Here is a 52,714-nt window from a genome sequence, read left to right as displayed (position 1 = left end):
GGCATCGGCATGATCCGGGGCGGTTCGGGCAGGGGGACCGCACGTCCGCATCTGCCACCCCTCCGCCATTCGGCCCTGACGCGGGGTTTCGTCACCAGCATCACCAACCCGAAGGCGCTGGCCTTTTTCGGCAGTGCCTTCGCGCTGACCGCGCCGGCGCAGGCGACGCTGCATTATCATCTGGCCGCCGTCCTCGGCCTGACGGCGCTGTCCGCGCTCTGGCACGGCTTTCTGGCGGTCGCCTTCGCGACGCCTGCATTGCAGCGCGGGTATCAGGCGCTGAAGCGCCAGATCGACCTTCTGGTGGGCGTGTTCCTGGCCTGTCTTGGCGGCGGGATGCTCTGGCAGGGGCTGCGCCGGTCCTGACGGGCGGCGCAGAGGGGCCGTCACCCCACCGCCTGTTGCAGCGTATCGATGAAGGCCGTCAGTTGCGGGGTGCGGTTGTCGCGGCGCCAGACGGCGGCGAGTTCCACGTTCTGTTCCACCCCCGTCACCGGGCGGACCACCGCGCCGGTGCCCGGGGCGATGTCCTCTGCGCCATAAAGGATCGCCACCCCGAGCCCGATCGACACCATCTGGATGATCTGGGCGATGCTGTCGGCCTCCTGATAGATGTTCGGCATCTCGCCCTCGGCAAAGAAGGCGGCGAAGGCGGAGAAAAGGTAGCGGCGGTTGTAGCTGCGGTTGAAGACGATGAAGCGTTCGTGGCGCAGCGCGCCGAGCGTCACCACATCCTGCGCCGCCAGAGGGTGATCCGCGGGAAGCACCAGAACGAAGCGTTCCCGGCACAGATGCCGCGTGGCAAGCGTGCCGTCGGTGGGCGGATAGCACATCAGCCCCACGTCGAGTTCCCCGCGCGCGACGCGTTCGGTCTGGTCGATGGAATAGACGTGGTCGAGGTGCAGGTCGAGATCCGGGTAGGCCCGCCGGAACCCTGCCACCGCCTGGATGATCGCCGGCCGGTGCGCCGCGACCTCGTTCAGCGCGATGCGCAGGCTGCCGACATGGCCCTGCGCGGTGCGCCGCGCGCGCAGCTTGGCGGATTCGTAGCGTTCGACGATCTCGCGCGCCTCGCGGCGGAACTGTTCGCCCGCGGCGGTGAGGGTCGAGCCCTCGGTCGTGCGTTCGAACAGCGCCGTGCCCACCTCTGATTCCAGCGCGCGGATCTGGCGCGACAGGGCCGACTGGGCAAGGTTGATGCGTTCCGCGGTGCTGTTGATGCTGGCACCATCGGCGGCGGCGAGGAAATAGCGCAGGCGGCGGAGATCGTCCATCGTTATCCTGAAATGAGTTAACAACGTACAAAATATAGCAATTGCAACATAACCGCAACTGTCCAAGATTGTCCGCAAGCCCGAACCCGGGCGCCGTAGCGGAGGAACAGCCATGCAAAACGCAGATACAGCCATTCTGGACAGCGACATCCCCGTCCTGGACATCGACCCCTATGCCGAAGAGGTCATGCGCGACCCCGAGCCCTTCCACCATCAGCTGCGCGAGGCCGGGCCGGTCGTCTTTCTGTCGAAATACGGCGTCTATGCCGTGGGCCGCTATGACGTCACCCACAAGGTGCTGCACGACCACGTGCATTTCCTGTCGTCGGGCGGGATCGGGCTGACCGACATCCGCAAGCCCGGCGCCCTGCGCGCCCCGAGCCCGATCAGCGAGGTCGATCCGCCCCAGCACACGCAGGTGCGCGCGGCGCTGACCAAGGTGATCTCGCCGGTCGTGCTGCGGCAGTGGAAAACCTCGTTCACCGAAGAGGCCGGCCGCGTGGTGGATCGGTGCCTCGAAAAGGGGCAGGTCGACGCGGTGACGGAAACGGTGCAGGAATTCGTTCTGAACGCCTTTACCGGCGCGCTCGGCGTCAAGATGCCCAAGGCGAATTTCCTGGATCTGGGCGAGATGAACTTCAACCAGATGGGCCCGGACAACGAGATCTACCGCCGCTCGATGGAACGGGTCGCGCCGATCCTCGACGACTACCAGCGCGCCTTCCAGCGCGAAAGCGTGATCCCCGGCGGCTTTGCCGAGAAAATCTTCGAGGCCGAGGACCGCGGCGAATTCGCCCCCGGCACCGGCGGGGTGCAGGTGCGGTCCTTCCTGCGCGCGGGCGTGGACACCACGATCGCGGGCATCGGCGAGACGCTGAAACATCTGGCGCAGAACCCGGCCGAGTGGGAAAAGCTCAAGGCCAACCCCGGCAAGGTCAAGGCGGCCTTCGACGAGGCGATCCGCCTGGGTTCGCCCGCGCGGGTGATCTATCGCGTGACCTCGGGCGAGGTCGATCTGGAAGGCTGCCGGCTGCGCGACGACATGAAGGTGGGCTGTTTCCTGGGCGCGGCGAACCGCGACCCGCAGAAATTCCCCGATCCCGACCGTTTCAGCGTCGACCGTGAAACCGCGGGGGTCCATGTCGCGCTCGGCACGGGGGTGCACAACTGCATCGGCCAGAACATCGCGCGGCTCGAGGCGGAATGCATCCTGGGCGAACTCGTCCGCCGGGTGGACCGGATCGAACTGACGGGCGAACCCGTCTACCGCATGGTCAACGCCCTGCGCACGCTGGAAAGCCTGCCGGTGCGGCTGGTGGCCAAGGCGGCCTGAGGGGCCGCCTTCCCCTTGCGGTGTGTCTGGCGACGGCACGCGCCTTCGCCAGACACACCGCAGGGCCGATCCCGCCCCTACCGCCGCCGGCGCTGCAACAGCGGGTAGGACAGGATCACCGCGCAGACGCCGACCAGCGCCAGCGACAGAAGGAAGGCCGCGCCGGGCATGTAGACGGGCGCCCCCGGCGCGGTGAAGGCAAAGAACGTGCCCGTCATCGCCAGCGGCCCCGCGATCATCGCCACCGCCCGCAGGGATGCCAGCAGACCCTGCAATTCGCCCTGCTGGCTGTCGGGCGTGCGCCGCGCCATCCGGCCCTGCGCCGCCGGCATCACCACCGCGCCGAGCGCCGACAGCGGGATCAGCACCAGCGCCAGGTCGCCGTCGCGGATGAAGGCGAGGATGGTGAAGGTCGCAGCACTTCCCGCAAGGCCGAACAGCATCGTCCACATCTCGCCCAACCGGGGCAGGATCAGCCGGATCAGCCCGCCCTGAACCAGCGCGAAGGCAAGGCCGAACACCGCCAGCGACAGGCCGATGGTGCCCGGTTCCCAGTCGAAGCGGGCGGTGGCGAAATAGGCCCAGGTGGCGGGATAGACGGTGAACGACAACTCGTAGAGAAACGACACCGCGATCATCCGGCGCAGCCCCGGCAGGCGGCCGATCGCGGCCAGCGCGCCGAAGGGATTGGCGCGGCGGAACTCGAACGGGCGGCGGATGCGGTCGGTCAGCGTCTCGGGCAGCACGAAAAGACCGAGCAGCAGGTTCGCCGCCGCCAGCGCCGCCGCGGCGTAAAAGGGCGCGCGGGTGCCCAGTTCGCCCAGAAGGCCGCCGATCACCGGGCCGAGGATGAACCCCACCCCGAAGGCCGCGCCGATCAGGCCGAAATTCTGCCCCTTCCGTTCGGGCGGCGAGATGTCGGAAATGAAGGCCGCCGCCGTCGCATGCGTCGCCGCCGTCAGCCCGCCCACGATGCGCCCGACCAGAAGCAGCCAGATGCTGCCCGCCACCGCCATCAGCAGGTAATCCACCACCATCACGGCGAGCGAGATCAGCAGCACCGGCCGCCGCCCGAACCTGTCGGACAGCGCGCCGATGACCGGGCCGCACAGGAACTGCATCACCGCAAAGGCCGAGGTCAGCACCCCTCCCCACAGCGCCGCATCGGCCAGCGGGCCGCCCGTCACCTCCTCGATCAGCTGCGGCGTCACCGGCAGGATCAGCCCCACCCCGATCGCGTCGATCAGGATGGTCATCAGGATGAAGACGAAGGGCAGACGGGTACGCATGCGATACCTTTTACCGGCAGTGGGCGGCCCGCGCCGCCATGTTCACGAAGGCGCGGGCGCGGCGATCCGCGACAGATGGTCCGCCAGCACCCCGGGCATCGCGAAGAAGGGCGAATGCCCGCACTCCAGCACATGCACCCGCGCCGCGGGCCAACCCGCGGTCATCGCCGCCTGATATTCGGGCGCGATCACCCGGTCCTGTGCACAACGGATATAGTGCCGTTCCACCCCCGCCGACAGCGGGGTGAGGGTCAGCGGGGTTTCCTGCGGGGCCACGGGCTGCGGGCAAAGCCGGGGCAGGGCATAGGCCGCCGCCTCTGCCGGGCAATCGTGGTAGAACATGCCGGGCACCAGCGCGGGGTCGAGCGTGAAGGCCGCGCCGTCGGGCGCGGGGCGCACCGCCGGGGCCAGCAACTGCCGCGGCGCCGCGCGGCGCATGTCGGCCAGCGACCGGCCCGACACCGGCACATAGGCGCAGAGATAGACCAGCTTGCCGATCCGTTCCGGCGCCAGTTCCGCCGCCGCCGCGATGGCGTAGCCCGCCATCGAATGGCCGACGACGATGGCGCCGTCCTGTTCCGCCAGCGCATCGACGATGGCGCGGGCATAGGCGTCCAGCGTGACCTGCGCCGCGGGCGTCGGGTCCGCGCCATGGCCGGGCAGGTCGATCGCGCGCGCCGCATGCCCGCATGCCGCCAGTTCCGGGATCAGGTCGCGCCAGCACCAGCCGCCGTGACAGGATCCGTGGACCAGCAGGAAGGCCGCCATCAGCAATGCCCGGTATCGGCCAGGAACCGGGTCAGGACCGCGGCATAATCCGCCGGCCGTTCCACGCAGGGCAGGTGGCCGGTGCCGCGGATCAGCTCGAACCGGCTGCCCTTGACCAGATCGGCGGTCTCGCGCACCAGATCGGGCGGGGTGGACCCGTCCTCGGGCCCGGCGATGGCCAGCGTCGGCAGGGTCAGCGCGGCGGTGGTGGCGAAGAAATCGGTGCCCGCGATGGCATGGCTGCACCCGATGAAACCCTCGACCGGGGTGCGCACGAACATGTTGCGCCAGCCGGAAAGTTCGGCCGTGTCGCGGAAGGCGCGGGTGAACCAGCGGGTCATGGTGGCATCGGCCATATGTTCCAGCCCGTCCCTGCGCACGGCGGCGATGCGGTCCTCCCACATCTGCGCGGTGCCGACCTTGGCGGCGGTGTTCGACAGCACCATCCCGCGCACCAGATCCAGCCGCTTGACCGCCAGCCCCTGCGCGATCATCCCGCCCAGAGACAGCCCCACCACCACCGCATCGCGCAGGCCGAGCGCCTCCATCAGCCGTTCGACATCGCGGATCAGCGTGCCCATCGCATAGGGCCCGGGCGGACAATCCGACAGCCCGTGCCCGCGCGTGTCCATCCGCACCAGCCGCAGCCCGGCGGGCATCAGGGGCACGATCTTGTCCCACAGCCGCAGGTCGGTGGCCAGAGAGTTGAGAAACAGCACCGGCGCGCCCGTCGCCGGGCCCTCGTCGCGGTAATGCAGGCGGATGTCGCCGAGGTCGCGGATCTGCATGGGGCCTCCCTGAATGGTCCCCCCGTTCTGCGCGCTTGCGCCCCGGCGCGCAACCCGTCAATGGGGGGACACGGGGGGGCGTCAGTCCGCGGGCAGGCCGGCCAGCGCGCGCTGGAACAGATCGCGGTCCACATTGCCGCCCGAGGCGACGCAGATCACCGCATCGCCCGCGATGGCCTTGGGCCGGAACAGCGCCGCCGCCAGCGCCACCGCGCCCCCGGGTTCCACCACGATCTTCAGCCGCTGCCAGGCCAGCGCCATGGCCCGCAGCGCCTCGTCGTCGCTGACGACAAGCCCGGGGCCGCAGAGCCGCCGCAGGATCGGGAAGGTCAGCCGCCCCGGTTCCGGCGTCACGATGGCGTCGCAGATGGAACCGGAAAGGTGGTCGTTGCGCTGCCATGTGCCGGCGGCAAGGCTGCGCGCGGTGTCGTCGAAGCCCTCGGGCTCGCAGGGGCGCGCGCGCAGGCCCGGCGTGCGGCCCTCCAGCGCCAGCGCGATCCCGGCGGTCAGCCCGCCGCCGCCGCAGGGCACCAGCACATCGGCCGCCGCCACGCCCTCCGCCGCCGCCTGTTCGGCGATTTCCAGCCCCGTGGTGCCCTGACCGGCGATCACCTGGGCGTCGTCGAAGGGCTTGATCAGGCTCAGCCCGCGTTCGGCGGCGATGTCCGCCCCGATCGCGTCGCGGTCGCCGGTGGCGCGATCGTATAGGACCACCTCGGCCCCGAGCGCGCGGGTATTGGCGATCTTCAGCCGCGGCGCGTCCTCGGGCATGACGATGACCGCAGGCACCCCGTGCAGCCGCGCCGCCAGCGCCACCCCCTGCGCATGGTTGCCCGAGGAATAGGCGATCACCCCGCGCGCCCGCATATCCCCCGGCAGCGCCGACACCGCCGACCAGCCGCCGCGGAACTTGAAGGATCCGGTATGTTGCAGGCATTCGGCCTTCACCAGCACGCGCCGGCCCGCGATCTCGTCCAGAAAGGGCGAGGAGAGCAGCGGCGTGCGCCGGGCCTGTCCTGCAAGACGGCGTGCGGCGGCCTCGATCAGCGGAAGGTCGGTCATGGCGGGCTCCGTTCGGGTGCGCCCAGCCTAGCGGCGCGCGGGGGCGAGGGAAACGGCGAAGTTCGCGCGCCCGCCCGGCGGCGGTGCGGGTGGTGCGGGCGGTGGCCTCCGGCGGGGATATTTAGGGACAGAAAATGGAGAGGGGTGGGCTCGAATCCCGGCCTGTTCATTTTCTGTCCCCAAATATCCCGGGGGTCCGGGGGCTGGCCCCCGGCGCCGACAGGGGCCGCCGGGCGCGCGGCCGGGCGCGTTAACCATCCGTTAACCTTTGCCGCCGAGGCTGGCGCAGGAGGTGGCGATGGTGGGGCGGGGCTGGCTGGCGATCATCCTGTGGCTGGCCTCTGCCGCCGCCGCCGCGGCGGGCCCCTGGCCACGCGAGAGGGGCGAGGTGTTCCTCGCCTTCGCCGTCGAGGGCGACGGCGCGATGTCGAGCTATGGCGAATACGGCCTCGGCGGGGGCTGGACGTTCGGGCTCGATCTGGCGCTGGCGGGGCGCGGTGGGGGGCCCGGCAAGCGCGTGGCCATCCTGCGCCGGTCCTTTACCGCGGGCGGGGTGCAGATCGCGGCCGAGGCGGGCTTCGGGCTCGACGCGCGGGGGCAGGGCTATGCGCGCCCCGGGATCGCCATCGGGCGCGGTTTCGCGGGGCCGGTGCCGGGGTGGATGGCGCTCGACCTGCGGGCGGAGTTGCGCGGCGACGGTGCGCGCTATGGTGCGGAGGCGACGTTGGGCTTTCGCCATGGCGACCGGCTGATGACGGTGTTCCAGGCGCAGGCGATGCGCGACCCCATCGGCGGGCTTTGGATCAGCAGCCAGTCCGCGGTGGTCTGGCAGGCGCGCAAGGGGGTGCAGCTGGAACTGGGCCTGCGGCACCGCATCGCCGCGCCCATCCCGGGCCCGGCGCCGCTGGTGGGCCGCGCGGGGGTCTGGATCAGCTACTGAGCCCGGCCTCTGCCGCTACGGCGGCGCGGGACTTGCGGGCGCGTTCGGTGGCGGATTTCAGTTGCCCGCAGGCGGCCATGATGTCTTCGCCCCGCGGCGTGCGGATGGGGCTGGCGTAGCCGGCCTTGTAGATGATGTCGGCGAAAGCCTCGATCCTGTCCCAGTCGGACCGCTGATAGGGTGCGCCGGGCCATTCGTTGAAGGGGATGAGGTTGATCTTGGCCGGGATCCCCGCGATCAGCCGCACCAGCCGGCGGGCATCGGCATCGCTGTCGTTCACCCCCTTCAGCATGACATATTCGAAGGTGATGCGTTCGCTGTTCGACAGCCGGGGATAATCGCGCAAGCTGGCCAGCAGGGTTTCGATGTTCCACTTCCTGTTGATCGGCACCAGCACGTCGCGCACCGCATCGGTGGTGGCGTGGAAGCTGACGGCAAGCTGGCAGCCGATCTCTGTCGCCGCGCGGGCGATTTCCGGCACCACGCCGCTGGTCGACAGCGTGATCCGGCGGCGGCCGAGCGCGATCCCCTCGCCATCCATCACCACCCGCATCGCATCGCGCACCGCGTCGAAATTGTAGAGCGGCTCGCCCATGCCCATCAGCACGATGTTCGACACCAGCCGTTCTTCCCGCTTCGGCTCGCCCGGGCGGGGCCATTCGCCCAGATCGTCGCGCGCCAGCATCACCTGGCCGAGGATTTCCCCCGCCGTCAGGTTGCGCACCAGTTTCTGCGTGCCGGTATGGCAGAACGAACAGGTCAGCGTGCAGCCGACCTGGCTGGAAATGCACAGCGTTCCGCGCCCGTCTTCGGGGATGTAGACGGTTTCGACCTCATGCCCCCCCGCGATGCGGACAAGGTATTTGCGCGTGCCGTCGGCGCTGATCTGGCGGCTGACGACCTCGGGGATCTCGATGGTGAAATGGTCGGCCAGCAGCGCGCGATAGTCCTTGGCGAGGTTCGTCATCGCCGCAAAATCGCGCACGCCCCAGTGATAGACCCATTGCCAGATCTGGCCGAGCCGCATCTTCGCCTGCCGTTCCGGCGTACCGGCGGCGATCAGCGCCTCGCGCAGCTGGTCGCGCGTCAGGCCGATCAGGTTCAGCCGCCCGCCCTCGGGCAGCTTGCGCGGCAGGGTCAGCACGTCTTGCGTGATGGGGGCGGTGGCGGTCATCGGCGGAACCTCGGGCGGGGTCAAGCCGCCCATATAGGCGATCTTGCGGCAAAACGGAACCGGCAATGCGATCACGCCAGCGCCAGCCCCGCGGCGGCGGCGGCCAGCACCACCGCCCAAGGCGCGGCCCTCCAGCCCGCCAGTGCCACGAAACAGGCCAGCGCCAGCGCGAGATCGTCGAGCCCGAGGATCGTGCGGGTGAAAAGCGGGTCGTAGAGCGTGGCGCCGAGGATCCCCACCACCGCCGCATTCGCCCCCCGCATCAGCGCCCGCACCGGGGCGAGCGTGCGGAAACGGTCCCAGAAGGGCAGCACCCCCGCCAGCACCAGAAACCCCGGCAGGAACAGCGCCAGCAGCGCGACCGCGGCCCCCAGGGCGCCGTTGGGCGCAGGCTCCTGGATCGCGCCCAGATAGGCGGCGAAGGAAAACAGCGGCCCCGGCATCGCCTGTGCCGCGCCATAGCCCGCAAGAAACATGTCGGCGGGCACCCGGCCGGTCTGCACCACGGTGGATTCGAGCAGCGGCAGCACCACATGCCCGCCCCCGAACACCAGCGCGCCCGCGCGATAGAACCCGTCGGCCAGCGCCAGCACCGGTGCCTGCGGGGCCAGCAGCGGCAGGCCGACCAGCAGCGCGGCAAAGGCCGTCAGCGCGGCCAGCGCCGTGGCCGGCGTGCCGGGCAGGCGGATCCGGGCCGCCGGGGGCGGCGCGCCATCCCCGCGCGCCAGCACCAGCCCCGCCAGCGCGCCCGCAAGGATCGCCCCCGCCATCCCCCAGAACCCGGGCACCAGCGCCAGCACCGCCACCGCGCCCGCCGCCACCGTCGCCCGCCCCGCATCGGGGCAGAGCGTGCGCGCCATGCCGAGCACCGCCTGCGCCACGATGGCGACGGCGGCGATCTTGAGCCCGTGCAGCGCCCCCGCCCAACCCGGCCCGGCGAATGTGCCCGCGGTCATCGCAAGGCCGAACAGGATCAGCGCCGAGGGCAGGGTGAAGGCGACGAAGGCCGCGAGCCCGCCCAACCATCCGGCCCGCATCAGGCCGAGGGCCAGGCCCACCTTGCTGGACGTGGGGCCGGGCAGGAACTGGCACAGCGCCACCAGATCGGCATAGGCCGCATCGTCCAGCCAGCGCCGGCGCACCACCAGTTCCTCGCGGAAATAGCCCAGATGCGCGATCGGCCCGCCGAACGATGTCAGGCCGAGCCGCAGGAAAACCGCGAACACCTCTGCGGCAGGGTGATAGGACATGGGGGCATCCGGTTCCAACGGGGTATCGGGTTCAGGATCTGGACGGTCCGCCCGGGGGTGCGCAAGCAGAAAAGGCGGCGGAGGTGGCGGACGTCATCCGGCCGGAACATCCGCCGTCCCCGGGGCAGGGGCCCGTCCGGTCGGCCCCGGCCCCTTGCGCGGACGGGTGCGGGCCATCGCCCCCGCCATGCATCGGAGCGCGGAAATCGCTTCGCCGGCGGCGGCGATCAGACTGGCGCAGGCCATCGCCCGCGGCATGCAATGCGGGGTTTTCGGGCCGGGCTTGCGTTTCCCGCCCCGCCGCTGGCGGGTGCGCAGGCCGACCCGCACCCCCGAAACGCAAAAGCCCCGCCGGGGGCGGGGCTCGGGTCCGGCCGTTCCGGCCGGGTCACTTGCAGCGGTTTTCCGCCTCCTGCATCGCGGCGGTGAACCCCATCAGCGAAAAGGTGTCCTTCGTCTGCGTCCCGCGCGCCGACCGCGCCGTCAGCACCGCCTGGCTGCCGCCCTTCAGCGCCGCCAGCACCGCGCCCTCGGCGGCCGCATCGGTGGGCCAGGCCCATTCGCCGTCGGTCATCATCTCGAACCGGTTCGTCCCGATCTCGACCGTCACGGTCGAGCCCGGCGCGAACGGATAGCCGCCGGTGAAGGAAATCTCGCCCTTCGCGCCCGAACCGGGACGGAAGGTCACGAACAGCAGGATGTCGCCCCGGCGGACCTGGACGGGCTTGCCGTCCTTGCTGTTCACGGTTTCCTTCGGCTGCGCCACGCCCCAGCATTCCTTCTGGGGATTGTTTTCGACAAAGACGCTCCAGTCGGTCTTGGTGTCGACGAGGTTCGTGGATTGCGCAGCCGCCGCGCCCCCGAGGAATGCGAATGCCGCGCCAGCCACCGCGCCGATCGTCCTTGCCATCATTCTGCCTGGCCTCCAGCCGTCTTGCCTCTGTCCCCGGCCCGTCGCCGTTCGTGAGCGACCTTTTCCCGTGGCGCGGGTCGTTTCAACTCGATACCTCCGCTCTTAGCGTGATTTCGCCGCCGCGGGAAAGCCCCCTGGGCAGAAAATCGCGCATATGTGACGCCGGACAGCGGAAATCCGGCGCAGGGGCGGGGGACGGGCGGGCCCGGTACCACGATTGCCTCGCCGGGCCAGGGGCGCTATCCAGACCCTATTCCCTTGCGCGACAGGAGCCCGGCGCGATGACTGATTTCAGGCCCGAAACCTTGGCCGGCACCGACCGCTATCTGATGACCCGCTATCGGCAGCCCTCGGGTTCGGACACGCTGGTGATCAGCTTCAACCCGGTCGGCATGGACATCGCGCCCATGGGTTTCGGAAGCGAGTTCCTGCTGGCCAAGGGTTTCGACCATGTACATGTGGCCGAGGCCAAGCATGACTTCTACCAGTCCCTGCCCTGGGACCGCTTCGCCGAATTGATCGCGCCCGTCCTCGGCGACTACGACAAGGTTTTCACCTATGGGCAAAGTCTGGGCGGCTATTGCGCGTTGTTCTACGCCGCCGCGGCGAAAGCGCGGCCCGTCGCGCTGGCGCCGAAGCTGCCGCCACATCCCTATGCACTGCGATTCCAGAAGAATCCGGTCTGGGCCGGTACGCGCATCATCCACCCCGACCTGCCCGAGGTCCCGCGCACCCCTTTCGATCCGGTCGTCTGCTATGACCCGCAGAATCCCATCGACAACGCCTTCGTCACCGAATTCGTGATGCCGGTATATCCCGGCGCGACGCTCGTTCCGCTCGATCATGCGGGACATCTCGTCGCCAAGCGGCTCTTGCGCGAGAACCGGCTGAAAGAGCTTGTCCTGTCGGTGTTCCGCACCGGCGACGTGCCGAAGATCGAGCTCGATCCCACGCTGTTGCCCGACTACAATCTCAAGCAGGCCGTCGATGCGATGGACCGGGGTGATTTCGATGCCGCGCGGCGTTGCCTCGACGTGGTGGTGGCGGAAAACCCGGCCAAGCCCCCCTTCATCGAGATCGCAGATTATATCGAACGTTCCGGCCGGGGGTTCCATCCGATGCCGCGCCCCCGGCCGCAAACGTTGCGCAAGGCATTCGGACGCCTCGATTTTTCTGGGGACGGCGCGCCGAAGGACGCGCTTTTGCGCATGGCGCAGGCCTATGTCCGGCTGTGCGATTTCGACACCGCGCTGCGCCTTGCCGAAACCGCCGCGCAGCTTGACCCCGATTGCCGCCGCGCGCAGGCGATGCAGAAGAAGCTGGGGCGCCTGCGCCGCATCCAGGCCCGCGGCGCCGCCCCGGCAGACTGACGTCCGGGGGCCCAGGCGCGATTGCATTTCCCCCGCGTGCCGCTTATCTGGGAACGACCCGTGACCCCCGAACCGGAGGCCAGTCCCGCATGAACTGGATCAGCAACTACGTCCGCCCCAAGATCAACTCGCTGTTCTCGCGCCGCGAGATCCCCGAGAACCTGTGGACGAAATGCCCCGAATGCGGGACGATGCTGTTCCACCGCGAACTGGCGGACAACCTCAACGTCTGCACCAACTGCGACCACCACATGGCGATCACGCCGCGCGAGAGGTTCAGGGCGCTCTTCGACGGCGGCATCTTCACCGAGATCCGGGTGCCGGAACCGCTGGCCGACCCGCTGCATTTCCGCGACCAGAAGAAATACCCCGAACGCATGAAGGCTGCGCAGAAGGCCAGCGGCGAAAAGGATGCGATGCTGGTCGCCGAGGGCGAGATGGGCCGCACCCCGATCGTCGCCGCGGCGCAGGATTTCGCCTTCATGGGCGGGTCGATGGGCATGTATGTGGGCAATGCGCTGGTCGCCGCCGCCGAACGCGCGGTGGAACTGCGCCGGCCGCTGGTGGTCTTTGCCGCCGCCGGCGGTGCGCGGATGCAGGAAGGCATCCTGTCGTTGATGCAGATGCCGCGCACCACGGTGGCGGTGCAGATGCTGAAGGAAGCCGGCCTGCCCTACATCGTCGTGCTGACCCATCCGACCACGGGGGGGGTGACGGCCTCTTACGCCATGCTGGGGGATGTGCAGATCGCCGAACCCAATGCGCTGATCTGCTTTGCCGGGCCGCGCGTGATCGAACAGACCATCCGCGAAAAGCTGCCCGAGGGGTTCCAGCGCGCGGAATATCTGCTCGACCACGGGATGCTGGACCGGGTGACGCACCGGCGGCAGATGCGGGACGAACTGATCACCATCCTGCGCATGCTGCTGCGCCAGCCGCCCGCGGTGAAGGCCGACCTGCCGCCCGCCGTGGCCGACGACCCGGCCCCGGCGGACGAGGCCGCGCAAGGTTCCGCTTCCGTCCCGGCGGCGAAATAGGCGAGACTGCGGCCGGCACCGAAGCCCTACGGAGGAACCGCCATGAGTCGCACCCTTCTGCAATTCGATTTCCCCTATTCCGGCCCCTGGGGCCCGGCCATGGCCGAGGCGATGGCGGGGCTGGCGCAGGACATCGCCACCGAGCCCGGCCTCGTCTGGAAGATCTGGACGGAATCCGAGGCAGAGGGCCGCGCCGGCGGGCTCTACCTCTTCGAGACCGCCGATCAGGCAGAGGCGTACCGCGCCAAACACGCGGCGCGGCTTGGCGCCTTCGGCATCACCGGCATCCGCGCCATCGCCTTTGCGGTGAACGACGCGCTGTCGCGCATCGACCGCGCCCCGGTCTGAGCCCGCCCGTGACCGCCGCCGGTTCCGATGCCATCCTGCAACGGCTGATGGCGCTGCATCCCAAGGTGATCGACCTCACGCTGGACCGCATGCACCGGCTGCTGGCGGCGCTCGGCCATCCCGAACGCGCGCTGCCGCCGGTGATCCATGTCGCGGGGACGAACGGCAAGGGGTCCACCCAGGCGATGATCCGCGCGGGGCTGGAATCGCAGGGGCTGCGGGTGCATGCCTATACCTCGCCGCATCTGGCGCGGTTCCACGAACGCATCCGGCTGGCCGGCGACCTGATCGCGGAACCCGCGCTGGCCGCGCTGCTGGACGAATGCGAGGCCGCGAATGCCGGCCAGCCGATCACGTTTTTCGAAATCACCACCTGCGCCGCCTTTCTGGCCTTCGCCCGCACCCCCGCCGATGCGCTGCTGCTGGAGGTGGGCCTGGGCGGGCGGCTGGACGCGACGAATGTGGTGGACAGGCCGCGGCTGACGGTGATCACCCCGGTGTCCATCGACCACCAGCAATATCTGGGCGAAACGCTGGCCGAGATCGCGGGCGAAAAGGCCGGGATCCTCAAGCGCGGCGTGCCCTGCATCGTCGGCCCGCAGGCGGCCGAGGGGCTGGCGGCGATCGAGGCGCGGGCGGAACGGCTGTCGGCGCCGCTGTCCGTCGCCAACCGCGACTGGCAGGTCTGGGCCGAACGCGGACGGCTGGTCTATCAGGACACGCGCGGGCTGCTGGACCTGCCCTTGCCGAACCTGCCCGGCCCGCACCAGATCGACAATGCCGGCGCCGCCATCGCCGCGCTGCGCGAACTGGGCCATGGCGAGGCGGCGTGCGAAGCCGCCGTCACCCGCGCCGCATGGCCCGCCCGGATGCAGCGCCTGCGCCGTGGCCCGCTGGTCGACAAGGCGGGGGCGGCGGAACTGTGGCTCGACGGCGGGCACAACCCCGCGGGGGGGGCCGCGGTGGCGGCGACGCTGGCCATGATGCCGCCCCGGCCCACCTATCTGATCTGCGGCATGCTCAACACCAAGGATGTCGCGGGCTTCATGCGCCCGCTGGCCGCGCAGGCCCGCGCGCTGGTCGCCGTGCCGATCCCGGGCGAGGCCAACACCCTGCCGGCAGAGGCGACGGCCGAGGCCGCCCGCGGCACGGGTCTGGCGGCCGCCACCGCGCCGGATGTGGCGGCGGCGCTGGCCGCGATTCTGGACAAGGATCCGCAGGCAAGGGTGCTGATCTGCGGTTCGCTCTACCTCGCCGGGGTGGTGCTGCGGGAAAACGGCTGAGGGCGCCCGGCGGTCAGCGGGCGCCCGCCGATGCGTCGCAGGGGGCGCTTCCGGGCAGGGCGCGCACGGATATGCCGCCGCCTGCGGGCACCGCGAAGGTCAGGGCCGCCGTTCCGGGGCTGTGGCCGACGACGATTTCCGCATGATCGCCCTTGTCGAACTGGTCGACACGCAGCCCGGCGGCGTCGGCGATGGCCCGCAGGTCCGGCAGGGTTCTGTCGCGCAGAAGGTGTTCAAGGATCTTCGCGGCGCTTCTGCGGGCATCGTCCTCGCGCGCCAGTTGATCGCAGCGATGGGTCTGCGCGACGCCTTGGTCGAGCGCGCCCGAAGCCGTCATCACGGCATAGGTCAGTGCCGCCCCGATCAGTGCGCCGGCAGGCAAGAGCCAGAAACCGCGCATCCATCCCCCCCCCGTCGTCGCCACTCCGCTGTCCAGTTAGCAGAACAGGGCCGGATTGCGAACACCCGCCGGCGCCGAACAGCCCCTGTGCGCCGATGCGCTGGCCCCCGGCGGGCCGCCCCGCTAGGATCACAGGATCAAAACAGCGGAGCGCGCCATGACCCCCGATCCCGCCACCCTCGAACTCGGCCTCGACACGTTCGGGGATGTGACGACCGGCCCCGACGGTACGCTGCAACCACAGGCGCAGGTGCTGCGCGAGGTGGTGGACCAGGGCGTGCTGGCCGACGAGGCGGGGGTGGATTTCATCGGTCTGGGCGAACACCACCGCGACGATTTCGCCATTTCCGCGCCAGAGGTGGTGCTGGCCGCCATCGCCGCGCGCACCCGCCGGATCCGGCTCGGCACCGCCGTCACGGTGCTGTCCTCCGACGATCCGGTGCGGGTGTTCCAGCGGTTTTCCACGCTCGACGCGGTGTCGTCGGGGCGGGCAGAGGTGATCCTCGGCCGGGGGTCGTTCACGGAAAGCTATCCGCTGTTCGGCTATGACCTGGCGGATTATGACCAGCTGTTCGAGGAAAAGGTGGACCTTTTCGCGCGCCTGCTGCGCGAGGAGGAGGTGACGTGGCAGGGCGGGACGCGCCCGGCGCTGTCGAAGGCCCGGGTCTATCCGCGGCTCGGCCCCGCGGGGCTGGTGACGTGGCTCGGCGTCGGGGGCAGCCCGGAATCGGTGATCCGGGTGGTGCGCCACGACCTGCGGTTGATGCTGGCGATCATCGGCGGCGATCCGCGGCGGTTCGTGCCGTATGTCGATCTCTACCATCGCGCCTGCGCGCAACTGAACCAGCCGGTGCGCCCCATCGGCGTGCATTCGCCCGGCCATGTGGGGGCGACCGACGAAGAGGCGCTGGAGGTGTTCTGGCCCCATTACCGCCGCCTGCACGACCGGATCGGCCGCGAACGCGGCTGGCCGCCGATGGCGAAGGCGGCTTTCCTGAACGAGGCGACGGAGGGGTCGCTGTATGTCGGCGGGCCGGAAACGGTGGCGCGGCGGATCGCGGCGACGGTGAAGGCGCTCGGCCTGTCGCGGTTCGATCTGAAATACGCCAGCGGGCCGATGCCGCATGCGCAGCTGATGGAGTCGATCCGGCTTTACGGCACGCGGGTGATCCCGCTGGTGCGCGAGATGCTGGCGGGCTGACGCTGACGGGGCGCCGGGGGGCGCCTGCGCCCCCCGGCGTGCGGTCATTGCCGCGCGATCAGTTTCCAAAGACCGCCCTCGACCACCGAGATGGTCACGTCATTGGCGGCCTGGTGGTTGTCGGGGCTGGTCTTGATGCGGGTGTCCATCAGTTCGTCCTGATAGTCGAGGTTTTCCATCGCGGCGAGGAAGCTGTCCCCGGTCAGGTCCGGCCCCGCTGCCTCCAGCGCGCGGACCACCTGGTCGGCGGTGGCATAGCCGAGCATGGCAAAACCGGTGGCGGGCTGGTTGTATTTCGCCGTGAAGGCGGTCATGAACTCTGCCGGCGCCGGATCGTCCTTGCGCGCCTGAAGATCCACCCAGCCCGACGCGGCATAAAGCCCGTCGGTCACGCCGCCCGGCACCGCCGCCACGGCCTCCAGAAAGCCCGCGGCGCTGGTCAGGAACTTCGCCTCGGTCCAGCCCAGTTGCTTGGCGGTGCCGACCACCGTGATCCCCGCGCGCACGCCGAGCGCGGTCGTCACCACCTCGCAGCCGTCCGCGCGCAGCTTCTGCACCGCGCCGACGAAATCCTGTTCGTCCGGCTTGTGGGTGGTTTCCGACACGAATTCCATTCCCAGATCCGCCACCACCTCCTTACTGGCCGCGGCGGTTTCGGTGCCGAAGTCGGTGGGCAGGTACATGGTGCAGACCTTGGTGACGCCATGTTCCTGCTTGAGATAGCGCAGCCCCGCGGCGATCTGGTCGTAATAGCTGGAATAGGCGACGAATTTCCGGCCCGGGGGATCGGGCAGCATCTCGCGCGCGGCGGTCAGGGGGTTGATGTTGAAGATCCCCTTCGGGTCCATGATCTGGAACCCCGCGAGGTTGTGCGGCGTGCCGAGCGACAGGATCATCGCAAACACCTGATCGCGGTTGACCAGCTTGTTGTAGGCCTGCGTCGCCTTGGGCAGCTGATAGCCGTGGTCCTCGACCACGAAGCGGATCTTGCGGCCGTGGATGCCGCCGGCCTCGTTCGCCTGATCGAAGCGCAGGTTGGCGCCGTTGATGGCCGGCACGCCGATGGCGGCGAAGATGCCCGACAGGTCGTTGACCGAACCGATCACGATTTCCGTCTGGGTGACGCCCTGTTGGGCGGCGGCCGCCGTGGCGAGCCCTGCGGCCAGCGCGGCGGCGGCGATGGTGGTGGAAAGTGTCTTCATGGTTTCCTCCCCTATGGCCCTTCGGGCCTGTACATGTCCTCGATCAGATGGCTGTGCTTGCGTTCCACGAAGCTGCGTTTCAGCTTCATGGTGGCGGTCAGTTCCTCGTCCTCTGCCGTCAGCAGGATGTCGATCAGGCGGAAATCCTTGATCTGTTCCACCCGGGCGAATTCGCGGTTCACGGCGTCCACCTCTGCCCGGATCAGGTCCTGCACCGCCTGCGTGCGGGTGAGCGAGGCGAAATCGGAAAACGGGACCTTGTGGTCCTGCGCGAATTTCTCGACATTTTCCTGGTCGATCATGATCAGCGCGGTCAGGTACTTGCGCTTGTCGCCGATGATGACGGCATCGCTGATATAGGGGCTGAACTTCAGCCGGCTTTCGATTTCGGCCGGGGTGATGTTCTTGCCGCCCTGGGTGATGATGATGTCCTTGAGCCGCCCGGTGATGGTCAGGCGGCCATCCGCATCCAGCCGCCCGATGTCGCCGGTGCGCAGCCAGCCGTCTGCGGTGAAGGTTTCCGCGGTCTTGTCGGGCAGGTTCCAGTAGCCCTTGAAATTGGCCGGGCCCTGCGCCTGCACCTCGCCATCCGGGGCGATGCGCAGGGCGATGCCGGGCATGGCCGGGCCCACCGTGCCGGGGCGGTTCGCGCCCGCGCGGTTGACGGTGCAGGTGGCGGCGTTTTCGGTCATGCCGTAGCCTTCGACCACCGGCACGCCGATGGCGGCGTACCAGCGCAGGAGCGCCGGGCTGATCGGGGCGGCGCCGCTGATGCCCTGCGCCAGGCGGTTCATTCCCAGCATGTGGCGCAGGTTGCGAAAGACCAGCCAGTCGGCCAGCCACGCCGCCAGCCGCACCCCCGCCCCGGGCCGCCGACCGGCGATGTCGGCATCGGCCCGCGCGAACCCCGCCCGCAGCGCCAGCCCCCAGACCATGCGGCCGGTCCATGTCGCCTCCTGCGCCATGATCGTCACGCGCGAGAACACCTTTTCCCAGACCCGCGGCACGGCGGCAAAGACATGGGGGCTCACCTCGCGCAGGTTGTCGAACACGGTTTCGGGGCTTTCGGCGAAATTCACCGTGGACCGCACCGCGATGGGGAAATAGGCCGAGTTGTTGCGTTCGAAGATATGGCACAGCGGCAGGAAGCACAGTTGTTCGGTATCCTCGTCCACCTCCAGCGCGCGCAGGCCGGCCTGCATCCCGGCGAGGATGTTTTCATGCGTCAGCATCGCGCCCTTGGGCGGCCCGGTGGTGCCGGATGTGTAGATCAGCAGCGCCACGTCTTCGGCCCGGTTGCGGTCGATTTCCGTCTCGAACGCGCCGGGGTGGTCGGCCTCTTCCTGCCGGCCGAGCGCGTAGAGATCGGGCAGGAACAGGAACCGGTCGCCCCTGAGGCCGTGCAGCCCCTCGTCGTCGAGGATGACGACCTTTTCCACCCCCGGCGCGCCGCCGGGAATGTCGAGGAACTTGTCCAGTTGTTCCTCGTTTTCCACGATCAGGAAACGGCAGGCGGAATCCGTCAGCAGATAGGCCAGTTGTCCGGCGGAATCGGTGGTGTAGACGCCGGATGCGATGCCGCCGACGCATTGGATGCCCTGATCGAAATACAGCCATTCCTTGCGGTCCTCGGACAGGATCTGCACCACCTCGCCCCGCCGCAGGCCCAGACGGCGCAGGCCGAGCCCGATCCAGCGCGCGTGATCCCACCAGTCGCCCCAACTGTAGCTGTGCCAGATGCCGAGCGTCTTTTCGCGATGCACCGTGCGGGTGGGATGCTGTGCGCAGCGCAGGCGGAACAGGGCGGAAATCGTGTCGCAGCCGTCGATCAGCACCGGGCGGCTGCCGGGTTCGGCGTTCACCGCGACGCCCTTGACGGTTTCCATCGGCGGGATGATGGCGTGGCGTGTCACCCTCACCTCCATGTCTTGCGCCGTTTCCAGCGCCGTTCGCCGCGCGCGCCGGTGGCGGCATGGCCGAGGTAGAAGCTCTGTATATCCTCGGACGCCGCCAGCCGTTCGGCGCTGCCCTGCATGACGATGCGCCCCAGTTCCAGCACATAGCCGTCATCGGCCAGATCCAGGGCCACGGCGGCGTTCTGTTCGACCAGCATCATCGTCACGCCCTCGTCGCGGTTGAGCCGCCGCAGGATGGCGAAGATTTCCTGTGTCAGCAGGGGCGAAAGGCCGAGGCTGGGTTCATCCAGCAGCATCAGCCGGGGCCGCCCCATCAGCCCCCGCCCGATCGCCAGCATCTGTTGCTGCCCGCCCGAAAGGGTGCCCGCCTCTTGCCCGCGGCGGTCGGCGAGGATGGGGAAATAGCTGAACACCAGATCCCGGTCGCGGGCGATTTCCGCCCGGTCGCGGCGGGTATAGGCGCCGAGGCTCAGGTTTTCCTCGACCGTCAGCAGGGGAAAGACCTCGCGCCCCTCGGGGACATGGACGATCCCGGCGCGGACGATGCGGTGGGGTTCCCACCCCGCGATGTCATGGCCCTGAAACAGGATCTGGCCCTTTTCGGGGGCCATGATGCCGGAAACGGTTTTCAGCAGCGTCGTCTTGCCCGCCCCGTTGGCGCCCAGAACGGTGACGACGCGGCCCGCCTCGACGGTCAGGCTGACGCCGCGCAGGGCCGTGATCGGGCCGTAGAAGGTTTCCAGATTGCGGATTTCCAGCAGGGGCGCGGTCATGGCCCACCTCCTGCTGCAACGTCCCCCATATGGGCGGCGGCCTTGGCGGTGGGGCCGGTGCCCAGATAGGCGGCGATGACGGCCGGATGGGCCTGCACCTCTGCCGGCGTGCCCTCGGCCAGCCGCGCGCCATCGGCCAGCGCCAGCACCCGGTCCGACACCTTGCCGACCAGCCCCATGTCATGTTCCACCATCAGCACGGTGATGCCCATCTGGCGGCGGATGTCGTCGATCCACCAGCGCATGTTCTGCGTTTCCTCGACCGACAGGCCGGATGCCGGTTCATCCAGCAGCAGCATCCGCGGTTTGGACGCCAGCGCGCGCCCCAGTTCCACCACCTTGCGCACGCCATAGGGCAGGCCCGCGATGCGCGCGTCGCGATAGGGTTGCAGGTCGAGGAAGTCGATCACCTCCTCCACCGCCAGCCGGTGCGCGCGTTCCTCTGCCCGCATCGACGGCAGATGCAGAAGCTGCGCCGCCAGTCCCGCGCGCCGGTGCCGGTGGCGGCCGACCAGCAGGTTCTGCAACACCGTGGCCTGATGGAACAGTTCGATATTCTGGAACGTCCGCGCGATGCCGCGCGCGGGAACCTGATGGGGATGAAGGCGCAGCAGATCCTGCCCGGCGAACCGGATCGCCCCCGCGGCCGGCGTGTAGAACCGCGAGATCAGGTTGAACACGGTGGACTTGCCCGCCCCGTTCGGCCCGACCAGCGCGAACACCTGCCCTTCCTCCACCGCGAAGGACAGGTCCTTGACTGCGGTCAGCCCGCCGAACTTCAACGTCACCCGGTCGATGTCCAGCAGGCTCACCGCAGCCTCTCTGTCTTGAGATAGGTTTTCTGGCGGCGGAACATGTCCTTGCGCGCGAAGGGGAAAAGGTCGAACCACGCCTTGATCTTGAGCCACCGGCCCCAGAGCCCCGTCGGCTCGAACAGGATGAAGAGGATCAGCAGACCCCCGAACACCCCCGCCTCCAGCCCCGGGATGGCGACGCCGCGGCCCAGCTGGTCGGTCGCCATCGACAGAAGCTGCGGCAGAAAGGCGATGACGGCGGCGCCCAGAAACGCCCCCTGGATGAAGCCGAGGCCCCCCACGACGATCATCATCACCAGCTGGATCGCAAGGATGAAGCTGAAGGTCTCGTTGTTGAAGGCGCCCGCGAACAGCCCCGTCAGCGCCCCCCCGAGCCCGGTGATGGCGCAGGACAGCCCGAAGGCCAGCGCCTTGGTGCGCGCCACGTCCACCCCCATCGCCTGCGCCGAAATCTCGCTGTCGCGCACGGCGGCGAAGGCGCGGCCCATCGGCGCGCGCAGGATGTTGCGGTAAAGCAGCACCACCAGCACCGCCACCGCCAGCACCATCCAGTACCATGCGGCGGGCGCGGTCCAGCGGTTGAACTCATACCCCAGGATGGTGATCGGCGGGGCATACATGCCGTTCACGCCCCCCGTCCAGCGCGCCAGCAGCACGATGATGTCATCGGCCAGGATCGCCAGCGCCAGCGTTGCGATGGCCAGATACACCCCGTGCAGCCGCAGCGCCGGAATGGCGATCAGCGCCCCCACCACCCCGGTGACGACGCCCGCCAGCACGAAGGCCGGCACGAAAGGCACCCCCGCCTGCATCAGGATCGCGCAGACATAACAGCCGAGCGCCATGAAGGCGGAATGGCCAAGGCTCACCTGCCCGGTCTGCCCCGTCAGCAGCATCAGGCCGAGCCCCGCGACCGCCCAGATCAGGACGTTCGTCGCCTCGCCCAGAAAGAAATCGTCGATCAGGAACGGCAGCGCGATGGCCAGCAGCAGCAGCGCGCCGTATTTCGCTGCCGTCCAGCCGTCGGGGAAAAGCCGGATGTCGTGGTCGTAGCTGGTCTTGAAGTGGAACCGCATGCCTCAGACCTTCTTGGCGCGCACCTGCGCGAACAGACCATGCGGGCGGAACAGCAGCACCGCCAGCAGCAGCGCATAGGGCGCGATCTGCGACCAGCCGGGGGGCAGGTAGCGGGCGGCGAAAGGCTCGATCACCCCCACGATCAGCCCGCCCATCAGCGCGCCCGGCAGGCTGCCGAAACCGCCGATGACGGCGGCGGCGAAGGCCTTGATGCCGATGAAGCCCGCGTTCGGATCGATCGCGCCCTTCGAGGCATAAAGAATCCCCGCCACCGCCGCGACGATCCCGGCCAGTGCCCAGACCAGCCCCTGCACGCGCCGCACCGGGATGCCCATGTAATAGGCCGCCATCTGGTTCTGGCTGGCCGCCTGCATCGCCAGCCCCACCCGCGTGCGGGCGAAGAACTGCCATAGCAGCAGCGTCAGCAGGATCGTCACCACGATCACCGCCACATCCACCAGCCCCAGCACCACGCCACCCACCCGGACCTCGCCCAAGGCCAGCGGCGAATGCAGCGACTGCGGCTCATGCCCCCAGATCGCGCCGGCGGCGAAGCGGATCACGAAGCCGAGCGCGATGGTCAGGATGATCACCGCCGTCTGGCTCTGCCCGAAGATCGCGCGCAGGACCACGAGGTCGAGCAGATAGCCGAGCGCCCCCATGATCAGGAACACCAGCGGCAGCGCCACCCAGAACGGCAACCCCATATATCCCGGATTGACGAGGCCGAGCGTGACGAAGGCCCCCAGCATCATGAAATCGCCCTGGGCGAAGTTCACCGCCTCGGTCGCCTTGTAGATCAGCACGAAGCCAAGCGCGACAAGGCCGTAGACACAGCCGTTCGCAAGACCGCTGACCAGAAGCTGAAGCACTTCCAATCCAACCTCCCCTGCGGGCGGGCCGCGTTCTGGCGACGGGTCCCGGCCCCTGCCGCGGCCCCGCGCGCAGCCGCGCAGGCATAAGCCGCAACGATCCCAGCATCTTCCGCCGGGGGCGGTTGCGTCAACAGCCTTGGCAGGGCCTGACCTTACGGAAACGCCGCGGCTTGGGTTTCCCGGAGCCTTTGCCCGGCGGTTGCGCCGGTGGAAAGGTCGGCGGCGGGGGTTTCACACCCCCGCACCCCCGTGGGATATTTATGGACAGAAAGTGAAGAAGGTAAGTGGCCCGCCTGTTCACTTTCTGTCTCTAAATATCCCGGGGGCGCCGGCTGGTGCGCCACTGGTTCGAGAACCAGCCTGCGCGGGGCTGGCCCCCGGCGCCGCCCGTGCCACGGGCAATGCCGCCGGGGCATCGCCGATGCGCAACCATCTTGTGAACCCCGCCTGCCTCTTCTAGACCGTTGCCAGCCACACGTTCCGGGAGGACCGCCATGAAGAACAGCCGTTTCGACAAGTCGAAACTTCCCAGCCGTCATGTGACCGAGGGTCCGTCCCGTGCGCCGCATCGCAGCTATTTCTACGCGATGGGCATTTCCGAAGAGGAAATCCACCAGCCCTGGGTCGGCGTCGCCACCTGCTGGAACGAGGCAGCACCCTGCAACATCGCGCTGAACCGGCAGGCGCAGGCAGTGAAGATGGGCGTGAAGAAGGGCGGCGGCACGCCGCGCGAATTCACCACCATCACCGTGACCGACGGCATCGCCATGGGGCACGAGGGCATGCGGTCCAGCCTCGCGTCGCGCGACGCCATCGCCGACACGGTGGAACTGACCATGCGCGGGCATTGCTATGACGCGCTGGTGGGCCTTGCGGGCTGCGACAAGTCGCTGCCGGGGATGATGATGGCGATGGTGCGGCTCAACGTGCCCTCGGTCTTCGTCTATGGCGGCTCGATCCTGCCGGGCAAGCTCAACGGCAAGGACGTGGTGGTCCAGGACGTGTTCGAGGCGGTGGGCAAGCATGCCGCGGGCACGATGTCGGATGCGGAACTGCAGATCCTCGAACGTGTCGCCTGCCCCTCGGCCGGGGCCTGCGGCGGGCAGTACACGGCGAACACCATGGCCTGCGTGTCCGAGGCGATCGGGCTGGCGCTGCTGAATTCCTCGGGCGCGCCGGCGCCTTACGAATCGCGCGACCAGTACGGCGATTTTTCCGGTCAGGCGGTGATGACGCTGATCGAGAAGAACATCCGCGCCCGCGACGTGGTGACGCGCAAGGCGCTGGAAAACGCTGCCCGCGTCGTGGCCTGCACCGGCGGGTCCACCAACGGCGGGCTGCACCTGCCGGCCATCGCGCATGAGGCGGGGATCGAGTTCGACCTGTTCGACGTCTGCGACATCTTCCGCGACACGCCCTATTTCGTGAACCTGCGCCCGGGCGGCGAATATGTGGCCAAGGACCTGCACGAGGCCGGCGGCGTGCCGGTCGTCATGAAGGAACTGGCGCGCGCGGGGCTTTTGCACCTCGACTGCCTCACCGCCTCGGGCGAGGAACTGGGCGAGGCCCTTGGCCGCATCACCCATGACCCGGACGGCAAGGTGATCCATTTCATCGACAAGCCGATCTCGAAAACCGGCGGCGTGGTTGGCCTGAAGGGCAACCTCGCCCCCGATGGCGCCATCGTCAAGGTCGCGGGCATGTCCGAGGCCGAGCAGGTCTTCACCGGCCCCGCCCGCGTCTTCGAATGCGAGGAAGAGGCGTTTGAGGCGGTGCAGCGGCGCGACTACAAGGAAGGCGACGTGCTGGTCATCCGCAACGAGGGCCCCGCGGGCGGCCCCGGCATGCGCGAGATGCTGTCGACCACCGCGGCGCTGTCGGGGCAGGGCATGGGCAAGAAGGTGGCGCTGATCACCGACGGCCGTTTCTCGGGCGCGACGCGGGGGTTCTGCGTCGGGCATGTGGGCCCCGAATCCGCGCATGGCGGGCCGATCGCGCTGCTGCGCGACGGCGACATGATCACGCTCAACGCGCTGACGGGCGAGTTGTCGGTGGCGCTGAGCGACGAGGAACTGGCGCAGCGCAAGGCCGGCTGGAAGGGCGCGCGCCGGACCGACTACAACGCCGGCGCGTTGTGGAAATATGCGCAGCTGGTGGGGTCGGCCCGCTATGGTGCGGTGACGCATCCGGGCGCGCAAAAAGAAACGCATGTCTATATGGACCAATAGGCGCGCGGCCCTCGCGCTGGCGCTGATGGCGCTGGCGCCGGGCGGGGCGGGGGCGGAAGGTGCCGCCCCCGCCCGCATCGCGCTGGCCGGCGGCGAGGTGGTCATCCGCGGCCCGCGCGGGTACTGCGCCGATCCCGGGGCGGTGCGCGGGGCGACGATGGCGGTGCTGGCGGGTTGCGATTCGCTGGCCCCGGGCGGCGCCGCGCCGCGGGACCGCGCGATCCTGACCGCGGCGGTGACGCCGGGGGGCCTCGGCCTGCCGCTGGATGCCGCGACCGAGGTGCTGGTCGCCTGGTTCACCAGCCGCGAGGGGCTGGCGGCGCTGAGCCGCGCCGGAAAGCCCGAAACCGTGATGGTGCACGAGGCGCGGCGCAGCAAGGGCGCGTTCTCGCTGCATCTGTCGGACCGCGCGCCCTTTCCCGGCGGGGCGGTCGCGCCCGGCTACTGGCGGGCGATCCTCGATCTGGGCGGGCATGTGGTGACGCTTTCGGTCTATGCCCCCGCCGCCGCGGCCCTGGACCGCGAGGCGGGCTTTGCGATCCTGCGCGATTTCGTGGCGGCGGTGCAGGCGGAAAACCGGGCCCGGCCGGTTGCGGCGGCGCCGGAATAGCCGCAGGATCGGGGGGCAAGATCATGCGGGACAATGGAAATCGGTTATCCTCATTGACGCGATAACGGAAACGATCTTTCTTGGCGGCGGGCCCTGTGCTGGCCCGGAATGCGGGTGACGGGATGGCAGGCGGGATCGGTGGCATGTTCGACAGGATGGTCCAGCGGGCGGCGCTGCGCCGCTGGCGCCGGCTGGCCGAGGGCGCCGGCGGACAGGATCTGGAAACCCTGCGCCATCTGCGGACCCAGGCGCGCCAGCTGCGCCGCCCGCTGGACAGCGTGCTGCATCTGGCCGAGGGGCGGCTGGCGCTGCCGGTGATCGGGGCGAACCCGATTCGCCATCCCCCCGGATCGGACTGGACATGGCGGCCCGATCTGTGGCGCGGCCCCATCGCCCGGCCGGGCGTCGCCGCGCTGGAAAACCGCACCGAACTGGGCGAGGGCGCGACCGTCTTTCACGACTGCCGCCAGTCGGAAATCACCGCCCGCCAGATCCGCAACACCCGCGACAAGGACCTTGCCCCCTTCGGGCTGCGGCTCGACGTGTTCCGCTTCGACGGCAGCTTCCTGTCGCTGGTGCTCGACCTGCCGGAAACCGCGATGCAGGGGCTGCGCCTGCGCCATCTGATCCGGGTGCAGACCATCGTCGAGATGGAAAAGCCGCTGGAAATCTTTGCCCGGCTGAACATCAAGCACGGGCCCAACGTGGAACAGGTGGTGCGCGAACTGCCGCTGAACACCGAGGACGTGTCGGTCGAATTCGACCTCGCCTATACCCGCGTCAACGAAAAGCGGATCGAGCGGGCATGGATCGACCTGATCTTCGAGGGGCCGGAAATGAACCAGATCGTGCTGCGCGACGTGACGCTCAGCCGCCGCCCGCGCGCCGAATTGTAAGGGGGCCCGATGACCAGCCAGACCACGCCCGACATCACCCTGACCCCCGTCCGCCTGCGCGCCGGCGTGTGGGAGGGCATCCTTGCCGCCGCCCCGGGCAGCGCCGCCCCCGCGATCGAGGTGATGCACATGGAGCGCCCGGTGGGCGGCGCCACCGTCACCACGCTGTCCGATCGCCCCGGCCAATGGGCGCTGCGCGTGCCGATCCCGGCGGAGGCGATTTCCGACGGGGTGCAGACCTTCCTCATCCGCCACGCGGGCACGGGCGAGACGCTGGCGAGTTTCGCCGTGCTGGCCGGCACCGCGCTGGAACAGGACATCCGGGCGGAAGTGGACCTGCTGCGCGCCGAACTCGACATGCTCAAGCGCGCCTTCCGCCGTCATTGCCTCGACACGATGGGGTAAAACAGGCCGAGGATGGATCTGGGTTCGGCCTTGCCATCTGTCTGGCGAAGGCGCGTGCCTTCGCCATGTCCTGCCGGTGGGGTTGTCCCGGCCGGGGGCCCCAAGCCCCCGGCCAGCGCCCGCCCCGTCCATGGCGGGCGCTACTCGCCCGCCGGGGCAGGCGCTGGCCTTTCCAGTATTCCCGGCATCACCGTCTCTAGCGGCCCTGCCGCGCGAACGGGCGGGGGAAACGCGGTGCGTTTCCTGATCCCGCCCGGCCCCAACCGCGGTGCAACATCCCCCCGCCGTTTCCGCCCCGGTGACGATCCGGCCTCAATACCCCGGACTTGACGCAGCCCTTCCGCAATCCTGCCCGAATTCATGGGCAATACCTTCCCTGTGACCCGGACTTTCCGCATGGGGATGACAATGGACCGACTGACTGAAATGGAAGCCTTCGCCACCGTGGTGGATCAGGGCGGATTCACCGATGCGGCCAAGAAGATGGGCATTTCCAAGTCGGCGGTGTCGAAACATGTCTCGGCGCTCGAGGCCCGTCTTGGCGCAAGGCTGCTCAACCGCACGACGCGGCGGGTGTCGCCCACCGAAATCGGCCTGGCCTACTACGACCGCGCCCGCCGGGTGCTGAACGACGCGGGCGAGGCCGACGCGCTGGTGACCTCGATGCAATCGGCGCCCTCGGGGCTGTTGCGGATCTCGGTGGCGACGGATTTTGGGGTGAATCACCTGTCGCCGATCCTGGGGGGGTTCCTGCTGGAATATCCCGATATCACCGTCAACATGGTGCTGAACAACCGCTATGTCGAACTGATCTCGGAAGGCTTCGACATGGCGATCCGGGTGGGCGAACTGGAGGACAGCACGCTGCGCGCGCGCAAGCTCTGCGATACCTCCAAGCGGATGATCGGCGCGCCGGGCTATTTCCAGAAATTCGGCCGGCCGCAGAAGATCGACGACCTGAACGATCACAAGCTCTTGCATTATTCCAGCCAGGCCAACGGCAATGTGTGGAAGATCACCGCGCCATCGGGCGAAAAGCGGCAGGTGCGCTCGAACGGCTGGCTGACGGTGAACGATGGCCAGTCGCTGCTGCATGCCGCGATTTCGGGCCTCGGCATCGCCTATCTGCCCTCGTTCCTCTATGCCGATGCGATGCGCCAGGGGCTGGTGGAAGAGGCGATCCCGGGCCTGCCGGTGGAACTGCTGGGGATCTACGCGGTCTATCCGCCGGGCCGGTTCACCCAGCCCAAGGTGCGCGCCTTCATCGATTTCCTGGTGCGCCACTATTCCGACAAGGGGCCGGACGCCTGGTAGGCCGGGGGCGTCCGCCATCACTGGGCCGGGGCCGCGACACGCGCGCGCGCCCCGGCCCTTTTTCGTTTGGCCCGTGGTGAGGACAGCGCCGGGGGCCAGCCCCGCGCAGGCTGGTTCTCGAACCAGTGGCGCCCCAGCCGGCGCCCCCGGGATATTTAGGGACAGAAAATGAACAGGGATGCACCAAGATCCGCCCTGTTCATTTTCTGTCCGCAAATATCCCCGCCGGAGGCCGCTGCCCTTTCCATCCGCAATGCCGCCGGGCGTGAAGATCCCATGCAGGCCGCGGCTTGCCCGGCATCCGGTCCTCAACGGGTCGGGATCGCCTCGACGCGGCGGTTCAGCGCGCGGCCCGCCTCGGTGTCGTTCGTCGCGCGCGGGGCGAGGTAGCCCGCGCCCTCGGCACCGATGCGGGCGGGGGCGATGCCGTGGGCGGTGATCAGGGTCTGGCGCACCGCCTCGGCCCGCCGGCGCGAGATCGCCACATTGGCCTCCAGGCTGCCCGAGGCATCGGTATGGCCCACCAGCGTCACCCCCTGGTCCGGGTTCGCGGCCAGCCAGGCGGCGAGTTCCGCCAGCGCGGCATGGTCGCCCGGGGCGAGGTCGGCCGCGCCGCTGGCGAAGCTCAACCCCTCCAGCACCGCGCGGCCCGCGGTCAGTTGCGCCGCAAGGCCGCCGGCCGGCAGGGCAGGGGGGGCGGCAAGGGCCACGGCTTCGCCCTGCGCCTTGGTCGAGGTGTTCAACTGCGCCGCCGCCTGCGGGCCGACGCGGATCATCTGGACGAAGCCCGCCGCGCTCGACCGGCTGACCAGCAGGCTGACATGTTCCGCCCCCGCCCCGCTGCCGCGTTCGGCGGCGACAAAGCGGAAATCGCCCAGGTCCACATGCATGTCCGGTTCCGGCAGCACGCGGGTGGAATAGCGGAAGTCGAACCCGCCGCAGGCCAGCGTGTCGCATTCGTAAAGCGTGCGGAACCCCGCCGCCGCCAGCGCCGCGCGCAGGGGCGCCATGATTTCGAGGCTGGTCAGGCCGGGCCGCGCGATCCGCCAGGCGGTCTGGTGCAGCGTGCCTTCGGTCACCCGGGTCAGCATCGTGCCGTCGGCCCAGGGGCCGATGGGCAGCGCATAGCTCGCCAGCGCCTCGTTGCGTTCGGCGACGGTTTCGGCGGGTCCGGGAAAGGTCAGGTCCAGCGCCTGTGCCCGCGCGGGCGGGGCGGCCAGCGGCAATCCCAGGCCAAGGCACAGGGCCAAGGCCGCAGCGGCCCTGCCGGTCTGCCGGGGGAATGCGTCGCGCGCTGTCGTCACTGCTCGGCCTCTTCGGGCTCACTTGATACGGTAGTGATACTGTCCCACAACTTCCATCTTCAGGGAAGCATAGAGGTTCCGCGCCGGCGCATTCGCCGCCGTCACCGCAAGGGCCAGCCAGTCCGCCCCATGCGCTTGTGCAAAGACGGCGGCGTGCAGCATCATGTGGTAGGCGGAACCCTGCCGACGCTGTGCCGGCAACACCGCCAGCGCATGCACGAAGCCGATGCCGCCCGACACCGCGACGAACGCCACCCCGCCCGGCCGGTCCACGTTGCGCGCCAGCAGCGCCGCCTTGGGCTGGACCGCCCGGGCCATCACCGCGCGGCGTTCGGGGCCGATGCCGGTGGCCTGCCAGAAATCTTCCTGGATCGCCAGCGGCGGCCAGATGGGAAAGGCGGTGAAGGGTTTCGCGCCCGCCGCCAGATCCGCCGCCGGGGCCAGATACAGCACCACCGGATCCGCCACGCGCCAGCCCGCATCCGCCAGGGCCGCATCCAGCGCCTCGTCGCCCGGGCGGATCATCACCAGCGGATCCTGCCCCAGGGCGCGGGCCTTGTCCTCCAGCACCGCCAGATCGGCGGGCGTCACCGGCCATTCGGCCGTGGCGCAGCCGGCGCGGCGCCCGGCGCCCGGCGCCTCGCGCAGCAACCAGGGGCCGATGTGGTGGCGGGCGGCGGCGGGCCAGGTGGGCTCCATCGCGGCCAGCAGGGCGGCGGCATCGGGGCGGGCCATTGCGGCGCTCATCCGAACAGCGCCACGAGGCGGGCCATCGCCTGTTCCACCCGCGCCGGATCGGTGCCGCGGATCACCAGATTGGTGCCATGCGCCCCCGCGCGGATGAAGGGGTACGACCCCATCGACAGGTCGGGAAAATCCGCCGCCAGCGCGCCGAAGGCGGCTGCGACCTCGCCCTCGCCCCGGTCCACCCGCAGGTTCTGGCTCAGCAGCGGTGGGCCCCCCGTCAGCTGCGGCAGGACCGAGGCGACCATGGCGCGGAAGATGTCGGGCACGCCGGCCAGCACATGGACATTGCCGAGCGTGAAGCCCGGCGCGGTGGAAATCGGGTTCTCGATCAGCGCGGCGCCCTCGGGGATGCGCGCCATGCGCTGGCGGGCGGCGTTGAAGTCCAGCCCCGAGCGGTCGTAATGCGCCGCCAGCAGCGCGCGCGCGTCCTCGCGGATGCCGATCGGCGCGCCGAAGGCCGCGGCCACGGCATCGGCGGTGATGTCGTCATGCGTGGGCCCGATCCCGCCCGAGGTGAACACATGGTCCCACCTTGCGCGCAGCGCGTTCAGCGCCTCGACGATGGCCGCCCGGTCGTCGGCGACCACTCGCGCCTCCATCAGGCGGATGCCGTGGCGCGTCAGTTCGCCGGCCAGGTAATGGGTGTTGCTGTCCTGGGTACGGCCCGAGAGGATCTCGTCTCCGATCACCAGCATGGCGGCGGTGGGGTTCGTCATCGCGGGGGTCCTTCGGCTGCGCTCGGATCCGGTATAGGCCCCCCGGCGGCGGCTTTCAAACCCCGCGGCGGTGCCCGGGCTCTGGTCTTTTCGGTGATTCATGGCTAATCAGGGCGGGATTGATGACGGAGACGCCAGTGGACGACAAGCGCGGCCGCATGACCCGGGACGGGATCAGGATTCACGAACCGGCGGATTTCGCCGGAATGCACGCGGCCGGGCAGGTCGCGGCGGAAATCCTCGACGCCGTGGCCCCGCTGGTCCGCCCCGGGGTGACGACCGAGGCGCTGGACGCCTTCATCACCGATGAAGTCACCCGCCGCGGGGTGATCTCGGCCACCATCGGCTACAAGGGCTATCAGCACGCCAGCTGCATCAGCGTGAACCATGTCGTCTGCCACGGCATCCCGGGGGCCAAGGTGCTGAAGGATGGCGACATCCTCAACATCGACGTGACGGTGATCGTGGATGGCTGGTACGGCGACACGAGCCGCATGTATGTGGCCGGCGCCATTCCGCGCAAGGCCGAACGGCTGTGCCAGGTGACGCATGACGCGCTGATGAAGGGGATCGAGGCGGTGCGGCCCGGCAATACCTTCGGCGACATCGGCCATGCGATCCAGGCCTATGTGGAATCGCACCGCATGTCGGTGGTGCGCGATTTCTGCGGCCATGGCCTGGGCCGGGTGTTCCACGCGCCGCCGAACGTGCTCCACTACGGCCGCCCGGGAACGGGGCCGGTGCTGGAGGAAGGGATGTTCTTCACCATCGAGCCGATGGTGAACCTGGGCCGGCCGGAAACCAAGGTGCTGGCGGACGACTGGACCGCCGTGACGCGCGACAAGTCGCTGTCGGCGCAGTACGAGCATTCCGTGGGCGTGACCGCGACGGGGGTGGAGATCTTCACCCTGTCGCCTGCGGGTAAGTTTCACCCCACCTGGGGGTAGGATCGGCATTCATTTCCGTCACTCTGGCTGGCGAAGGCGCGTGCCTTCGCCACGTCCTGCGGTCGGAGTTGCCCCGGCCGGGGCCCCAAGCCCCCGGCCAGCGCCCGCCCCGCACCCGTCCTACGATGGCGTGTATTCCAGCACCGTCACCCAGGTGTCGCCATACCGCCGCTGATCGCGGGGGGCAAAACCCTCCGGGGCCGGCTGCGGCGCGCTTTCTTCCCAGACCACCAGCGCACCGGGGGCGAGCCAGCCGCCCGCGACGGCAGAGGCCAGCGCGCGTTCCCCCAGCCCCTTGCCATAGGGCGGGTCGAGGAACACCAGCCCATAGGGCGCGCCGCGGTTTTCGCCCAACCGCGTGGCGTCGCGCCGCCAGATGTCGGTCGCGCCCATCGCTCGCATCCGCTCGACATTGCCGCGCAGCAGCGCCCGCGCCGCCGCGCCGTCATCGACGAAGGCCACCCGCGCCGCGCCGCGGCTCAGCGCCTCGAGCCCGAGCGCGCCGGTGCCCGCGAACAGATCCAGCACCCGCGCGCCCGTCACCGGGTCGCCATAGCCGCCGTTCACCAGCAGGTTGAAAATCGCCTCGCGCACCCTGTCCGAGGTCGGGCGCAGATGCGCCGCCGGATCGCCCTTGCCGACATCGGCCAGTTGCAGCCCGCGATGGGTGCCCGCGATGATGCGCATCGCCTAGGCCAGCAGCGTCTTCAACTCGACCGCCGGGTCCGCGACCTTCGCCGGATCGGCGCTGCGCCCGGCGGCCAGCAGGCGCTTGGCCACCATGAAGGCGCGCGGGTCGTTCATCGCATCGACCGCGATCAGCCGGCCCGCGCGGTAATACCAGTGCGCCCGCGCCGCCCCCTCGTCGCGCACCACCACCCGGTCGTAGCCGGTGTTGAGCCCCGCGATCTGCAACTTCACATCGTACTGGTCCGACCAGAACCACGGATAGGGCAGGTAGTCCTTGCCCGCGCCCAACATGTTCGCCGCCACGCATTCCGCCTGGTCGATGGCGTTCTGCACGCTTTCCAGCCGGATCCGCCCGCCCGCATAGGGAAAGGACGCGCAATCCCCCGCCGCCCAGATCGCGGGGTCCGAGGTGCGGCCCTGTCCGTCCACGCGGATGCCGTTGTCCAGCGCCAGCCCCGCGGCCTCTGCCAGCCCGGTGTCGGGCAGGATGCCGACGCCCGCGATGACGAAATCGACCGCGATCTCCTCGCCATTGGCCAGCACCGCGCCGCTGACATGCCCGGTGCCCACCAGCCGGTCGAGCCCCACGCCCTCGACGATCCGCACCCCATGCGCCAGATGCAGCGCGCGGAACCAGTCCGAGGTTTCGGGCGCCGCGACCCGTTGCAGGATGCGCGGCGCGGCCTCGACCAGCGTGACCTGCAACCCCCGCTTGGCCGCCACCGCCGCGGCCTCCAGCCCGATATAGCCGCCGCCGACGATCAGCACCCGCCGCCCGGCGACCAGTTCGGGCGCCAGCCGGTCGGCATCGGCCAGCGTGCGCATGTAGTGGATGCCCGCCAGATCGCCGCCGATCGCGGGCGGCAGGCGGCGCACCACCGCCCCCGTGGTCAGGGCCAGCTGGTCATAGGGAATGCGTTCGCCCCCCAGAACCACGCATTTCGCCGCCCGGTCGATCCCCGTCACTTCGGCGTTCGGGCGCAGGTCGATATTCTGCGCGTCCCAGAAATCGGCATTGCGCAGCAGCAGGCGGTCCAGATCCGTCTCGCCCAGAAGATAGGCCTTGGACAGCGGCGGGCGCTGGTAGGGGGCGGCGGGTTCGGCCCCGATCAGCGTCACCGGGCCCGCGTATTTCAGGGCCCGCAGCCTGGCCGCCAGCGCCGCCCCCGCCTGACCCGCGCCGATCACCACGATTCCGCCCATATGCCCGTTTCCTCTGGTTGTCCCTCGGGGCAGAGCCTATAAATCCTCCTGCTGGAAACGCAACGCGCGAGGACCCTCCATGACGATTTCCGTTGGCGACCGCCTGCCCGAAGTGAACCTGATCCGCATGGGGGCGAACGGTCCCGAACGGGTGCCGGTCAGCGCCCTGACCAAGGGGCGCAAGGTCGTGATCTTCGCCGTGCCCGGCGCCTTCACCCCCACCTGCCATTCGGCGCATGTGCCCTCGTTCATCCGCACCAAGGCGGGCTTCGACGCCAAGGGCGTGGACGAGGTGATCTGCGTCGCCGTCAACGACCCCTTCGTGATGAAGGCCTGGGGCGAGGCGACGGGGGCGAGTGCCGCCGGGATCGCCATGCTGTCCGACGGCTCCGCCGATCTGGCGAAGGCGCTCGGCCTGACCTTCGAGGCCCCGGCGATCGGGCTGCCGCTGCGCTCTGCCCGCTATGCGATGTATGCGGTGGACGGCGTGGTGAAGGTGCTGCACGTCGAGGAAGGCCGCGGCTGCGAAATCTCGGGCGGCGAGGCGCTGCTGGAGGCGATCTGACCCGGCGCCGCGCGGGTGGAAAGGGCGGCGGCGGGGGTTTCACACCCCCGCACCCCCGTGGGATATTTTCAGACAGAAAGTGGAGAAGGGCAGTTCTTTGCTCGGCCTTTCTTCACTTTCTGTCCCTAAATATCCCGGGGGTCCCGGGGGCTGGCCCCCGGCGCGGTCCTGAACGCTTGCGCAACGCCTGCGGGTTATCCCCGCAGATCCCGCAGCCAGAACTGCAACGGCTTTTCCGTCTCTGCCGTATCCCCCACGTCGCGCCAGCGGAAATGCGCCACCGCGCCGGGCAGGGGGGCATAGCCGCGGCCGCGCCAGAACGGGTCGAGCGGGCGGTAGTCCGCAGGCCGGGCGGGGTGGTCTGCGGGGCGGATCACGGCGCAGAAGGCGCTGTGGGTCGCGCCTTGGGCGCGGGCATGATCCTCGCGCAGGTCGAAGAAGCGGTGGCCGATGCCTTGCCCGCGATAGCCGGGCAGCAGCACCGATTCCGCGCAATAGAACATGGCGGACAGGTCGAGGCCCGTCCCCGCAAGGGCGGCGGCGAATTCGGCGACATGGTCGGTCATCGGCGTGCCGGTCGCGGCCCCCACCAGCCGCGCGCCGTCGAAGGCGCCCGCCACCACCGCGCCGGGGCTGTCGCGGTAGGTGGCGATGTAGCGGCGTTCGTAATCCAGATCGCCGTCGTAGAGATAGGGAAAGGCGCGGAACACCGCGATGCGCAGCCGCGCCACATCGTCGAGCGCGGCATCCAGCGCCGCCCCGGTCAGCGCCCGGACGCTGACCGTCATCCCGAGACCTGCCGCATCCAGTCGGCGAGGTTGTAGAAGGTCGTCACCCGCGCAATCAGCCCGCCCTTCAGGTCGAAGAACGCGCCCGCCGGCAGCACATAGCCTTGCCCGCGCGCCTCTGGCAGGCCGGGGTCGGTTTGCAGATAGGTGCCGTGGACGGTGAATTCGGCCGCGCCGCGCGTCCCGTCGGGGGTGACGAAGATCACCATGTCGCGCAGTTCCTCGCGGTAGCTGGTGCCCATATGGGCGCAGAATTCGGCGAACAGCGCCTTGCCGCGGCGGATGTCGCCCTCGTTCACGCGGTGTTCGATGTCGTCGGTCACGCAGGCGAGCATGCCCGCGCCGTCGCCGGCGTTGAAGGCGGCGTAGTAGCGTTCGATCGTCTCGCGGCTCATGCCGGGGTCTCCTCGATGGCCGGTCCGAACCGCGCGGTCATGCGGTCGCGGATCTGGTCGCGTGTCTGGCGATAGGCGGCCAGCCGGGCCTCGCGCCCCTCGCCGATGCCGGTGGGGTCGAGGATGGGCCAGTATTCCACCTGAAGGTGATAATAGCGCGTCAATTCCAGTGCCTGGCGCTGGCTGGCGGGCGACAGCGCCACGATCAGCTCGAAGGCCGACAGATCGTCGCCCCATTCGCGCATCTCGTCGAAGCTGCGCACGCGGTGGCGCGACAGTTCCACCCCGATCTCCTGGCAGACGGCGATGGCGAAGCCGTCGATTTCCAGATCGCCGCGCACACCCGCGGACTGGACATAGGCGCGCTGGCCGTAGAACTTCTTCATCATCCCTTCGGCCATCGGCGACCGGACGGCGTTGTGATCGCAGCAGAACAGCACCGAGGAAGGAAAATCCCCGTTCACCATCACCCCCAGTGCAGCACGCAGATCAGGGTGAACAGCCGCCGCGCGGTGTCGATGTCGGTTTCGGCCTTGCCCTCCAGCCGTTCCAGCAGGATGCGCGCGCCCTCGTTGTGGATGCCGCGCCGGGCCATGTCGATGGCCTCTATCTGGCTCGGCGGCAGGCGTTTCACCGCGTCGAAATAGCTTTCGCAGATCTGGAAATAATCCTTCACCGCCTGCCGGAAGGGGCCGAGGCTCAGGTGGAATTCGGCCACGCGGCTGCCCGCCTCGGTGTCGATGTCGAACACCAGCCGCCCCTCGCGGATCGACAGGCGCAGCCGGTAGGGGCCGGGCGGGATCGCGCGCCCCTCGCGCGCGGGCAGGGCAAAGCTGTTGTCCTCCAGCAGGTCGAAGATGGCGACGCGGCGTTCCTGCTCGATCTCGGGCGTGGGCGCGGCGAGGCCGGTTTCGTCGATGTCGATCTGACAGATGCGGTTCATGGGCTGCCTTCCGATCTCTGCCCCGAAGGGGTGGCACAGGCGGCATCGCGCGGCAAGGCCGGCAGAACTCTTGCCCGAAGCGGCGGGTTGGCGCAACCTCGGGGCATCCATTGGCAAAGGAGTTTCGGAATGCGTGATTTCTTCATCCGGTCGTTCGAACTGATCGTGGGCGTCGTGATCGTGGTGGCGGCGCTCGGCGTGCTGATCGGCGGGCTGATGACCATGTTCGCGCCGCAGGGCGGTTTCCTGCAGGGCATCGCGATCTGGGTCGCGGGGGCGATCTATGTGCTGTTCCTGGGCGGCGCGATGTATCTGGGCCTCGGCATCTACCAGAACACCCGGCGCACCGCCGAGGCGCTGGAGCGGCTGGCCGAGCGGGGCTGACCTCAGCCCCGGTTCAGCCGGTCGAGCCGCGCGCGCACCGACAGCCCGTGCGCCTGAAGGCTTTCCGAGATCGCCAGCCGTTCGGCCGCCGGCCCGATGGCGGCCAGCGATTCGGGCGTCATGCGGGCGATGGTGGTGCGCTTGAGGAAATCCATCACCGACAGGCCGGAGGAAAACCGGGCCGACCGCGCGGTGGGCAGGACGTGGTTCGGCCCGCCGACGTAATCGCCGATCGCCTCGGGCGTGAAGGCGCCGAGGAAGATGGCCCCGGCATGGGTGATGCGGGCGGCCAGCGCCTCGGGGTCGGCCACGCACAATTCCAGGTGTTCGGGCGCGATGCGGTTCGACAGCGCGGCCGCCTCGGCCAGGTCGCGGGTGGTGATGACGGCGCCATAATCGCGCCAGCTCGCCCCGGCGATGGCGCGCCGTTCCAGCGACTCCAGCCGCTTTTCCACCGCCGCCGCCACCGCCTGCCCGAAGGCGGCATCGTCGGTGATCAGGATCGACTGCGCGCTTTCGTCATGTTCGGCCTGGCTCAGCAGGTCGAGCGCGATCCAGTCGGGGTCGTTCGCGGCATCGGCGATGACGAGGATCTCGGACGGGCCCGCGATCATGTCGATGCCGACCTTGCCGAAGACCCGCCGCTTCGCCGCCGCCACATAGGCGTTGCCCGGGCCGGTGATCTTGTCCACCGGCGCCACGGTGGCGGTGCCGTAGGCCAGTGCGGCGATGGCCTGCGCGCCGCCCATGCGATAGACGGTATCCACGCCCGCGATCCGCGCCGCCAGCAGCACCAGCGGATTGACCGTGCCGTCCGGCGTCGGGCAGGCGATCACCAGCCGCTCCACCCCCGCCACCCGCGCCGGGATCGCGTTCATCAGCACCGAGGACGGGTAGGACGCCAGCCCCCCCGGCACATAGAGCCCCGCCGCCGACACCGCCGTCCACCGCCAGCCGAGCATCGCGCCCGTGGCGTCGGTCCATTGCTCGTCCTGCGGCATCTGGCGCAGGTGATAGGCGCGGATGCGCTCGGCCGCCAGTTCCAGCGCCGCGCGGTCCTCGGGCGACACCCTGGCGCATTCGGCCTCGATTTCCCCGGGGGTGAAGGCCAGCCGGCCGGCGGTCAGCTCCAGCCGGTCGAACCGCGCCGTCAGTTCCAGCACCGCCGCATCGCCGCGCGCGCGGACATCGGCGATGATCGCGGCGACGGCGGCATCGACATCGGGGCTGTCCTCGCGCTTCATCCCCAGAAGGGCGGCGAAGGCGGCCTCGAACCCGGGATCGGCGCTGTTCAGGAACTGGGGCATCGGGCGGTCCTCTGTCGCGGTATGGCGCTGCTTAGCCGGAAGGGGCGCCATGCTCAAGCACGGCGGGGATGGCGGCGGGGTTTCACAGCCCGCGCCGGCGCCCCCGCGGGAATATCTGGATCGCGGTGAAAGATGAGGGGCGGGGTTTCTTGTGAAAGCGCCCCGGGCCTTTCACCGTGACCCAAATATCCCCGCCGGAGGCTCCTGCGCTCTGCGCTTGCGCAAAGGCCGGGTAGACGTGCGCCTCTTCACTTTCTGTCCCCAAATATCCCGGGGTGAATTGGCCGCAGGCCAAGAGGGGCAGCGCCCCTGCCGCGCGTCGGCGCGGCCCGCGTGACCCGCCGCGCGCAAGCGCGGCCCGGCCCAACCTTGAGGCGATGCGCCGCAAGGCGCGTCAACGAATGGCGGGAGAGGCCCCTTACGCGTGGTCCGGGGCCTTGCCCGAGGGCGCGCGATAGGGCCGCGTCACGTCGCGCAACGTCACGTCCAGCGCCTCGACCTCCAGCGCCAGCGCGCCGTCGCCGGCGAGCACCAGCACCAGCCGCCCCGCCGCATCCTCGCCCGGATGCCATTCCAGCGACAGCAGCGACAGCACCAGATCGCGGTCCCTGCGGTCGAACCCCTGCGAACGCACGGCCAGCACGCCCGCCACATCCAGCACCGCGCGCACCCGTTCATAAGGCCGCCCCGCAGCCTGGGCCGCCGCGCGGTCCTCCCACCGGAACCGGTTGAGCAGCAGCGCGAAGCGGCGCGCGCGCGGTTGCCAGGCCACGTCGGCGCAGGTGAACACCGCGTCCTGCACCAGCGCCGAGATCACGCCCAGATCCTCGGCATCCCCGGCACCGAGGTAGAGCGGCCCCTCGTCCGCGTCCTCGAACCGTGCGTCCCCGGTCTGCGCGTTCCTGCCCGTCATGCGTCCTTCACCCGTTCCACCGACGCCCCGCAGGCGCGCAGCTTCTCCTCCACCTTCTCATAGCCGCGGTCGAGGTGATAGACCCGGCGCACCAGCGTCTCGCCCTCCGCCGCGAGCCCGGCGAGGATCAGCGACACGCTCGCCCGCAGGTCGGTCGCCATCACCGGCGCGCCCTTCAGCCGGTCCACCCCCGTCACCCGCGCCGTCCCGCCATGCACGTCGATCCGCGCGCCCATGCGCATCAGTTCCGGCGCATGCATGAAGCGGTTCTCGAAGATCTTCTCCTCCAGCACGCTCACCCCCTCGGCGGTGGCGAGCAGCGCCATCATCTGCGCCTGCAGGTCGGTGGGAAAGCCCGGGAAGGGTTCCGTCACCACATCCACCGCCCGCGCCCGCCCGTTCCTGCGCGACACGCGCAGGCCGCGCGGCGTTTCCTCGACCGCGATCCCGGCCGCGTCCAGCTTTTCGGCAAAGGCCGCGACCAGTTCCAGCCGCCCGCCGAGGCATTCGACCGTGCCCCCCGTGATCGCGGGGACCAGCATGTAGGTGCCCAGTTCGATCCGGTCCGTCACCACGGCATGGGTCGCGCCGGACAGCGTTTCCACCCCCTCGATGGTGATGGTCGATGTGCCCTCGCCCTCGATCCGCGCACCCATGCGGCGCAGGCAGCGGGCGAGGTCCACGATCTCGGGCTCGCGCGCGGCATTGCGCAGTTCCGTTGTGCCGCGGGCCAGAACCGCGGCCATCAGCGCGTTTTCCGTGGCGCCGACCGAGACGAAGGGAAATTCCACCACCGCGCCGCGCAACCCGCCCCTGGGCGCCTCGGCATGCACGTACCCTTCGCGCAGGTCGATCGCGGCGCCCATCGCCTCCATCGCCATCAGGTGCAGGTCGACGGGCCGCGCCCCGATCGCGCAGCCGCCGGGCAGCGACACTTCGGCCCGCCCGAACCGCGCCAGCAGCGGGCCGAGGACAAGGATCGAGGCGCGCATCTTGCGCACGATGTCGTAATCCGCCCGCAGGTTGCCCACGTCATGCGACGACAGCGCCAGCACCCGCCCGTCCTGCAACGCCGACACCTCGGCCCCGAGCGATTGCAGCAGCTGCGTCATGGTGCGGATGTCCGACAGCCGCGGCGCATTGGTCAGCGTCAGCGGTTCGTCCGACAAGAGCGTCGCCGGCATCAGCGTGAGGCAGGCGTTCTTCGCCCCCGCGATCGGGATTTCGCCGTTGAGCTCCGCGCCGCCCCTGACCAGAATCGCATCCATGCCCGTGCCCGCCTTTCGCCCCGGCTGCCTGCCGGATGCCTGTTCTGTGCCGCCGTTCAGCCCTCGCCGCGCGGGGCCTTGTCGTCCGTTTGCCCGGCATCCTCGGCCGGGGCAGGGGGTTCCGCCCGTGCCCGGCTCTGCGCCTTGCGCCGCGCCAGATTCGCCCGCAGCGCCGATTCGAGCCGCGCCTGGCGGCTGTCGGCAGCGGAACCGTCGGAAGAGGATTTGCGCGTCATGCGGTTTCTCTACAACGCCGCAGGGCCCGGGTCCAGATAGCGCGCGGGGGCCTGCGCAAAGGGGCTTGCAAGCGCCGGGGAATGCGGCTATCCCCCGGCCCATCGGCGCGCAGGCGCACCGCCGGACGGCCTTGGGCCGCAGCGGTGCGGGTGCAGCGGCCTTGGCTGTGGTAGCTCAGTGGTAGAGCACTCCCTTGGTAAGGGAGAGGTCGAGAGTTCAATCCTCTCTCACAGCACCATTTTTTCAATGTGTTAGCCATTCTTGTGCCTCCTTGCGCACAGTTATCCGCACAGTTATCTGCGGTTCTCGATGACACTCAGCGCCCGCTCCTGATGGTGTGGGCTATGGTGCCAGTAATGCTTGCGGATCGTTTCAGGCGATGTGTCGAAGTATTCCGCAGCATCTTCCACACCCAGACCGCGCATGATGGCCCAGGTGATAGCGGTGTGTTTCAGGACATGGGGCGTAACGCCCTCGATGCCCGCCCGGTCGGCAGCGCGCCGGATGCCGGTCTTGATGCTGTCCACGGGCTTGCCTCTGAACATCACCACATGCGTCTGCCGCGCCTCATTCCAGCGCCGCAGGTGCCCCAGAAGCTGGCGGGGAACACGGATGCGCCCGCGCCGCTTCTTGTTCTCGGTCTGGCCTTCCTCGCGAAAGCGGATCGTCCCCGCCTCTAGGTCAACGCGCGTCCAGATCAGTTCCAGAACCGCACTCGCCCGCCGCCCGGTGTAGAGCGACAGCAGAATGAACCGCCGCACATGAGGCTCGGCATGGTGCAGCAGCGCCGCCGCCTCGGGGCGGGTCAGCCAGCGGTCACGGGACACGCTCGCCTCTGGCAGCACCACGGCAATGGGATGCATCAACAGGCCCTCGGCATGGGCATGGTTCATAGCCGCCTGCAACACGCCCAACTCGCGCCGCACCGTGGCAGGGCCAGCGACCAGTTCCCGGCGAATCGTCCGCCCGGTCTTGGTCGTGGTCGTCACCGTGCGGGGCTTGGCCCGCTCGCGCTCATACAATCGACAGGTCGAGCCTTTGACGGCATCACAGGTCAGATCGGCCCAGAACGGGGCCAGCGCCTGAATGGAATAGGCCAGCGTCCCCGCCGACGCCATCGCCGCGCCCTTGTCGTCGGCATATCTCGCCAGCACCTCGCCCACGGTCAGTTCCCCCGCATGGGCAGGACCGCGCCGGGCTTCCGGCTTTCGGCTGGCAAGGTATTCTGCGAGTGCTGTTTCAGCCGCCTCACGCTCGCCAAGGCCAAAGCCTGTCCGCCGGTTGGTTTCGCCGTCTCGGATGATCCATTGCTGTTCATCCTTGCGGAAGTAGAGACGCGCGGGCTTCCTTGGTCTTGGCATTGGAGAAACTCCGCTAGAGCCGCTTCGGTGGTGAAATCGCGCTTGCCAATACGCCGGGTCCGCAGTTGCCCGGCATCCCGCGCCTTGCGCAGCGCGGAGACTGTCACCTTGTCGTGCAGCCGTGCCGCCGCCTCGGCCAAGGTCAACAGCGAGGGAAGCGCACCCGCCATCAGGCCGCAGCCTCTTGACGCTCGGTCGGCTGATAGATCGCCCGCAGGTGCTGGACGATCTGCGCATTCATCGAACGGCCCTCTTGAGCCGCCGCTTGCTTGATCTGGTCTTTCAGGTCGTCGGGCATCCGAAGCCCGAAGGGGGGAATCTGGCGCATCAATCTGACCTTACGCTACACGATGAAGCCATGCTACACGATGTAACCATTGCTCGCAAGCATCTTCGCCGCTACACGGTGAAGTCATGGCCGATGACGATTCTGCACCTCTCACTCGCGACATAGCGCCCTTTGGGGTGAGGATGCCGGCTGAGCTGAAGGCGCGTGTTCAGGCTGCGGCTGAGCAATCAAACAAAAGTCTCAACTCGCTGATCGTGTCGGTTCTTGAGGAAGTGTTTCCGGCGCCAACGATTGATCTCAACAATCTTTCGGCATTTCTGGCCAGCCTTTCCAGCGCAGAACCGGAAGACCTCGCATATATAGAACAGATCAATGAGAAACTTGCCCAAGTTAAACACCCTTGGACGCTCAAGATCTCATGGGATGGGCGGATCGTCTTTTACCCGATGAAGTGGCAGCCGGGCGATAGTGTGACGGTCGATTAAGGACTTGCTTCTGATTGCCAGACCGGCCCCGCACCGCGTATTATCGGACGAATGTATCCGAGTGAGGCGGCCATGACCGACACCCCGACGATTTACAATGCAAGGTTCTACCTGAAGAACCCCGGCGGAGCCTACGATCCGGCCCACATGGGCGAATTTGACATAGAAGGCTCGACCGTCCTTCCGGGCGTTGTCATAGGAGACACGATCTGCTCGACCACAAGGCTTTCGACCTCCACCGACTATGAAACCCATTACTATAAGGTGGTTGATCGGACGATCCGCTTCGATCCAAACGACATCTTCGTGTTCTATCTGATCGAGGAAGTGCCGGAAAACTGGGTCGGACAATTCAACTGATCCCTTCTGTCGACGAAAGCGAAATGACCGAAACAATCTGGTTCTATGACAAGGCGGGCCACGCCGCTTTCTATCGAGTGGGTGATAACGCCTACAAAGACGGAAAGCGGCTTTTCTGGATTTCAGGCGGGAACTGGTATTCCAACGCCTCGGGTCAAGCTCGCCGGGCGTTCTACGAGTCCGGCAAGTGGCTGATAAACGAACAAGGTGTCAGCGAGTTTTACCGGGCGTAAGGCCGGGAACGCCGCGTCCTGCGCCCCGGCCTCTGGTCCCCTGACGCGGGGTCCGGTTGGTCTGCCCCCGCTCGTCCAAGCGTGACAGCCTGCGCCGCGCCTTTGGCAGGCCGCGCCTTGACGGGGTTTTCGGTCCCATGAACCGGGCACTCGCCGTCTAATCCCAGATGCTTTGCGGCGGATACAAACCGCAGGGCGCATCCCGGCCCTATCTCGTCAGTCGGCCCAATCAATGAATTGCAGGGCGTCCTTGACGGTCGCGTCGTCAAGCCCGGCCTCTTTGGCCTGCGCCATGGCTTGCAACATCGCGCCAAAGGCCCGCGCCTTGCCGCCGTGGTCAAACGCCTGCATGGGCCGCACCACGTCCAGGGTGATCTTGCCGCCAAGTTTCTCGGTCGCTTCCTCGGCCATCAGCCCGGCAATGGGTTGCAGGATCAGTTGCGCCAGATGCCGTTGCGCCTCGCGCACAAGGGGGCCGGTCGTCGCCGCGTTTTGCAGGCCGGGCAGCACCCCGAAGGCGAGGAAGATCGAACCCTTGGCATCGCGCAGCAGCTCGCCCGCCAGCGTCCGCGACAGGTCCGGGGAAAGCTGATCGGGGGATTTGCCAAGAGACGGGTTGAGGCCCGCCGCCGTGGCCTGTGCCACCCCTTCCACGACAAGCGCCGCGCCCCTCTTGCCCCGGAACCCTTGCCGCAGGGCTTCCATGTCGTCGGCAGAGCCTTCGGGCATGGGCACGATTTGAGAGCCTAGCGGGGCATCGCGGAACACGTCACGCAGGGCGGTTTCAATCTCGGCCATGAGCTGCGCCGAGAGGGTCGCCCGCCGCAAGGGAGCGGTGCCCGCCCAAGGGGTGACAGCATCGGAACCGATCCTGAAATGCAGCACCTCGCCCGCCAGCGCGATTTCAGAGCGCGGGCCGCCCACCTCGGGGATTTGCAGCCGGTAGGACCGGGGCACCCCGTCAGCCGTGGTCAAGTCCCAATCGGTCGCCGGGATAAGCCGGTCGCGGATCAGGAACACCGCCTCGCCCCGGAGCGCCAGAGAGCGGGCGGTGATTGCCAAGGTGCGGCGGGTCAACAGATCGGTGCCCCGCACATCAGCCAGGGCAAGCCCGCCTTCCCAGAGCATCACGCAGGACTGGACAGCGGCGGTCAGCTCGCCAAGGCCCGCCGATCCGGTCAGGAAGGCAGAGCGGGCCGCGATGATCTGCGCCGTGTAGCCGGTGCCGCTCGAGCGGGTTTCGACAGGCTTGCGCCGGAAAAGGTCCATGAACCCCATGTCAGGCCCTCCACCGATTGAGGGGGTGAACCGCACCCCGCACGGGTTGCCGGTCCTGATGCGTTTCCCATGCCCGCGCCTCGATCTGCGCCGAGGGATAGGCCGGAACCGTCACCGCCGAGAACTCGAACACCTGCGCCCGCGTCACGGTGCGCAAGAGGCCATCGCCCCGCGTCTCGATCCGCTCGCCGCCCGGCTGGACGCGGAACCCCGGCGACAACCCACGGATCAACCCGCTTGCATGGGCCGCAAGGAAGTCTCGCGCCCATGACGTGCCGCCCGCAATCCGCGCCTCGAGCGTGACGCCTTCGGGGGTGTCCTCTATTTTGAGGGTGCCCGCCGCCCGTGAGGCGAGAGGCTTTTCATAGTCATGCCCGGCCAGCAGGTGAATGTCCTCGCCCGCCTCGATCCGGCCAGCGAAGGCCCGAGGGGCGATAACCTCGTGCCGCCCCGGTGCCAGCTCAGTTTGCGCACCATAAGGGAAACGGGCGGTCAGGCGGGTTTCCCCGCCTTCTGCCCGGATCTCCAAAGCGCCGAGATTACCGCCCCAGAGCATCAGCTTTCCTCTTCCTCGGGCAGGGCCAGCTCAAGCCCGGTGACAAGCTCGAGCTGTGCGCCGCGCGCAACGGTCACGTCAGCGGTGGTCAAGGCGGTCAGGCGCAGACCGCCCGAGGTGGCATCGGAATACGGGTCGCGGATCAGGTCCACCGCACCCCAAAGGCCCACGAAGATCGGGGCCACGCCGCCCGCGTTGGTCGTCAGCAGGACTTGGGTTTCCAGCGGTGCCGGGGCGGTGCCGCTCGGTGCCGCAAGTGCGTTGGTCGTCTGGACGATGCCGCCCAGCTGCGCCGACAGGCGATCCCATTCCGTGACGCCCGAACCCGCGAAGGCTTCCACGCCATCCAGGAAGCCCCACAGTTCCGGCCGCACCAGCGCCTTGACCGCGCCAGGACCGGCCGCCGCGTTCGCGCCCATGAACCGCACCACGGCCGCCCGCAGGGCCGCCCAGGATGCCATGCCCGCCGCATCGGTCGAGGTGATACCGTAGGTCGCAACGCCGGGAATGACGCCCAGCGGCTGGCCCAGCAGTCCTGTGCCAAGGAAAATCGCCTTGTCCAGTTCGGCTGCCATCGTGCCGGACATGTCGCGCCGGATCGCCTGTTCCAGCGCCTCGCCGGATTGCAGCATGGCCTTGCGGCTGATCCGCATGGTGATGCCCAGATGCTGTTCCGGTTTCAGCGCCTTGTCGGTTGTGGCGTAGGCGGTCGGGCCAGCGACAGCCGCCAGTTCGCCGTTCGCCCAGCCTGCGGTCACGGCACTGGTCGTCACCGGCCATTCAATCGCGCCGGTGCCGATCTGGATCATCTGCGCACCCATCTGCGCCGCGACAGAGCCGGGGAACAGCCGGTCGATGATCGGCCGGGTTTGCAGCGGGTCGGGGGTGCCGGCCGCAACGGTTTCGCCCGCCCGTTGTTCCAGCGCCATCAGGGGCACGGGGATGCCGCGATAGCCGCCGGAATTGCGCAGCTCTTGCACCACTTCCGCCGTGCGGCCCGAGAGCGCCCGGCCCTCGTCCAGAGCCAGAACCGCTTGCCGCAGCTCGAACCCGGCCACCAGATCAGCGAATTGGCGGTCGGAGCGGGTTTCCAGATCGCGGCCAGCCTCGCGGCGTTCACCATCCTCGGCCACCAGCGCCGCCCTATACCGGGTTTCGTTGGTGCCATACTCGCGGTCAAGGTCGCCCATCTGGCGCACCTCATCCTCGGTCGGGGCTTCCTTGTTCGCCAGAGCCGCAAGAGCTTGGCGGATTTCGCTTTGCCGTTTGGCAATCTTCACAGAATCCAGCATGATTTACTCCATCGCCGGGGTTGCAGGGTCCGCAGCCAGATCGGCAACGGCATCGGCCCAAGCCTTGCGCTCGGGTGATTTCTCTTTGTGTCCGCACTCGAGGCGGGTCTTTTTCGTGTGACAGGCGGGTGCCAGCGCCTGGAGATTGGCCGGGTCATAGGCCAGCTCGGGGTGCGTCCTGACGGGCAGAATGTGGTCCACCTCGAGCCGCCGCCGCTCGCCGCAGCCGCAGGAGCATGTCCAGCCGTCACGCTCGAGGATCGCGTGCCGCAGCACCTGCCAGCGGGCGGTCGAGGTCACGCGCTTGGAGTGCCGCGCATATTCGCGCCGGTCCTTAGCCATCGGTCCGCGCCCTCGCCGTTATCTCGAGGAACCGGAACCGGCCAAGCCAGGCCTCTTTGATGCCCTGAATGTCCCAGGTCAGGCCGTCATGGGTGAACTGGTCAATCGGGGTCAGGTCGCGGGTGAAGGCCGAAGATCGGACGGTGAAGCGCGAAACCAGCGTGGATTCGATCCACCCGGCCACAGCCCGCTCATTGTCCGAAACGTCATGCCGCGCCGCCCGGATCGGGTCGCCGTGGTCATGCCAAGAGTATTCATAGCCATAGGGGCCGTTGACGCCGACACGGCGCTGGAACTGCACCTGGCGGTCAAGGTTCACAGCCATAGCGCCCTCGCTTTCCGGGTTGGTGCGGCCTTCATCCGGGCACCCTGCGCCACCGCCAGCACCGAAGCCGCCGCCGCGTCGATCCGGCCCAGAGAGCGGGCTTTCGCCAGCTTGTGGTTGCCTGCCGGGTCAACCAGTGTGATTGCATCCGAGAAGGCAGAGCGCAGAAGCATGGACGGGGTGCAGATCACTTCCCCGTCGAACAGCGCCCGGCGGAACCGCTCGATGTCCTCGGCCCCGTCCTTCCAGCCGAACCCCCGCCAGATGAACGGGACACGGCCAAGCCCTGCCGCCTGCATCGCCTCGGTGAATTCGGCATGGCGGAAACGGTCGCCGACGATGCAATCCGGCACGATCCCGTCCAGATGCGCCACGATCTGCGCCAGCCACGGGCCGGGTGGCACGGTCGCCTCGCCCATGACGGACAGTTCGCCCCGTTCCTGCATCTGGCAATATCGGTCGCTCACGCCATCGGACGCGCCGCGATCTGCCAGCGAAGGGGTTGCCGGGAAGGTGCCGAGGGCTTCCAGCCGTCCGGTGTCGGGCCAGTAGAACGCCGCCGCCGACATGGAGCGACTGCCGCCGAGGTCAACGCCGAGGATGCAGGGGCCGGAACGCTCGGGCAGATCGTCGGGCGAAACCTCTGCCGCCAGCCATTCGTCAACCGTGACCAGCACGGAACGGTCCTCGGTCGAAACCCGTTCGTTGCGGTTCAGGTTGCGGAAGCTCGAGAGCGCAGAGCCGCCCCGTGCAATCGCCCGCCGCGCCTGCGCCACCAGCCAGTCAGGGGTCGAGCCGATGCCCTCGGTCGCGCCGGGGTTGGCTTGCAGCAGGCTTTCCAGATCGTCGGCAGGCAGGCCGAAGGCGGGCCGGTGTTCCTGCCGGTAGGTGCCCGGCGGCGGTTCATCCAGCCAGCGGGAGAAGGTGTTCGCATCGTCAGGGGCAGAGGTCGAGATAATCAGCGCCCGCCCGTCACGCTTGCCGAGGCCCGACAGAATGGCGTTCTCGAGCGCATCGCCCTTTTCGGCCACCCATGCCGCCCGCTCGTCAAGGATTGCCAAGGTCGGGGCACCGCCCAGAATGGACTTGCCATCTGCCGCGATGACACGGGCCAGCCCGCCGCCGTTGCCCTCGAACTCAACCTCGAGCTTGGAGCCGCGCCGGATCGTGAACAGCGCCTGATCTTCCTCGGGCAGCCCCTGGATATAGCCGACAAGGAAGTTGAACGCCGTCCGCGCCTGATCCCGGTTCCGGGCCGCGAACAGGATTTCCCGTTTCGGTTGAGGCTTTGCCTCGAGAGCGCCGACCAGCTCGCCCAGGGCAAGGCCCGCCGCCAGCGCAGTCTTTGCATTGCCGCGACCGATTGACAAAACCCCGACCATCACGCCGGGGGCGAGAGAGCCGCGCACGAACTGCCGCTGGAACTCGGCCAGCTTGAGGCGCTTCCCGGCGGTGCGCCCCTCGGGCACATGCAGCAGGCCCAGAAAAGCCAGCGCACGGTCAGCCGGATTTTTTCCCGGATTTTTTTCAGGAGAGAGAAAGGAACATCCAGACCGCCGGTCCCTTGGCCGCCCGACTTGGGGGCATTGGGACCAGATCGCAGGGCATCAGCCGCCTTTGCCTCGGCAGATCCGGGCATCAGGCCATCATGTCGGGGTCGCCCCCTCGGGCGGTTCACTCGGCCGCAGGCGGTGGCAGGCATAGCCGCACCCCACGATACCGGGCCACGATACGGGCCGCAGCCAGTGACAGGCCCACGGGGCGCTCGGTGTCCTGCGCCCGCGCATCGAACAGCATTGCCGCCTGGTCGATGATTGCCAGCTTGAGGTCGGCAGGCAGATCAGCCGCCAGCGCGGGCAGGGTGTATTCCGCAGCATGGGCCACATCACCCGCCGCAGCGGCCAGCATCAGCAGCATGTCGGGGTCGTCCTCGTCGTGATCGACGCGGGCATGGAGCTTGGCGGCGGTGAGAAGGTCGGACAGGTTCATACATTGTTCCTATCACATGATGGGGTATTATTCTACCTCATTGCGTTTGGACATAATCCGGCCACCCGCTACTGCCCCCACTACCCAGGAAGGTAGGCGACCGGGTAAGCCGGCCTCAGGAACAGCCCTGCGCTGCCGCGATCCGTATCCACGCGATGCCCCTAGTCACCGGAAGGGGCCAAGCCGTCGCCCTGAGCTTTACACTCAGCCCGGTCGTGGGAGCCGTCCCCGTTTCCGGTCCCCGGTAGAATCCGCCGCGCCGCCTTGGCTTGGCATCCCTCCGGTGGGTTTATAGTCGCGCTTCTGTGCTGGCCTAGCAGGAGCCGGTTCAGCACGGGGTGGGTTAAAAGTCCCCGGATCGTCATCGCCCGTCTTGGCTTAGGTGCCGGGCAAACCACCGATGATTTCGCTCAAGCGGTCAGAAGCTAGGGCGGGTGAAGGGATATGCCCGGATCGGCCTCCGGTCTGCTCCGATGGATTGACGCCCCCGCACCGCGCCCGAGGCACGGGGGCGGGGTTGGTCAGTCTCGGGGCGGGGCCAGAAGCAGGGTCTGGATTTCTTCCCGCTCGCGTTCTTCGCTGGCTTGATCGACACCGTATTGAATGAAGTCGATGTGCCGTTCGATTGCCTCGCGAAGAATGTCGGCAATGATGTTCGGGGGTAGCGCCTCAAGCTGGCAGGTGCCGCCGGTCCACGTCTTTGATCGGCTATCCGTAGCCTTCGGCGGCGCGGTAGGCAGATCGAATTGCCGCACCTGCGCCGAGGTCAGCGCCACCCGCTCGAATTGGACAGTGATAAGCCCGTGCCTGCGGTCGGCATCGACAAATGCGGCCACGTCCTCGGCCACGCTGTCGAAGATGGATTCGCCGCTCGGGTCGTAATCACCCAGGTGCAGAATGACGGTCGGTTTCTCGATCCGGCAAATGCGGTCGGCCAAGTCCTTCTTGGCGGTCAGGCTGTCGAAGCCACCCGAGGAATAGACCTTCACCGAATAAGGCTCGGCCACATCGTCGAGTTGAGGCAACATCCCCGCCGCCTCGCACCACACCTCGATATGGTGTTCCTGATCGGCCAGCTTGTTGCGGGTGTAGTTCTGCCCGAGACGCCGGACGTGCCGCAGGAAGGCATCCTTGTCGTCGAAATGGTCCCTGCGATAGGTGGTCACGCCATCGTCGCGGATCGCAGCGAACGGGATCAACCGCGCCCGGCGGGCATTGGCAAGGTGGTGGCAGAGGCGACCATAGGCCGCCTCCGTCTTGTCATAGCCATGCGCACCGACCAGCCGATAGAATATCTGGCGGCAGGTCAGGGGCCAGTATTGGCGGTATTCGTCCAGCACGGCCTGAGCCTGCGCCAGAAGCTCGCGCGTCTTGGCCTGGGGGTTGTAATGCTCGATGTAGCCGCGGGGCCGGGAAGTTTTCGGGCAGGCCGTAAATTCCCCGGCGCCGCTTTTACGGCCTGCCGGAATATTCACGCTGTCAGCCCTCGACCGCCCGCGAAAGGCTCATGCTGTCGAGGCCGTTGTTCAGATCGTCCGCAAGGGCATGGATCTTCTCAAGCAGAGCCACCGCAATGTCATGGTGTTCCCGGTAGTCGATCACCGCGTTCAGGGCTTCCGACAGGCAGGTGGCTTGCAGGGCTTTCGTTTGCAGGTCCGACAGGTGCTTTTTGAGAGCCGCGTTCATTGCGCCGCCCCCTCGATCAGGTCCAGCGCCTCGATCAGATAGGACCGCGCCTCTGCCAGGCTCTGTTCGGTGGGTCGGTTGCTTTCGATGGCGTCCTGAGCCAGCGAGATCAGATCAACCAGGTGATCGGCGGAATGGACTTCGCCCGTGAAATCTGCGATGATCTGCGAAGCAAGCTGGACCGCTTCGCTATTCGCCCCGTGTGCCGCGCCAACGGCAGCGGGGCTTTCCATTTCCGGCCCCATCATGCCCAGATCCCCCGCACAGAAACCGCACGGAAACCCATGAACACACCGGGAACATGGACGGTTTGATCACAAGCAAAATCGGCTGTTTTCTCAGGAAAACCGTGTGAACCACAGTCTTGGTAAGGGAGAGGTCGAGAGTTCAATCCTCTCTCACAGCACCATCCTAACCCCTTGATCTAAAAAAGACCCCTTGCCTTCAAGTGCTTGGTGCCATTTCTAGTGCCAGAACAGGTGCCAGAATTGGGTTGTGCGATGGCAGCGAAGCGGCGTCACTGGAAAGAGAAGGACGGTCGATTCTGGGCGCGGATCGCGATCCCGGTCAAGCTCCGACCGCTGTTCGGCAACAAGACCGAGCTGATCGAACCGCTGGGCGGTGACCTTCGGATAGCCGACCGAAATCACGCTGCTGCGGTCGCCCGTCTACAAGCCAAACTGGACTACGCACGGTCGACGACCACGGTAGATGCACGTCATGACGCCACGACGCTCATCTCCGACGAAACCGCCCATCCCACGCCAGACCCTGTTCTTCGGACCCTGACCGAAGCAGACACCGAGAATGCGGTCTGGGAGCAATACACCAAGACCTTGGCAGATGACGCTGCGCGACGCGCAGCCATGCCTACGCCAGAAGAAATCGAGCAGGAGCGCGAGAAAGTCTTCGAGCGCATCGAAGCGGGCGAAGTGGATGCCGACACCCGACTGACCAGCGCATTCAACGTCTATACCGACTTCGAATTGAAGGCGCGCGCCCGGACAGACGACGCAAATCTGCGATCAAGGCGCCTCGCTGCCCTGAAAAAGTCACTCGCAACCGGTGAAACGCGTTTTGTCGAAGCTGCCGTGAATGAGTTCATCCGCGAGGCTCTGTTGCACAAATCGGCTGAGGGCCGGAGTTCCCCTTTCCCCGGACAGACTTATCCTGTGACTTCCGTGATGGGCGTTCCGAGTGCGGTGAAGCCGTTCAAGACGGCGACACGCACCTGGAACTCCGCGACCTGACGGTCGAACTCGCGGGCGGAGAGGCGCTGGCCCAGCAGCTTGACGCAGTGCATCTTGGTTTCTGCGCGGCTTCGGCGGTGATACCCGCTCCATCGTCGCCAGATGGTTCTGCCGACGCGCTTCGATGTGCGCAGGATTTCGTTGCGGGCGACCGCTCCAGGGCTGTCGGGTTTCCAGGGTTTGGCGTTCTTGCGGGGCGGAATGATCGCGGCGGCGCCACGGGCCGCAATGGCGTCGTGGCATTTGCGGGTGTCGAAAGCACCATCTGCCGTGACGCTGGCGATCTCCTGGTCGGGTGGTATCTGGTCCAGAAGTTCGGG

General features: G+C 68.4%; 61 protein-coding genes and 1 tRNA gene (1 of these 62 cut by a window edge). 21 read left to right on the top strand and 41 right to left on the bottom strand.

Annotated elements, in window-relative coordinates:
* Positions 1-366 carry the 3' portion of a LysE family translocator gene (locus tag RGD00_RS00310; protein WP_310455068.1) on the top strand. Its footprint begins 261 nt before the window's first position, so the window shows 366 of its 627 coding nt (coding positions 262-627); the start codon falls outside the window, past its left edge; its stop codon occupies positions 364-366.
* Between the two features lie 20 nt (positions 367-386).
* On the opposite strand, the gene RGD00_RS00305 is transcribed toward RGD00_RS00310, so the two are convergent.
* Positions 387-1,274 (bottom strand): LysR family transcriptional regulator, encoded by an 888-nt coding sequence (locus tag RGD00_RS00305; protein WP_310455067.1) that lies wholly within the window; start codon positions 1,272-1,274, stop codon positions 387-389.
* A 112-nt stretch (positions 1,275-1,386) separates the two neighbouring features.
* Between RGD00_RS00305 and RGD00_RS00300 the strand changes: the two genes are divergently transcribed.
* Positions 1,387-2,607, top strand: coding sequence for a cytochrome P450 (locus tag RGD00_RS00300; protein ID WP_310455065.1), 1,221 nt, complete (start codon positions 1,387-1,389; stop codon positions 2,605-2,607).
* 77 nt (positions 2,608-2,684) lie between these two features.
* Here the strand turns inward: RGD00_RS00300 and RGD00_RS00295 are convergent, their stop codons facing one another.
* The 4 genes from RGD00_RS00295 to RGD00_RS00280 all read right to left on the bottom strand — a co-directional run bounded on the left by RGD00_RS00295 (position 2,685) and on the right by RGD00_RS00280 (position 6,514).
* Positions 2,685-3,896, bottom strand: coding sequence for a TCR/Tet family MFS transporter (locus RGD00_RS00295; RefSeq protein ID WP_310455064.1), 1,212 nt, complete (start codon positions 3,894-3,896; stop codon positions 2,685-2,687).
* Between the two features lie 42 nt (positions 3,897-3,938).
* Positions 3,939-4,664: an alpha/beta fold hydrolase gene (locus RGD00_RS00290; RefSeq protein WP_310455063.1), complete on the bottom strand. Its 726-nt coding sequence runs from the start codon at positions 4,662-4,664 to the stop codon at positions 3,939-3,941.
* Complete coding sequence (gene pcaD, locus RGD00_RS00285; RefSeq protein WP_310455062.1) at positions 4,664-5,452, bottom strand: 3-oxoadipate enol-lactonase; 789 nt, start codon at positions 5,450-5,452, stop codon at positions 4,664-4,666. Before pcaD ends, RGD00_RS00290 begins: the two co-directional genes overlap by 1 nt.
* A gap of 81 nt (positions 5,453-5,533) precedes the next feature.
* Entirely contained in the window at positions 5,534-6,514 is a 981-nt protein-coding gene (locus tag RGD00_RS00280; RefSeq protein ID WP_310455061.1) for a threonine ammonia-lyase, read from the bottom strand.
* Positions 6,515-6,812: 298 nt separating this feature from the next.
* Here RGD00_RS00280 and RGD00_RS00275 point away from each other — a divergent pair, with 298 nt between their 5' ends.
* Positions 6,813-7,454 carry a hypothetical protein gene (locus RGD00_RS00275; RefSeq protein ID WP_310455059.1) on the top strand — a complete coding sequence of 214 codons (642 nt, stop codon included), beginning with the start codon at positions 6,813-6,815 and terminating at the stop codon, positions 7,452-7,454.
* Here RGD00_RS00275 and rlmN read toward each other — a convergent pair.
* The 3 genes from rlmN to RGD00_RS00260 form a co-directional block, all read right to left on the bottom strand.
* Positions 7,444-8,628: a dual-specificity RNA methyltransferase RlmN gene (gene rlmN, locus RGD00_RS00270; RefSeq protein WP_310455058.1), complete on the bottom strand. Its 1,185-nt coding sequence runs from the start codon at positions 8,626-8,628 to the stop codon at positions 7,444-7,446. The two genes, RGD00_RS00275 and rlmN, sit on opposite strands and share 11 nt — an antisense overlap.
* A gap of 71 nt (positions 8,629-8,699) precedes the next feature.
* Positions 8,700-9,878, bottom strand: coding sequence for a chromate efflux transporter (gene chrA / locus RGD00_RS00265; RefSeq protein ID WP_310455057.1), 1,179 nt, complete (start codon positions 9,876-9,878; stop codon positions 8,700-8,702).
* A 388-nt stretch (positions 9,879-10,266) separates the two neighbouring features.
* Positions 10,267-10,791 (bottom strand): invasion associated locus B family protein, encoded by a 525-nt coding sequence (locus tag RGD00_RS00260; RefSeq protein ID WP_310455055.1) that lies wholly within the window; start codon positions 10,789-10,791, stop codon positions 10,267-10,269.
* A gap of 281 nt (positions 10,792-11,072) precedes the next feature.
* Between RGD00_RS00260 and RGD00_RS00255 the strand changes: the two genes are divergently transcribed.
* From RGD00_RS00255 to RGD00_RS00240, 4 genes are all read left to right on the top strand, one after another.
* Positions 11,073-12,161 (top strand): tetratricopeptide repeat protein, encoded by a 1,089-nt coding sequence (locus RGD00_RS00255; protein WP_310455053.1) that lies wholly within the window; start codon positions 11,073-11,075, stop codon positions 12,159-12,161.
* A gap of 89 nt (positions 12,162-12,250) precedes the next feature.
* Positions 12,251-13,198 carry an acetyl-CoA carboxylase, carboxyltransferase subunit beta gene (gene accD / locus RGD00_RS00250; protein WP_310455052.1) on the top strand — a complete coding sequence of 316 codons (948 nt, stop codon included), beginning with the start codon at positions 12,251-12,253 and terminating at the stop codon, positions 13,196-13,198.
* Positions 13,199-13,240: 42 nt separating this feature from the next.
* Positions 13,241-13,546, top strand: a complete 306-nt coding sequence (locus RGD00_RS00245; protein ID WP_310455051.1) for a monooxygenase — start codon at positions 13,241-13,243, stop codon at positions 13,544-13,546.
* Positions 13,547-13,593: 47 nt separating this feature from the next.
* Positions 13,594-14,829: a bifunctional folylpolyglutamate synthase/dihydrofolate synthase gene (locus RGD00_RS00240; protein WP_425603333.1), complete on the top strand. Its 1,236-nt coding sequence runs from the start codon at positions 13,594-13,596 to the stop codon at positions 14,827-14,829.
* A 13-nt stretch (positions 14,830-14,842) separates the two neighbouring features.
* Here RGD00_RS00240 and RGD00_RS00235 read toward each other — a convergent pair whose 3' ends face one another.
* Positions 14,843-15,229: a hypothetical protein gene (locus tag RGD00_RS00235; protein ID WP_310455048.1), complete on the bottom strand. Its 387-nt coding sequence runs from the start codon at positions 15,227-15,229 to the stop codon at positions 14,843-14,845.
* Between the two features lie 157 nt (positions 15,230-15,386).
* Here RGD00_RS00235 and RGD00_RS00230 point away from each other — a divergent pair, with 157 nt between their 5' ends.
* On the top strand, positions 15,387-16,430 hold the full coding sequence (locus RGD00_RS00230) for an LLM class flavin-dependent oxidoreductase (protein ID WP_310455046.1): 1,044 nt from the start codon (positions 15,387-15,389) through the stop codon (positions 16,428-16,430).
* A gap of 44 nt (positions 16,431-16,474) precedes the next feature.
* On the opposite strand, the gene RGD00_RS00225 is transcribed toward RGD00_RS00230, so the two are convergent.
* Genes RGD00_RS00225 through RGD00_RS00200 form a run of 6 tightly spaced genes read right to left on the bottom strand, consistent with a single transcriptional unit; the run spans position 16,475 to position 23,091 of the window.
* Positions 16,475-17,632, bottom strand: a complete 1,158-nt coding sequence (locus RGD00_RS00225; protein ID WP_310455044.1) for an ABC transporter substrate-binding protein — start codon at positions 17,630-17,632, stop codon at positions 16,475-16,477.
* A gap of 11 nt (positions 17,633-17,643) precedes the next feature.
* Complete coding sequence (locus tag RGD00_RS00220; RefSeq protein ID WP_310455494.1) at positions 17,644-19,518, bottom strand: AMP-dependent synthetase/ligase; 1,875 nt, start codon at positions 19,516-19,518, stop codon at positions 17,644-17,646.
* A 29-nt stretch (positions 19,519-19,547) separates the two neighbouring features.
* On the bottom strand, positions 19,548-20,321 hold the full coding sequence (locus RGD00_RS00215) for an ABC transporter ATP-binding protein (RefSeq protein ID WP_310455043.1): 774 nt from the start codon (positions 20,319-20,321) through the stop codon (positions 19,548-19,550).
* Positions 20,318-21,133: an ABC transporter ATP-binding protein gene (locus RGD00_RS00210; protein WP_310455042.1), complete on the bottom strand. Its 816-nt coding sequence runs from the start codon at positions 21,131-21,133 to the stop codon at positions 20,318-20,320. Before RGD00_RS00210 ends, RGD00_RS00215 begins: the two co-directional genes overlap by 4 nt.
* A complete protein-coding gene (locus RGD00_RS00205; protein ID WP_310455041.1) occupies positions 21,130-22,212 on the bottom strand; it encodes a branched-chain amino acid ABC transporter permease in 1,083 nt (360 codons plus the stop codon). The genes RGD00_RS00210 and RGD00_RS00205 overlap by 4 nt, the downstream gene beginning before the upstream one ends.
* A gap of 3 nt (positions 22,213-22,215) precedes the next feature.
* Entirely contained in the window at positions 22,216-23,091 is an 876-nt protein-coding gene (locus RGD00_RS00200) for a branched-chain amino acid ABC transporter permease (RefSeq protein ID WP_310455040.1), read from the bottom strand.
* 491 nt (positions 23,092-23,582) lie between these two features.
* Here RGD00_RS00200 and ilvD point away from each other — a divergent pair, with 491 nt between their 5' ends.
* The 5 genes from ilvD to RGD00_RS00175 all read left to right on the top strand — a co-directional run bounded on the left by ilvD (position 23,583) and on the right by RGD00_RS00175 (position 28,541).
* Complete coding sequence (gene ilvD, locus RGD00_RS00195) at positions 23,583-25,316, top strand: dihydroxy-acid dehydratase (RefSeq protein WP_310455039.1); 1,734 nt, start codon at positions 23,583-23,585, stop codon at positions 25,314-25,316.
* Positions 25,297-25,926 (top strand): hypothetical protein, encoded by a 630-nt coding sequence (locus RGD00_RS00190; protein WP_310455038.1) that lies wholly within the window; start codon positions 25,297-25,299, stop codon positions 25,924-25,926. Before ilvD ends, RGD00_RS00190 begins: the two co-directional genes overlap by 20 nt.
* 143 nt (positions 25,927-26,069) lie before the next feature.
* A complete protein-coding gene (locus RGD00_RS00185) occupies positions 26,070-26,822 on the top strand; it encodes a DUF6478 family protein (protein ID WP_310455037.1) in 753 nt (250 codons plus the stop codon).
* A gap of 9 nt (positions 26,823-26,831) precedes the next feature.
* Entirely contained in the window at positions 26,832-27,227 is a 396-nt protein-coding gene (locus tag RGD00_RS00180; protein ID WP_310455036.1) for a hypothetical protein, read from the top strand.
* A gap of 408 nt (positions 27,228-27,635) precedes the next feature.
* Positions 27,636-28,541, top strand: a complete 906-nt coding sequence (locus tag RGD00_RS00175) for a LysR family transcriptional regulator (protein ID WP_310455035.1) — start codon at positions 27,636-27,638, stop codon at positions 28,539-28,541.
* A 308-nt stretch (positions 28,542-28,849) separates the two neighbouring features.
* Here RGD00_RS00175 and RGD00_RS00170 read toward each other — a convergent pair whose 3' ends face one another.
* From RGD00_RS00170 to RGD00_RS00160, 3 genes are read right to left on the bottom strand one after another with little or no spacing between them, the layout of a single operon-like run.
* On the bottom strand, positions 28,850-29,845 hold the full coding sequence (locus tag RGD00_RS00170) for an OmpA family protein (protein ID WP_310455034.1): 996 nt from the start codon (positions 29,843-29,845) through the stop codon (positions 28,850-28,852).
* 18 nt (positions 29,846-29,863) lie between these two features.
* A complete protein-coding gene (locus tag RGD00_RS00165) occupies positions 29,864-30,592 on the bottom strand; it encodes a GNAT family N-acetyltransferase (protein ID WP_310455033.1) in 729 nt (242 codons plus the stop codon).
* A complete protein-coding gene (locus RGD00_RS00160; RefSeq protein WP_310455032.1) occupies positions 30,589-31,308 on the bottom strand; it encodes a competence/damage-inducible protein A in 720 nt (239 codons plus the stop codon). The genes RGD00_RS00165 and RGD00_RS00160 overlap by 4 nt, the downstream gene beginning before the upstream one ends.
* A 122-nt stretch (positions 31,309-31,430) precedes the next feature.
* On the opposite strand from RGD00_RS00160, the gene map reads away from it, so the two are divergent.
* A complete protein-coding gene (gene map / locus RGD00_RS00155; RefSeq protein WP_310455031.1) occupies positions 31,431-32,255 on the top strand; it encodes a type I methionyl aminopeptidase in 825 nt (274 codons plus the stop codon).
* Between the two features lie 120 nt (positions 32,256-32,375).
* Here map and rsmD read toward each other — a convergent pair whose 3' ends face one another.
* Complete coding sequence (gene rsmD / locus RGD00_RS00150; protein WP_310455030.1) at positions 32,376-32,942, bottom strand: 16S rRNA (guanine(966)-N(2))-methyltransferase RsmD; 567 nt, start codon at positions 32,940-32,942, stop codon at positions 32,376-32,378.
* A gap of 3 nt (positions 32,943-32,945) precedes the next feature.
* Entirely contained in the window at positions 32,946-34,148 is a 1,203-nt protein-coding gene (locus RGD00_RS00145) for an NAD(P)/FAD-dependent oxidoreductase (protein WP_310455028.1), read from the bottom strand.
* A gap of 79 nt (positions 34,149-34,227) precedes the next feature.
* Here RGD00_RS00145 and RGD00_RS00140 point away from each other — a divergent pair, with 79 nt between their 5' ends.
* A complete protein-coding gene (locus RGD00_RS00140) occupies positions 34,228-34,713 on the top strand; it encodes a peroxiredoxin (protein WP_310455027.1) in 486 nt (161 codons plus the stop codon).
* A gap of 194 nt (positions 34,714-34,907) precedes the next feature.
* Here the strand turns inward: RGD00_RS00140 and RGD00_RS00135 are convergent, their stop codons facing one another.
* From RGD00_RS00135 to RGD00_RS00120, 4 genes are read right to left on the bottom strand one after another with little or no spacing between them, the layout of a single operon-like run.
* The gene (locus RGD00_RS00135; protein ID WP_310455026.1) at positions 34,908-35,501 is read right to left on the bottom strand and encodes a GNAT family N-acetyltransferase; all 594 of its coding nucleotides are present in this window, start codon (positions 35,499-35,501) and stop codon (positions 34,908-34,910) included.
* On the bottom strand, positions 35,498-35,896 hold the full coding sequence (locus tag RGD00_RS00130) for a ketosteroid isomerase-related protein (RefSeq protein WP_310455025.1): 399 nt from the start codon (positions 35,894-35,896) through the stop codon (positions 35,498-35,500). Before RGD00_RS00130 ends, RGD00_RS00135 begins: the two co-directional genes overlap by 4 nt.
* Entirely contained in the window at positions 35,893-36,363 is a 471-nt protein-coding gene (locus RGD00_RS00125; RefSeq protein ID WP_310455024.1) for an arsenate-mycothiol transferase ArsC, read from the bottom strand. Before RGD00_RS00125 ends, RGD00_RS00130 begins: the two co-directional genes overlap by 4 nt.
* Positions 36,363-36,839, bottom strand: a complete 477-nt coding sequence (locus tag RGD00_RS00120; RefSeq protein WP_310455023.1) for a UPF0262 family protein — start codon at positions 36,837-36,839, stop codon at positions 36,363-36,365. The genes RGD00_RS00125 and RGD00_RS00120 overlap by 1 nt, the downstream gene beginning before the upstream one ends.
* Positions 36,840-36,968: 129 nt before the next feature.
* On the opposite strand from RGD00_RS00120, the gene RGD00_RS00115 reads away from it, so the two are divergent.
* On the top strand, positions 36,969-37,223 hold the full coding sequence (locus tag RGD00_RS00115) for a hypothetical protein (RefSeq protein WP_310455022.1): 255 nt from the start codon (positions 36,969-36,971) through the stop codon (positions 37,221-37,223).
* Between the two features lie 2 nt (positions 37,224-37,225).
* Here the strand turns inward: RGD00_RS00115 and hisD are convergent, their stop codons facing one another.
* The 4 genes from hisD to RGD00_RS00095 form a co-directional block, all read right to left on the bottom strand.
* Positions 37,226-38,530: a histidinol dehydrogenase gene (gene hisD, locus RGD00_RS00110; protein WP_310455021.1), complete on the bottom strand. Its 1,305-nt coding sequence runs from the start codon at positions 38,528-38,530 to the stop codon at positions 37,226-37,228.
* A gap of 418 nt (positions 38,531-38,948) precedes the next feature.
* A complete protein-coding gene (locus RGD00_RS00105; RefSeq protein WP_310455020.1) occupies positions 38,949-39,443 on the bottom strand; it encodes a DUF2948 family protein in 495 nt (164 codons plus the stop codon).
* Positions 39,440-40,711, bottom strand: coding sequence for a UDP-N-acetylglucosamine 1-carboxyvinyltransferase (murA, locus tag RGD00_RS00100; RefSeq protein WP_310455018.1), 1,272 nt, complete (start codon positions 40,709-40,711; stop codon positions 39,440-39,442). Before murA ends, RGD00_RS00105 begins: the two co-directional genes overlap by 4 nt.
* A gap of 56 nt (positions 40,712-40,767) precedes the next feature.
* Positions 40,768-40,947 (bottom strand): hypothetical protein, encoded by a 180-nt coding sequence (locus RGD00_RS00095; protein ID WP_310455017.1) that lies wholly within the window; start codon positions 40,945-40,947, stop codon positions 40,768-40,770.
* Between the two features lie 164 nt (positions 40,948-41,111).
* On the opposite strand from RGD00_RS00095, the gene RGD00_RS00090 reads away from it, so the two are divergent.
* A tRNA-Thr gene (locus RGD00_RS00090) sits at positions 41,112-41,186 on the top strand.
* Positions 41,187-41,241: 55 nt separating this feature from the next.
* On the opposite strand, the gene RGD00_RS00085 is transcribed toward RGD00_RS00090, so the two are convergent.
* Entirely contained in the window at positions 41,242-42,309 is a 1,068-nt protein-coding gene (locus RGD00_RS00085; protein ID WP_310455016.1) for a site-specific integrase, read from the bottom strand.
* A gap of 169 nt (positions 42,310-42,478) precedes the next feature.
* Positions 42,479-42,637: an Arc family DNA-binding protein gene (locus RGD00_RS00080; RefSeq protein ID WP_310455015.1), complete on the bottom strand. Its 159-nt coding sequence runs from the start codon at positions 42,635-42,637 to the stop codon at positions 42,479-42,481.
* Positions 42,638-42,723: 86 nt separating this feature from the next.
* On the opposite strand from RGD00_RS00080, the gene RGD00_RS00075 reads away from it, so the two are divergent.
* The 3 genes from RGD00_RS00075 (at position 42,724) to RGD00_RS00065 (ending at position 43,676) form a co-directional block, all read left to right on the top strand.
* Complete coding sequence (locus RGD00_RS00075; RefSeq protein ID WP_310455013.1) at positions 42,724-43,083, top strand: Arc family DNA-binding protein; 360 nt, start codon at positions 42,724-42,726, stop codon at positions 43,081-43,083.
* 72 nt (positions 43,084-43,155) lie between these two features.
* The gene (locus tag RGD00_RS00070) at positions 43,156-43,443 is read left to right on the top strand and encodes a hypothetical protein (protein WP_310455012.1); all 288 of its coding nucleotides are present in this window, start codon (positions 43,156-43,158) and stop codon (positions 43,441-43,443) included.
* A 23-nt stretch (positions 43,444-43,466) separates the two neighbouring features.
* Positions 43,467-43,676 carry a hypothetical protein gene (locus tag RGD00_RS00065; RefSeq protein WP_310455011.1) on the top strand — a complete coding sequence of 70 codons (210 nt, stop codon included), beginning with the start codon at positions 43,467-43,469 and terminating at the stop codon, positions 43,674-43,676.
* Between the two features lie 216 nt (positions 43,677-43,892).
* On the opposite strand, the gene RGD00_RS00060 is transcribed toward RGD00_RS00065, so the two are convergent.
* The 10 genes from RGD00_RS00060 to RGD00_RS00015 all read right to left on the bottom strand — a co-directional run bounded on the left by RGD00_RS00060 (position 43,893) and on the right by RGD00_RS00015 (position 51,392).
* On the bottom strand, positions 43,893-44,954 hold the full coding sequence (locus tag RGD00_RS00060) for a phage portal family protein (protein ID WP_310455010.1): 1,062 nt from the start codon (positions 44,952-44,954) through the stop codon (positions 43,893-43,895).
* 1 nt (position 44,955) lies between these two features.
* A complete protein-coding gene (locus RGD00_RS00055) occupies positions 44,956-45,510 on the bottom strand; it encodes an HK97 family phage prohead protease (protein WP_310455009.1) in 555 nt (184 codons plus the stop codon).
* On the bottom strand, positions 45,510-46,802 hold the full coding sequence (locus tag RGD00_RS00050) for a phage major capsid protein (RefSeq protein ID WP_310455008.1): 1,293 nt from the start codon (positions 46,800-46,802) through the stop codon (positions 45,510-45,512). Before RGD00_RS00050 ends, RGD00_RS00055 begins: the two co-directional genes overlap by 1 nt.
* A gap of 3 nt (positions 46,803-46,805) precedes the next feature.
* The gene (locus tag RGD00_RS00045; protein ID WP_310455006.1) at positions 46,806-47,144 is read right to left on the bottom strand and encodes an HNH endonuclease; all 339 of its coding nucleotides are present in this window, start codon (positions 47,142-47,144) and stop codon (positions 46,806-46,808) included.
* A complete protein-coding gene (locus RGD00_RS00040) occupies positions 47,137-47,469 on the bottom strand; it encodes a head-tail adaptor protein (protein WP_310455005.1) in 333 nt (110 codons plus the stop codon). Before RGD00_RS00040 ends, RGD00_RS00045 begins: the two co-directional genes overlap by 8 nt.
* Positions 47,460-48,938, bottom strand: a complete 1,479-nt coding sequence (locus RGD00_RS00035) for a terminase large subunit domain-containing protein (protein WP_310455003.1) — start codon at positions 48,936-48,938, stop codon at positions 47,460-47,462. Before RGD00_RS00035 ends, RGD00_RS00040 begins: the two co-directional genes overlap by 10 nt.
* A gap of 205 nt (positions 48,939-49,143) precedes the next feature.
* The gene (locus RGD00_RS00030) at positions 49,144-49,458 is read right to left on the bottom strand and encodes a head-tail connector protein (protein ID WP_310455002.1); all 315 of its coding nucleotides are present in this window, start codon (positions 49,456-49,458) and stop codon (positions 49,144-49,146) included.
* Positions 49,459-49,979: 521 nt separating this feature from the next.
* Positions 49,980-50,933: a hypothetical protein gene (locus RGD00_RS00025; RefSeq protein WP_310455001.1), complete on the bottom strand. Its 954-nt coding sequence runs from the start codon at positions 50,931-50,933 to the stop codon at positions 49,980-49,982.
* Positions 50,934-50,937: 4 nt separating this feature from the next.
* Complete coding sequence (locus tag RGD00_RS00020; protein ID WP_310455000.1) at positions 50,938-51,144, bottom strand: hypothetical protein; 207 nt, start codon at positions 51,142-51,144, stop codon at positions 50,938-50,940.
* Positions 51,141-51,392 (bottom strand): hypothetical protein, encoded by a 252-nt coding sequence (locus RGD00_RS00015; RefSeq protein ID WP_310454999.1) that lies wholly within the window; start codon positions 51,390-51,392, stop codon positions 51,141-51,143. Before RGD00_RS00015 ends, RGD00_RS00020 begins: the two co-directional genes overlap by 4 nt.
* 252 nt (positions 51,393-51,644) lie before the next feature.
* Between RGD00_RS00015 and RGD00_RS00010 the strand changes: the two genes are divergently transcribed.
* Entirely contained in the window at positions 51,645-52,394 is a 750-nt protein-coding gene (locus tag RGD00_RS00010; protein WP_310454997.1) for a hypothetical protein, read from the top strand.
* Here the strand turns inward: RGD00_RS00010 and RGD00_RS00005 are convergent.
* Positions 52,310-52,714 (bottom strand): IS5 family transposase (locus RGD00_RS00005; RefSeq protein ID WP_310454996.1); only part of this gene is annotated, 405 nt, incomplete at its 5' end. The genes RGD00_RS00010 and RGD00_RS00005 overlap by 85 nt on opposite strands.

The organism is Ruixingdingia sedimenti, from assembly GCF_031432425.1.
GTDB classification, from domain to species: Bacteria; Pseudomonadota; Alphaproteobacteria; order Rhodobacterales; family Rhodobacteraceae; genus Ruixingdingia; species Ruixingdingia sedimenti.
Note: the sequence above shows the minus strand (reverse complement) of the source record. Positions and strands in the feature narration are given on the sequence as shown.

Excerpts from the sequence above, each read along its gene's own strand:
- RGD00_RS00305 (WP_310455067.1), bottom strand. The coding sequence starts at position 1,274 with ATGGACGATCTCCGCCGCCTGCGCTATTTCCTCGCCGCCGCCGATGGT.
- RGD00_RS00300 (WP_310455065.1), top strand. The coding sequence starts at position 1,387 with ATGCAAAACGCAGATACAGCCATTCTGGACAGCGACATCCCCGTCCTG.
- RGD00_RS00295 (WP_310455064.1), bottom strand. The coding sequence starts at position 3,896 with ATGCGTACCCGTCTGCCCTTCGTCTTCATCCTGATGACCATCCTGATC.
- RGD00_RS00290 (WP_310455063.1), bottom strand. The coding sequence starts at position 4,664 with ATGGCGGCCTTCCTGCTGGTCCACGGATCCTGTCACGGCGGCTGGTGC.
- pcaD (WP_310455062.1), bottom strand. The coding sequence starts at position 5,452 with ATGCAGATCCGCGACCTCGGCGACATCCGCCTGCATTACCGCGACGAG.
- RGD00_RS00280 (WP_310455061.1), bottom strand. The coding sequence starts at position 6,514 with ATGACCGACCTTCCGCTGATCGAGGCCGCCGCACGCCGTCTTGCAGGA.
- RGD00_RS00275 (WP_310455059.1), top strand. The coding sequence starts at position 6,813 with ATGGTGGGGCGGGGCTGGCTGGCGATCATCCTGTGGCTGGCCTCTGCC.
- rlmN (WP_310455058.1), bottom strand. The coding sequence starts at position 8,628 with ATGACCGCCACCGCCCCCATCACGCAAGACGTGCTGACCCTGCCGCGC.
- chrA (WP_310455057.1), bottom strand. The coding sequence starts at position 9,878 with ATGTCCTATCACCCTGCCGCAGAGGTGTTCGCGGTTTTCCTGCGGCTC.
- RGD00_RS00260 (WP_310455055.1), bottom strand. The coding sequence starts at position 10,791 with ATGATGGCAAGGACGATCGGCGCGGTGGCTGGCGCGGCATTCGCATTC.
- RGD00_RS00255 (WP_310455053.1), top strand. The coding sequence starts at position 11,073 with ATGACTGATTTCAGGCCCGAAACCTTGGCCGGCACCGACCGCTATCTG.
- accD (WP_310455052.1), top strand. The coding sequence starts at position 12,251 with ATGAACTGGATCAGCAACTACGTCCGCCCCAAGATCAACTCGCTGTTC.
- RGD00_RS00245 (WP_310455051.1), top strand. The coding sequence starts at position 13,241 with ATGAGTCGCACCCTTCTGCAATTCGATTTCCCCTATTCCGGCCCCTGG.
- RGD00_RS00240 (WP_425603333.1), top strand. The coding sequence starts at position 13,594 with ATGGCGCTGCATCCCAAGGTGATCGACCTCACGCTGGACCGCATGCAC.
- RGD00_RS00235 (WP_310455048.1), bottom strand. The coding sequence starts at position 15,229 with ATGCGCGGTTTCTGGCTCTTGCCTGCCGGCGCACTGATCGGGGCGGCA.
- RGD00_RS00230 (WP_310455046.1), top strand. The coding sequence starts at position 15,387 with ATGACCCCCGATCCCGCCACCCTCGAACTCGGCCTCGACACGTTCGGG.
- RGD00_RS00225 (WP_310455044.1), bottom strand. The coding sequence starts at position 17,632 with ATGAAGACACTTTCCACCACCATCGCCGCCGCCGCGCTGGCCGCAGGG.
- RGD00_RS00220 (WP_310455494.1), bottom strand. The coding sequence starts at position 19,518 with ATGGAAACCGTCAAGGGCGTCGCGGTGAACGCCGAACCCGGCAGCCGC.
- RGD00_RS00215 (WP_310455043.1), bottom strand. The coding sequence starts at position 20,321 with ATGACCGCGCCCCTGCTGGAAATCCGCAATCTGGAAACCTTCTACGGC.
- RGD00_RS00205 (WP_310455041.1), bottom strand. The coding sequence starts at position 22,212 with ATGCGGTTCCACTTCAAGACCAGCTACGACCACGACATCCGGCTTTTC.
- ilvD (WP_310455039.1), top strand. The coding sequence starts at position 23,583 with ATGAAGAACAGCCGTTTCGACAAGTCGAAACTTCCCAGCCGTCATGTG.
- RGD00_RS00190 (WP_310455038.1), top strand. The coding sequence starts at position 25,297 with ATGTCTATATGGACCAATAGGCGCGCGGCCCTCGCGCTGGCGCTGATG.
- RGD00_RS00185 (WP_310455037.1), top strand. The coding sequence starts at position 26,070 with ATGTTCGACAGGATGGTCCAGCGGGCGGCGCTGCGCCGCTGGCGCCGG.
- RGD00_RS00180 (WP_310455036.1), top strand. The coding sequence starts at position 26,832 with ATGACCAGCCAGACCACGCCCGACATCACCCTGACCCCCGTCCGCCTG.
- RGD00_RS00175 (WP_310455035.1), top strand. The coding sequence starts at position 27,636 with ATGGACCGACTGACTGAAATGGAAGCCTTCGCCACCGTGGTGGATCAG.
- RGD00_RS00165 (WP_310455033.1), bottom strand. The coding sequence starts at position 30,592 with ATGAGCGCCGCAATGGCCCGCCCCGATGCCGCCGCCCTGCTGGCCGCG.
- RGD00_RS00160 (WP_310455032.1), bottom strand. The coding sequence starts at position 31,308 with ATGACGAACCCCACCGCCGCCATGCTGGTGATCGGAGACGAGATCCTC.
- map (WP_310455031.1), top strand. The coding sequence starts at position 31,431 with ATGACGGAGACGCCAGTGGACGACAAGCGCGGCCGCATGACCCGGGAC.
- rsmD (WP_310455030.1), bottom strand. The coding sequence starts at position 32,942 with ATGCGCATCATCGCGGGCACCCATCGCGGGCTGCAACTGGCCGATGTC.
- RGD00_RS00145 (WP_310455028.1), bottom strand. The coding sequence starts at position 34,148 with ATGGGCGGAATCGTGGTGATCGGCGCGGGTCAGGCGGGGGCGGCGCTG.
- RGD00_RS00140 (WP_310455027.1), top strand. The coding sequence starts at position 34,228 with ATGACGATTTCCGTTGGCGACCGCCTGCCCGAAGTGAACCTGATCCGC.
- RGD00_RS00135 (WP_310455026.1), bottom strand. The coding sequence starts at position 35,501 with ATGACGGTCAGCGTCCGGGCGCTGACCGGGGCGGCGCTGGATGCCGCG.
- RGD00_RS00130 (WP_310455025.1), bottom strand. The coding sequence starts at position 35,896 with ATGAGCCGCGAGACGATCGAACGCTACTACGCCGCCTTCAACGCCGGC.
- RGD00_RS00125 (WP_310455024.1), bottom strand. The coding sequence starts at position 36,363 with ATGGTGAACGGGGATTTTCCTTCCTCGGTGCTGTTCTGCTGCGATCAC.
- RGD00_RS00120 (WP_310455023.1), bottom strand. The coding sequence starts at position 36,839 with ATGAACCGCATCTGTCAGATCGACATCGACGAAACCGGCCTCGCCGCG.
- RGD00_RS00115 (WP_310455022.1), top strand. The coding sequence starts at position 36,969 with ATGCGTGATTTCTTCATCCGGTCGTTCGAACTGATCGTGGGCGTCGTG.
- hisD (WP_310455021.1), bottom strand. The coding sequence starts at position 38,530 with ATGCCCCAGTTCCTGAACAGCGCCGATCCCGGGTTCGAGGCCGCCTTC.
- RGD00_RS00105 (WP_310455020.1), bottom strand. The coding sequence starts at position 39,443 with ATGACGGGCAGGAACGCGCAGACCGGGGACGCACGGTTCGAGGACGCG.
- murA (WP_310455018.1), bottom strand. The coding sequence starts at position 40,711 with ATGGATGCGATTCTGGTCAGGGGCGGCGCGGAGCTCAACGGCGAAATC.
- RGD00_RS00095 (WP_310455017.1), bottom strand. The coding sequence starts at position 40,947 with ATGACGCGCAAATCCTCTTCCGACGGTTCCGCTGCCGACAGCCGCCAG.
- RGD00_RS00085 (WP_310455016.1), bottom strand. The coding sequence starts at position 42,309 with ATGCCAAGACCAAGGAAGCCCGCGCGTCTCTACTTCCGCAAGGATGAA.
- RGD00_RS00080 (WP_310455015.1), bottom strand. The coding sequence starts at position 42,637 with ATGCGCCAGATTCCCCCCTTCGGGCTTCGGATGCCCGACGACCTGAAA.
- RGD00_RS00075 (WP_310455013.1), top strand. The coding sequence starts at position 42,724 with ATGGCCGATGACGATTCTGCACCTCTCACTCGCGACATAGCGCCCTTT.
- RGD00_RS00070 (WP_310455012.1), top strand. The coding sequence starts at position 43,156 with ATGACCGACACCCCGACGATTTACAATGCAAGGTTCTACCTGAAGAAC.
- RGD00_RS00065 (WP_310455011.1), top strand. The coding sequence starts at position 43,467 with ATGACCGAAACAATCTGGTTCTATGACAAGGCGGGCCACGCCGCTTTC.
- RGD00_RS00060 (WP_310455010.1), bottom strand. The coding sequence starts at position 44,954 with ATGGGGTTCATGGACCTTTTCCGGCGCAAGCCTGTCGAAACCCGCTCG.
- RGD00_RS00055 (WP_310455009.1), bottom strand. The coding sequence starts at position 45,510 with ATGCTCTGGGGCGGTAATCTCGGCGCTTTGGAGATCCGGGCAGAAGGC.
- RGD00_RS00050 (WP_310455008.1), bottom strand. The coding sequence starts at position 46,802 with ATGCTGGATTCTGTGAAGATTGCCAAACGGCAAAGCGAAATCCGCCAA.
- RGD00_RS00045 (WP_310455006.1), bottom strand. The coding sequence starts at position 47,144 with ATGGCTAAGGACCGGCGCGAATATGCGCGGCACTCCAAGCGCGTGACC.
- RGD00_RS00040 (WP_310455005.1), bottom strand. The coding sequence starts at position 47,469 with ATGGCTGTGAACCTTGACCGCCAGGTGCAGTTCCAGCGCCGTGTCGGC.
- RGD00_RS00030 (WP_310455002.1), bottom strand. The coding sequence starts at position 49,458 with ATGAACCTGTCCGACCTTCTCACCGCCGCCAAGCTCCATGCCCGCGTC.
- RGD00_RS00020 (WP_310455000.1), bottom strand. The coding sequence starts at position 51,144 with ATGAACGCGGCTCTCAAAAAGCACCTGTCGGACCTGCAAACGAAAGCC.
- RGD00_RS00015 (WP_310454999.1), bottom strand. The coding sequence starts at position 51,392 with ATGATGGGGCCGGAAATGGAAAGCCCCGCTGCCGTTGGCGCGGCACAC.
- RGD00_RS00010 (WP_310454997.1), top strand. The coding sequence starts at position 51,645 with ATGGCAGCGAAGCGGCGTCACTGGAAAGAGAAGGACGGTCGATTCTGG.